Consider the following 41,882-nt stretch of genomic DNA (forward strand, 5'->3'; position numbering starts at 1 on the left):
TCTGCTCGGGGCCAAAGCTGAACAGCATGGTGTCGTTGACGTCGATCCGATGGCCGTCGCCGAAGTGTTTGCCGACCTGGTAGTAGCTCACGCCGGCGTAGTCCATCTCCAGCAGCTCACCGTGCTCGGTAATGAGCTCCAGCACCGAAAGCTGCGTGGTCTCGGTCAGGCCGTGCAGGACCACCGCAGCGGAGTCAGAAGGAATGGACGCACCAAAGGCAGTCACGCCGGTCAGCTCCTGACTGAGGTCCAGCCCAATTTCTTCCTCGATGTCGGAAAAGGCCTCGCCCAGACTCTCCTCATAAAAGGGCGAAAGCAGGTCGGACTGCCGCAGGCCCTGGACGTTTGCATGAACATACCACTGCGCGTTTTCCGGCAGATCGCCGGCGTCGAGCACCGGCTGGCCGCACGCAGCCCCCGGCGGCAGCAGGGCTGCGGCAAGCAGCGCCAGTAGAAAAAACCCGTGGCGATGACGAGTGAGTGTAGAAGGTGACATAGCAAGCTCCGTAGTCAGGTTCACAGGCTTATAGCGCCATCACCGCAAAAAGGTTACACCTCGTTCGGCACGACTGCTGTTACCGTGCTCGCCCCTGCCCGGGGAGGGCAGCCTACTGCGGTTGTCCTGAGGTGTCGCCGGAGCGCTCGCCGAGCTCCTGGTAGTAATCGCTGACGGCATCACGGTACTCGGGAGCCACCTGCCGGGGCACCATCGAACGCACCTGCTCCTCCCGGTTGGCGCGCACCGCGGTGCGTACGCCGATCTCCAGGTTCTCCGCCAGCCTCAGCAGCCGCGACAGCTCAGCGTCCAGGAGCGCGGTATCGCCGGTCAAAGACGCCAGATCGAACTCGCCCAGCAGCTCGCGCAGCTCCCGTAGCTCTTCTTCACTCACCCGACGTCCGGCCAGCGAGGGCAGCGCGTCTGAGAGTGAGTCGGCGACCCCATCAGCCCGGTCGTTGAGCATCTGCTGGGCCTCAGCCGGCTGCAGCGCCGCGCTGGCCCGTCGAGGCTGAAAGGTGGCTCCGGCGGGCGAACTGCCGGCTCCCGCGCCGTACGGATTGGACAATCCGCCGCGGGAGTCGGGCCCACCCGGCTGCCCGCCAGCGTCCGCGAGGCGGGTTTCTGCACCGCCGCGATCCCCGGCGGACTGGCCGGGACCCGGCTGCTCGCCGGGCTCGGACGACGCGGTATCGCCGAAGGCACCACGCCCCGGCTGCTGTCCCGGTTGCTCCCCGGATTGCTGTCCTGGCTGCTGTCCTGGCTGCTCGCCAGCCTGCTGACCGGGCGTCTGTCCAGTTTGCTGGCCGGGTTCCTGCCCGAGCGGTCCAGCACCGGGTTCTGCGCTGCCTTCAGCCAGCGCCTGGAGATCGCGGCGAAGCTGACTCAGCTCTGCCAGCGCCTCGTCCAGCGCGCCACGACCCTGCGCCGCGGATCGGCCGGCCCGACGGGCCGCGTCAGCGGCGTTATCGCGCAGGCTGCGCATGGCGTTGGTGACCAGATCTTCGGTTGAGACGATGTAGGCCGCGGCACCATATTCGATGTATTCCGCGGCGACGCCCAGCCGGACGATGGCCTCCGACCGATCGAGCTCAGCGACCCCTTCCCGAAGCGCCTGGCTCCCTTCGGGCGAGGCCTCGTCAAACTGCTGCGCTGCCTCCAGCATGTCTTGCTGCAACGTCTGCAGGTCCTGCCCGAGACGCCGTTTTTGTGTGGCGAGCTCATATTCCTGCATCGGCGTGAGCCCTGATTCCGGCCGGCCGTTGCTGGACAGTCGGTTGGGTTCATCACCCCGCTTCTCCATCGCCTCGCGCAGCGCCGTGTCTAGCGTCTCCGCCAGCTCACTTTGCTCATCCAGGAGCGCCTGCGCCTGATCGGTCAGACCGTCGAAGGTTTCTTCCATCGTCTGCGCCTGCCGCTGGAGCGCCTCGTCTCTGGCAGCCTGCAGCTGGGCCAGCGCCTGCCGCGCCGCCTCGACGTCGGACCCCGCAGCGCCGTTTTCCCCGCCGGCCGGCTGGCCGGCGGGCGCGCTGTTGTCGTTGCTTGCCTGCGCGGAATTTGACGCGTCTTCACCGCTTGACCCCTGGGGTTCCCCGCCCGGCGGCTGCCCTGAACGATTGAGCTCAGCCATCGCCTCAGCCGCCTGCTCGAGCCGCTCCTCCAGCGATGGCTCACCGGACTGCGGCATTTCACTGCTGGAGGACTGCTGCTGCGAGCCGCTGCTGCCGGACTGAGACTGAGACTGGGCCTGAGCCTGACTCTGGCTCTGACTCTGTCCGTCGCTGGGCCGGCCGCGCAGCTGCTCCAGCAGTTCTTCAACCTCGCGCTGCAGTCGCTCCTGCTGCCAGCGCTGGGCGGGCGTGGGACCGCCGGCGCTGTTCATCGCGTCAGCCAGCGCCTGCTGGCGCCGAGCCAGGTCCTCCAGCGCATCCAGCGTCTCGTCTTCGGACTGACCTGGCTGCTGAGGTGACGCCTGGCTGGCGGTCTCGTACTGGTTTTTCTCCAGGTCCAGCTCCAGCTCCATCATCTCCGCCAGATCACTGCCCGAGCCGGAGCCCTGAGCGTTGCTGCTGGTGGTGATCGCAATATCGGTGAACACCGATTCAGCGCGCAGCAGGTGCTGCAGCGCCTCTTGCTCTGGCGCCATGGCCAATTCAAACTCGCCGAGCCTCAGCTGCTCAATCGCTGGCTCCATGGCCACCACCGCGTCGTCGAGGTGGCCGATATACCGAGCGATGTCGTCATCAGCGGCGCTGAGCTGCCGAGCCCGGGCCCGCTCAGCAAGGCTGGTCGCCTGGGCGGCCAGCGTCGCCTGCAGGTCCGACAGCAGGCTGGCTTTGTCCGCCAGTGCGCCGGCGGGCGGATTGGAGGCGACCGGCGCGTCGCTGGCCGGCTCGGCGCCGTTGGCCTCGGCCAGGGTTTCCTCGTCACCGGCTGGCGTCTCGTCGTCCCCCAGATCTTTTTCCTGGCGACGCAGATTCCAGGTGGACAGGATGATCTCGCGCTGGCGCTGCGAAATCTCGTCCTGGTTGCCGGGACCGGACTGGCCGCCGGCCATCTGGGACTGGGAAACTCGCCGATCGAAGGGCTTGATGCTGACAAAAAACAGGTCGGACTCAGCCTCGCTCTCACGATCGCGGGCGCTGGCGTAATACGAGACCACGTCCCCGGGACGCAGGTAGGCACCGTCAGCCAGCGTCTCAAGCATCAGCAGGTGGCTGCGCCGTGCCTTCTCGTCCGGACCGCTGGCCGATTCACCCGCTGGCGCGGCCGCAGGTTCGAGCAGCGGGTGCTCCGTGAACGGGCCACCGTTCACCGCAATGTGCAGCGTCAGGTCCTCAAGCCCAAAGTCGTCCTCCGCGGTCACGTTCAGCGGAATCTCTTCCAGCGCGTGAGCATCCAGATCGCGTGCCGGGCTGGCGAAACTCAAGGCCGGCGCCTGGTCTTCCAGCGCCCGGATCAGGAAATTTTCGGTCAGCCGGACCTGATCTCCGCCGACCACCGCCGCCAGGTAGTATTCCTCGTCCTCGGCAACCGTTAGCGTCCCGCGGGCGACACTTCCGTCCAGCGTCATCGGGGTCGACGAGCCAGCCAGCACCACAGCGGCACCCGGCAGCGGCGCGTCGGTGGTCACCTCAAGCGCCACCTCGGTTCCAGCGATGGCCTTGATATCGCCGCCGGGGCGGATGGTTTCAGACTCCCGGCGAGTCCACAGGGGATACCGATAGGTCATGGAGAAATCGGTGATTCGCGGTAGCGCAATCACTTCGGCGTTGAAGGTTGGACTGCGAACGCCGCCGGCCTGGACGTAATATTCCAGCGCCTCGCGCACCGCGGGAAACGTAAAGCCGAAGCGATCCGGCGACGATTCGCCGTCCGGACCCTCAGCGCCCGCAAGCTCCCGCATACCGGTCGACTGCCAGTCGCCACCGGCGCGCCGCGCGAAAACCTCCGCTGCGGCGGGCGAAAAGCCTTCCGCCTTCGCCTCAACCAGTAGACGACCGCCTCGTCGGACCAGCGTATCGCCCGGAGTGACCACAATGGACTGTGGCGGCAGCAGATCGGGAATCAGCCAGCCACCCCAAAGGTGGCGCATGCCGTAGCCAAACAACCCGGCGCCGCCGGCGAGCAGCACCAGCAGCCCCACCACGCAGAGTCCCGCCAGCGCCGCCGGCACGTTGAGCCGTTTGCTGCTGAGCAGCGCGTCGGGCGCGTGCTCGCGTGCGATGGTCAAAGCATCATCTGCCAGCAGCGGGCGCAGCGGATTGTCCGACGGGGTTCCGGCCCAGGTTTCCAGCCGGCCATCGAAAGGCGCACGCTCTTCGAGCGCTTTGGCCTGCTCGGCGCTATCGGGGGGCCGGCGCAGCGGCCGCCACAGGAGCACGTAGCCCAGCACCGCCAGCAGCAGCACGCCGCCGATGCGAAGCGCCCCCACCTCCGCCTCCGGAAAGCCGTTGCGTACCAGCCAGAAAACCGCGAGCAGCGAGAAGCCTAAGGCCACAGCCGCCAGCACCGCCAGCCCGTCATTGCGCTGCCGGCGTCGCAGACGTTCGGCAAATTCCGTCACGTAGTGATTGAGTTTGCGCTGACTCATGCCGGTTTCCTCATGGTGTAGTTACCCAGCAGCGATTCGGCCAGCACCAGCGCCGCCAGGGCGCAGAGCAGCCAGATCGCCAGCCGGTTGTCGTTCGGTTCGTCGCTCACCGCGTCGACCGGCTGCGCGCTGCGCAGACTGCGTTGGGTCAACGCATCGCGCCAGCGGCTGATCGTCGCCTCGTCCAGAGCGACCAGATCCGATTCCCGCGGGTCGACGTTAACGGCGATGTGTCTGACCGTGCCGTCACTTCCGTGCAAGGCGTAAAAGCCGGTCTGGTCCAGCCGCACGCCCGACCTGTCCAGGCGCTGACCAAACAGATCCCCGGCTGCGCTCGGCGCGACCAGCTCGTAGCTGACGCCTTCGCGCTCGGGCAACGTGAGCAGCGTGCCAGCAACCCGTTGCCGCTCCAGCGTCCGGTGACCTGCCAGATAGTCTGCAACAACCCCGACAAACGGCACAAACGACGCCTTGGTCGGCCAGTCGTTGAAGCGACGATCGAAGCCGCCGTTTACCAGCAGCACGAGCCCGTCGCCCAGGCGATGCTCCAGCACCAGCGGCGGTCCACCCGCCAGCCAGAGTAACGGCTGATCGTCCTCCAGCGATTCCAGCGGCAGAAGCTGGCTCACCTGGATGTCGCGAAACGACAGCCGGCGATCAATCAGCGGGTGCCCCACGGCCACGCCGGTGACCGCTTGTGGATTCGCCGGGCCCTGGTCATCCGCAAGGGCCAGGTCGGTATCCGCGAGCTCGTGACCGGTCAGAGGCAGCCGGCGCAGGCCCTGCGACGCAGCAGCCGCCCCGGCCAACACGCGGCCGCCGCTTCGCACCCACGACTCCAGGGCCCGGCCCAGCCCGCTGGAGACACTGCCGAGATCCTCGATGACCAGCCACCGGTGTCTGCTGAGTCGCCGAGCGTCAAACTCAGCTGACGCTACCGGGGTGAGCTCCGCTCGCGTGCTGACAGCTGTGAGCGCTGCGCTCAGGTAGGGATTGGCCTCCTCAGCACCTGACGCGGGTCCGGCTGACAGCAGCGGAACCTGTTCCTTTGGCGACCGGTCCACCAGCAGGTGGAACTGGTTGTCCATCGTCGTTGCGCCGTCGTCCAGGGAGAGTTTGATCAGGTTTTCCTGCGGCAGCAGGTCAAGCTCGGCACGAAGCAGGCCGCTGGTCGGATCTGACGTCACCCGCAGTGGCGGCTCGTCACCCACCTGAACGAGCACCTCACCGAAGCCGTCTCCCCCCACCAGCTGCGCCGTCAGCACCTCTTCGGAAACGTTGGCAGCGCTGATCCAGGTATTGTCGGTCGCGCCGACCACCGGGTGCAGCTGAAGCTGATAGGGCGCCCGGGGCACCAGTAGAGAAAACTGTGACGGTAGCGCACTCGCCTGAAAATCGCTGACCAGATGCACCACCGCGTCCGCCGCGCTTCGGTCCAGAAAGTCGCCGAGCGAGCTGACCACCTCACCAAGATCCAGGCGGCCGGCCCCGGGCTCAAGTCGGCCAGCAGCGCCGACCAGGGCGCCGCGCGCCTGACCGAGTGGCACAGTCACCTGCAGCCCCCCCTGCGCTGCCAGGAGACCCACCGGCTGGTCGTCAGGAATGGAGGCCAGCACGCGCTCGATCGTCTCCGAAATCGCGTCGTCTAAAGCCGGTCGCTGCATGGACGCGCTCAGATCCAGCACAACCCAATGGATGGTCTCGTCTTCCCCCGCCCCGGCGCCGGCCCTTAGCTGGGGCCGGGCGAAGAGCAAGACCGCCAGCGCCAGCAGCAGAAGGCGCAGGGCCAGCAGCAGCCAATAGCGAATGCGGCGGTCGACAAACACGCGCTGGGTGGCCGCTTCCAATAGCCGAACCGAGCTGAAGGGCTCGCTGCGCGCACTGTCGGTCCGCAGGCGATGCAGCCAAAGCGGCAGACCCAGGAGCGCCAAACCCAGCAGAATTCCTGGCGCTCCGAAATTCATTGACGATGCTGCCGAAATTGGAGGTAGTTGCGCAGCGCCGTGCCGAGCGGCTGACGGGTGTCGAGCAGCACGTGCTGGCCACCCGCACGTCCGACTGCCAGCGCGACGTCCTGAACGTGTTGCTCGACGCGCTGCGGATAGTCGTTGAGCAAAAACTCTCGCGAGACCTCTACCGTTTCGCCCGACTCCATATCTTTGAGGAGTCGCGGACCGCGGTCTTCCGGCTTGAGCTCTTGACCATCGAGCACCTGGAAGAAAATACAGTCGTGCCCCGCCAGGCTCAGCGGCTGCGCCGCCTCAACCATCTGCTCCGGATCACCGAAAAAATCGGATATGACTGCCACGAGACCACGGCGGCTCACGCGGCGGGAAAACTCTTCGATCGGCGGCTGATAGCGGGTGCCACGGCCCGGCTCAAGCGCCTCGATCGTGTGCAGCATGGCGGCGCGCGACCCTGGGCGGGTTGCCGGTGGATGGTAGGCGCGGACGGCCTCGTCAAAGACGAGCAAGCCGGTGGCATCGTGCTGACGACCGGCGAGAAAGGTCAGGCATGCGGCCAGCATCTGGGCGTACCGCAGCTTGCTGACCGGCTGCCCAAAACCCATCGAGGCGCTCGCGTCGAGCAGAATCATCAGGTGGGCGTTTGTATCCCCCAGGAACTGCTTGATCACCATGCGCTCGGATCGCGCATAGACATTCCAGTCCACGTGTCGCGGGTCGTCCCCGTCGCGATAGGGCCGATACTCGGCGAACTCCTGGCTGAAGCCGAACAGGGGCGACCGGTGCAGCCCCAGCAGCAGCCCCTGCACCACGCTGCGCGCGATCAGCTCCATATTGTTCAGACCATCGAGGTCTTCGGGCTGGAGCAGGTGGCTGGCCGGGCGCAACGAGCCGTCCTCAGCTGGCCTGCTGCAGCGCGGGCTGCGCGACCAGATCGGTCAGCACGTCATCCACGGTCAGGCCGTCTGCCTCGGCAAAATAATTGAGCAGTACCCGGTGCCGCAGCACCGGTGCCGCCAGCGCCAGGATGTCTTCAGCGATCACGTGGTAGCGGCCGGCGAGCAAAGCCCGGGCCTTCGCGGCAAGCACCAGAAACAGGCTGGCGCGGACGCTGGCGCCATAGTTTACGTACTTGCGCACCTTATCGGTGGCGGCGGCATCGCTGGGCCGGGTGGCGCGGACGACGTCGACAGCCAGCTGCCCCATGGCCTCGGACACCGGCACCTGACGGACCAGCCACTGGAAGCCGACAATTTCCTCGGCGCTGGTGCAGGCGGTCACTTCGGGCATCTCCACGCGCTCGGTGAAGCGCCGCACCACCGCCAGCTCATCAGCCGCCGGCAGGTAGTCGAGCAGTACGTTGAAGAGAAACCGGTCGAGCTGCGCTTCGGGCAGCGGATAGGTGCCCTCAAGCTCGATGGGGTTTTGCGTGGCCAGAACAAAAAAGGGCTTGCCCAGCTCGTGGGTTGTGCCTCGCACGGTCACGCGCGCCTCCTGCATCGCCTCCAGGAGCGCCGCCTGGGTTTTGGGCGGAGTGCGGTTGATCTCGTCGGCCAGCAGAACATTGGTAAACACCGGGCCAGGCACAAAGCGCCATTGCCGCCGGCCGCTCGCCTCGTCCTCGTCGACGATATCGGTCCCGGTGACGTCCGTCGGCATCAGGTCGGGCGTGAACTGGATACGCTTAAAATCCAGCCCCAGCGCGGTTGCCATGGTGCGAACCAACAGCGTTTTGGCGGTGCCGGGCAGACCGGTGATGAGGCAATGCCCCCCGACCAGCAGCGTGATCAGCAGACTTTCGACCACCTCTTCCTGACCGACGATGACCTTTCCCACCTGGGTACGGATCTCGCCCATGGCGGCGCGGAACCGCTCCACCTGCTTGGCAACGTCCGGACTAAGCTCGGTTTCCATGTTCATTACCCTTCGTAAAAAATTCTCTCAGGACTCAATAAGGCTCATCAGGAGCCTTTGAGCTTCGCGAAAATTGGGCGCCAGTTCCAGTGCTGACAGTACCTCCAGGCGCGCCTCGTCCGTGCGGCCGGCGGAATTCAGCGACCGCGCGAGCTTGAGGTGTGCGTCCGCGCGATCATGAGGGTTCAGCGCCAGGGCCGCTCGATACTCGCGCACCGCCGCGTCGGCATTGCCGAGCTCCAGCCACAGCCCGCCGAGGCGGCTATGTCGCTCCCAGTCCAGCGGCGCAACCCAGTTGGATTCGTCCAGCACGTCTGCAGCCGCCGCCACGTTGCCCTGGTCTTTGAGCAGCTCAGCCAAGCGGTCCAGGGCTGCCGGCACGCGACCACCGGCGTCAAAGAACGCCTGCAGCGCGCTCTGCTCAGCCGCCGGCTCCTCAAGCTCGCGCCGCGCGCGGGCCAGCATCAGGTACGGGCTGTCGGCATCAACATAGGCTGGCAGCAGCGTCGCCGCCCGCTGAGCGGGTTCGACCACGTCGGCCCACCGCTGTTCCCGGGCGGCACCGACGGCGTCTCCGCGTTGCTGCTCAAACTCCGTCAGGGCGGCAAAAGTCTCGCTGAACTCGCTGTCGATAAAGGCGGCAAACCGTTCGTCGAACTGCTCCAGCGTGATCCCGAGCGCCGTTTCCACGGCCTTGCGGGTAGGCGCACCGGCTTTGTACTGAGCCAGGATCTCAACCAGCGGCGCAAAGCCGAACTCTTGTTCGATAAAGTCGCAGGTCAGGCCGGCCTGCATGTAGGACACGATGACCTGCTGCGGGTACGAAGGCCGAATGAAGCTGGCATCGAGTCGCGCCAGCGGCAGCAGCTTGCCTTCCGCCATGGCGTTGAGGGCCACCAGCGGAATTTGCCGTCCCGGGACCGGCCCGGTGCGCCATTCTTCAAAGACGGAGATACCTTCACTGAACCAGCGCGTCACCCGATGATCCGTCGCGCGCAGGGTGAAAATATGGGCGATCTCGTGCCACAGGGTCGTGCCCCAGTGGAAATCATCCGGCGACCGGGCGGCCGGCGAGTCCATGGCCACCACGTAGCCAAAGGTGGCGCCCAGGATACCGACACCAGGCAGGCCGACGGTGCGCACCGCAAAGTCTTCGTGGTCGGGATACATCTCCACGACCACGGGCTGACTGGGCGTGTACTGGTAACGCTCGCTGAACAGCGCGACGCTGCGCCGCGTGAGGTCGGCAACGTAGGGCGTGAGGACGGCCGCCTCTTCGCTATGGAGGCGCAGCTTCATGCCCTTCTCCCCCATCGTCAGGGTGCGAATCTCGAAGCCTTCCAGCGTGTCGAGCAGTCGCAGCGTGTTGACCGTCTTAGCGTTGTAGGGGTCGCCGGTATAGGCGGCCTCGATCTGGCGCCGAGCCTCGACCGGCCGATCCAGTCGCAGCAGGTTGGTCCCGAGTTCGAGGCGGGCGGACCAGAGATCGGGCTGCACGGCGAGCGCCGCCTCATACCACTGCCCCGCCTGCTCGTAGCGCCGGGTGATAACCATAAAGTAAGCCGGCACGGCCCAGGCGTCACCAAAGAATTCGTTCAGCGCCAGCGCCTCGTCCACCCAGGGTTGAACCGGCTCATCGCCGAGCGCAGCGTGCGCCGCGCGAAGCGCAAGCAGCTCAAGCCGTGGCCACGTGCTCGATCGCAGCATGCCGTCAGCCCGGTCGAGAAGGGTCTGCGCATCGTCGAGGTGCCCTTCCTCAAGCGCCAGCCACGCCTTCATCAGGCTGGCCCGGATGGCGGCACCGGTCGGGATATTGGCGTCGGTTAGCAGCGGCTCCAGCGCTTCACTGGCGGCACCGCTGAAGCCGCCAGCCATCACGCTGGCCAGCCCGAGCTTGGCATAGACATAATTGGGATCCAGCGTCAGGGCTTCGTCGAACAATGCCTGAGCCTCTGCTGCCTGGTGAGTCACCGCAAACAGCCATCCCCAGCGGGTACGCAGCGGTGCCGATTCCGGATTCTCCTGCACCGCCTGTCGAAACCAGCGATTGGCCGCTTTGATCTCACCTAGCGCCCAGGCGAGCTCCGCGCGGAGGGCGGTCGCTGGCGCTTTGCCCAGGAGCTGCCGATAACAGGCCCGAGCGCGCTGCAGCTGACCCTCCCAAAGCTGCTGGTCACAGGCGACCAGGCCGGGATCGTCGATCTCGCCATAGTGGATTCCTCGTTGCGTGGCGCTGGCTGCACCAGCGAGCAGGAGCAACGGCACAGCAACCCAGGCGGCGTGTCGGGTAAGCCGGCTCACGGACCCTCTCCTGATCCTGCCGACGAGTCGCCGCCCGCAGCCTCGATCTTCTCCGACACCATCGACAACGAAATCAGCAGGGACTGAAGCTCCTGCAGGTATTCCGCCTGATCCATCTGAGAGCGGCGGGCGCGCAGCGCGCTGATCTGATCGTTCAGCACCTCACGGCGGGCCAGCAGCTCCGGCGCCACCGCGTCACTTGCCGCATCGTCCAGGCGCGCCAGCATGAGCGATGAGGGGTTGTCACCGAGCTGGCGAGGATGCTCGGTTGCCAGCAGCCCTTCGCTATCGAAGTAGTCGGCCACCGCCCGCTCGGCAAAAGCAAACGCCTCGGCGGCGTTGATCCGACGATCTTTATCCAGGTCAGCGGCCGGAGAGCGGAGCGCGCTGGCGAAATGACTCGAGAAGCGCGTGGCCTGCAGCTCGCGTCCGTTTTTTGTTGCGGTGATGACCACGCGACCCGGTTTGCCGGCGAGCCGCTCCAGCAGCGCGCCGCTGGCGCTTGTCGTATTGACCAGCACCTGGCGCTGCGCCGGCAGCGCTTCCAGGGCCGCAGCCAGATCGGTGCCGGTCAAGTCCGGCCCCGCCACGTTGAAACGATAGTCATCGGATGCCATAGACCCGTGACCGATGAGTACCACGATCGCCTGGTCGTCCTCATTCATGCTGCCGGCCCAGCGGTCCAGCTCTGCGAGGATGGTCTCTCGGGTTGCGCCCTGGCCCGTGAGCAGGCTTGCACTGCCCTGCATCGATTGGTGAATCCGCTCGGCGTCCGCGGCAAAGCGGCGATCGTAATCGGCGTCGCCACCCAGGCCCGCCGCCGTCAGGCTATAGACCTCTGCCCGGGCGGTCGGCGTTCCGAACCCGAGCCAGCAAAGGGTCGCCACTACCCAGAGCGTTAAAGACAATCGCATCAGATCACCGACCAGCGGCGCCGCAGCAACCACTCGGCCGCTTTCACGAGCACCAGCAACAGCAGGAGCAGCGGCGCGTCCCAAACCGGCAGCACCTCCGTCGCCGTAATGCCAGCGCTGGTGGTGCTGATCACATCACTGAGCCGGTCGGCTCCGTCGGTGGTGAAATAGCGGCCGCCGGTGGCGACGCTGATGGCCTCAAGCCCGGTTCGATTTTGCGCGAGCGTGACGCGCTCCTGGCGCTGACTCGCGTGAAAAAACGCGGCGCGAGCGGGCACCGCTTTTGGCGGTTCCATCGCTGCCGTCACGCCGCCAGTCGCCGGCTCGGCTATCGCCTCGATAAAATGGGGGCCGTCCCCGCTCATCGGCACGGAGCCGCGGTAGACACCGGGCTCGCCGGGCAGCGGCGTGAGTGACACCCGACTGACCGTAGAGCCGGAAATCTGGGCCACCAGCGGCGCTCCAGAGCGCGGTTCAAAGGCGTTGTCCCGCAGCTCAGCCCGCAGGGAAAGTTCACCGCCTTCGCTGCTGACATCGAGCTCGAACTGTTCGCGCGCCTCGCTGGTCAACGCCCGGAGCGTTTGCCGCCAGAAGGTCTCGTGTCGCTGGTCTTCCAGCGGCAGGCTCATTTGCCAGCGCCAGGTCCCGCCGGTCGCCAGGATCAGCGCGCGCCCGCGCCCGTAAGGCTGCTCCACCAGCAGCGGCTGCGGAGCGCCGTCCACGACCACGTCGAGCAACGTGCTGGCCGCCGGCTTCAGCGCTCCGAGCAGCTGATAGTCAGCCAGCGCCGGCAGCGAATCCCAAAGCTCGTCGTCCGTGGCGGGATCGTCGTCCCAGCGCAGCAGCGCGCTGCTTCTTCCAGCGGGCGTCCGGACCACGGGCCAACGCTGCCGGGAAAAGCTCTCCCGTTCGGCTGCCGGTAGCGCTGCCGGCAGCACGCCGGCGAGCGAGGAGTTGCCCCAACCGCCCTGGCCCAGACCGCTGCGGCCGCCCAGCAACAGCAGACCGCCACCTCGCTGGGCCACAAAATCCCGAATCAGCCCGAGCTGCTGCTCGTCGAACGACGCTGCCTCGATGCTGCCGATCACGATCCCGTCATAGGCGAACAGCGTTTCGGCGTCAGCGGGGAAACCGCCCTCGAGCTCCTCAGCGCTGGCGATCCCCTGGCGGTAGTATTTGTTGGGGCTGACCCGGAGCAGCGACACCAGCTCAAGCCCGGGGTCAGCGCTGACCGCGCGGCGAAGAAATTTATACTCCCACCGCGGCTCACCCTCGATGTAGAGAACGCGCCGGGTTTGCTCGGCGACCTCCAGCATTCTGGTCAGCGTGTTGTTGGCGAGATTAGAATCGTTTGGCCCGGGCTCCAGCGAAAAGGTCAGCGCGTGATGCCCTAGCTCACCCAGCGGCAAATCCATCCAGACGGTGGTTCGGTCACCCTCGCCGAGCGCCACCTCCCGGACTGCCAGCAGCTCCTGATCCCGGCTGACCTTGATGCGGGCCTCCGCCGGTCCCGCGTGGACAATGGTCAGCTGCGCGCGGAGCCGACTGCCGGGCGCCAGCCGCCGAGGCAGCTTGACCGCCCCGATACCGAGATCCTCCGGGATTCGCTCGCGTCCCAGACCCACCGTGTGCACCGGGATTTCCCAGCGTGACAGCTGGCCCAGCGTGCGGTCCCTCGGCGCCGTATCGATACCATCGCTCAGCACCAACACCGCGCCCAGCGGGTTCTGCGCGCTGCGCTGCAGCACCTGGTCCAGTGACCGAGACAGCGCGCTCGCGTCGTCTCGCCCAGCGAGTTCCGTCAGGTCGTCGATCGGTGTCGCGCGGTCGCTGAACCGGAATAGCTCCACATCGAAGTCCTCGGCAAGTTCCGCAAAAGCGTCCCCGCCGAGCAATTCACGGACCGCATCCAGCCGGCTGCGCCCCGCGTGCTGATAGCTCATGCTGGCTGAGTCATCGACCAAGACCGCCAGCGTGTTGCTGCCGGGTAACACCCGGTCGACGGATAGCGAGGGACGCCAGAGGAGGGTCACAACGCCAGCCAGCAGCATCAGCTGAAGGACTCCGATACCAAGCCGTTGCGCCGGACTCAGGTTGTGGCCACGCCGGACCAAACCCGCAACCAGTAGCGCGCCGCCGACGCCGATCAGCGCTAGCGCCAGCCACAGCGGCCAGCCTGAGGCGAAAAAGAGTGTTCCGTCGCGCCAGGTCTCAGCCGGGTATTTGAGCCAGAAATCGATCAATGGGTCATGGCGTAAAGCAGGTAGTTGATGCCAAAGCGATAGGCCAGAGCCGTCATCGGCTCGGGATACTCCGGCCAGTCGGCGTGCTCCCAGGCATCACCCATGTCCATATTGAAGTTGATCGCCAGCATCAGCCGGCCATCGTCGTCATAGACACCGCGCCAGTGCGGCTCGAAGCCGTCCTGTTCCCAGGTTCGCCCGCTTCGCAGCGGCATGATGCCGGGGATCTGTATGCGCTGATCGAGATCGTAAAACACGTGCAGCACCGGATCATCGTTGGGGATGTCACGCACCGGCCGATCGGGAAACACGCGGCTCAGCGTCGACATAAACCCCGACCATTCCAGCGAACCGTGAAAATCGTCGACCATCAAGAACCCGCCCCGCAGCAGGTACTCCCGAAGCCGGCGCGCCTCGTCCAGGTCCAGATGCCAGCCGCCCACCTCTACGGCATAGAGCCAGGGGTAGTCGAACACCTCATCGCTGGACAGCGTCAGCACGTGGCCGTCCGGATCCGCGTCGACGCGCGTCAGGCGCCGCACCCCGCCGAGAAAATGATGCTCAGCATCCGGATAATCCGTCCGCCAGAGGCTGCTGCGCCGGTTACCCCCGCGCAGCTGGTTGGTGGTAAAAGCGACCCGGGCAAACACAAACTCCGCCTCAGCCGCTGGGGCCACGGGAATGGTGGTGCTGGCAGGATCGGCTTTCGTTGAGGTGCTCAGCACGGCGAGCATCATGATAGCGAGAAGCCGTGCGCGTGCGATCTTAGGTGCTGCTGATGCTTTGCGGGCCAATGGTTACCCTGCGGTCATTGAACAATCCCGCATTATTAGCGGGAATCTGTTAAGACCCCGCGAAGAGTGCGGGGTTCCAAAGACCCAACACCCTTCGTCGACGCTCGGCCCTAAGGACGATTCTGACGGTTTTCCACCAGCTGGTCGACGACGGACGGGTCTGCCAAGGTCGAAGTATCACCCAGATTGTCATAGTCGTTGCCGGCAATCTTGCGCAAGATGCGCCGCATGATTTTGCCGGACCGGGTCTTGGGGAGCCCGGGCGCCCACTGCAGCAGATCCGGTGTGGCGATGGGGCCAATTTCTTTTCGCACCCACCCGTTCAGTTCCTGGCGCAGCTCATCGCTGCCCTCGCGACCCTCCATCAACGTCACGTAGGCGTAGATACCCTGGCCCTTGATATCGTGCGGGTAGCCGACCACCGCCGCCTCGGCCACCGCCGGATGTGACACCAAGGCGCTTTCCACCTCGGCCGTCCCCATACGATGCCCAGAGACATTCAGCACGTCATCGACCCGGCCGGTGATCCAGTAATCACCGTCGGCATCGCGCCTCGCGCCGTCTCCGGTGAAATAGCATCCTTCAAACGTTGAGAAATACGTATCGACAAACCGCTGGTGGTCGCCGTAAACCGTTCGCATCTGGCCCGGCCATGAGTCGGTGAGCACCAGATTTCCCTCCGCGGCACCGTCCAGAACGTTGCCCTCGCCGTCGACCAGCGCGGGCATCACCCCAAACAGGGGACGGCAGGCGGATCCGGGCTTCAGCTCCGAAGCGCCCGGCAGCGGGCTGATCAAAATCCCGCCGGTTTCGGTTTGCCACCACGTATCCACGATCGGGCAGCGCTCTTCGCCGACCACCTTGTAGTACCACTCCCAGGCTTCCGGATTGATCGGCTCGCCCACCGAGCCCAGGATTCGCAGGGTTTCGCGATCGGTGTCCTCGACCGGCTCGTTGCCTTCCCGCATGAGGGCGCGAATGGCCGTCGGCGCCGTGTAGCAGATATTCACTTCGTGCTTGTCACAGACCTCCCAGAGGCGGCTGGCGTCCGGGTAATTGGGCACCCCCTCAAAGAGCAGGGTGGTCGCCCCGTTGGCCAATGGCCCGTAAACAATATAGGTGTGGCCGGTGACCCAGCCGACGTCGGCCGTGCACCAATAGATGTCGCCGGGGTGATAGTCAAAGACCAGCTCATGGGTGAGCGAGGCGTAGACGAGATACCCGCCGCTGGTGTGCAGCACGCCTTTGGGCTGCCCCGTCGAGCCCGACGTGTAGAGAATAAAAAGCGGATCCTCGGCGCCCATCTCTACCGGTGGGCAGTGCTCGTCGACGTCCTCCGCCAGCTCGTGGTACCAGTAGTCCCGGTCGTCTGACCACTCAACCTTGCCGCCGGTGTTGCGCACCACCAGAACATGATCGAGGTTGTTCATTACGCCGTCGCGCTCGCAGGCTGCGTCAGCGTTGGCTTTCAGCGGTACAGTCTTGCCGCCCCGGACACCCTCGTCAGCCGTGATCAGCAGGCTCGATCGACAGTCGTTGATCCGCCCGGCAAGCGCGTCCGGGGAAAAGCCGCCAAAAACGACCGAGTGCACGGCACCGATCCGGGCACAGGCCAGCATGGCCACCGCGGCCTCCGGAATCATCGGCAGATAAATGGTGACCCGATCACCCTTGTCGACGCCGAGCTTGCGCAGCACGTTGGCGAAGCGGCAGACGCGACGGTAGAGCTGGCCGTAGGTGATCTCTTCGTCGTCATCCGGGTCATCACCCTCCCAGATAATCGCGACATCGTTGGCCTTGTGTGGCAGGTGCCGGTCCACGCAGTTGGCGCAGACGTTGAGCGTGCCGTCAGCGAACCAGCGGATGTGAACGTCGTCGCGGGCATAAGAGACGTCCTTGACCTCGGTAAACGGTTTCACCCAGTCGATCCGCCCGGCCTGTTCCCGCCAATAGTCTTCGTTATCCTCGACCGATCGCTGATAGCCGGCCTGGTAGTCATCAGCGGTGACCCAGGCGCGCTGCGCAACGGCAGGCTTAACCGGGTATCGATGGGTTTCACTCATGTTGTGGTTCGCTGCGGTCGAAGGTTAAGTCGATGATAGCAAACGATAAACCCGGCATCGGCCATCGGCACCGGCAACCGCTCGGAAAACGCCTGCTGTTGCAAATGTTCACGCTCTTGGCGCCCGATGGAGGGGCCGCAAGCTCAGACTCTGAGGGCCGACAGAAAACGGTGAACCCGGCGGGCTATCTGCGGACCGACCTGCAAGTTCACACTTGTTTTGACCGCCAGCGCAGAGGCGGGCTTCGGTTGCGCGTATCCTAAATTATTCCCGGCTTGGGCCGAATATCGGCGTTGGTCACTCATTTTTTGGATTGCAGCCCAGGTTCGGTTGACGACCCCATGACGCAGGAAAACCCCTACGAAAAGCAGGTCACGCCCGACGAACTCAAGCCGGGCATGTTTGTGTCCCGGCTGGATCGACCGTGGATTGAGACGCCTTTCCTCCTGCAGGGTTTCGAGATTCGGGGGATCGCTGACGTGGAGCAGGTGCGTCGCCTGTGCCGCTATGTGTTCATCGACGTCGAACGGGGCAATGACATCACCCCCGCCCGGCTCGATACACGGCCGCTGTCGAAAGGAGCGACTACCCTCACCCAATCGCAGGAGGAGCTGCCGCGGGCTCGGAAGGCACTGGAACGCACCTCTCTTGAGCTGACCGGCGTGCTGCGGCAGGCGGCACGCGGCCGGCGGGTGCGGCTCGACAGACTGGAAAGCCGTATCGTTTCTCTGGTCGACAGCACGCTGCGCAGCACGGACGCGTCGCTGCTGCTGGCCCGGCTGCGGCGCAAGGACGACTACGCTTACAACCACGCGCTCTGCGTTTCAGTCTTTGGCGTGGCGTTGGGAAAACAGCTGGGTCTTGAGCGCAGCGAGCTGGAGCAGCTGGCGCTCTGCGCGTCGCTGTTTGACATCGGCAAGACCCGGATCAGCGACGAGCTGCTCCAGAAGCTGGAGCCGATCACCTCGGAGGAGCGCCAGGAGCTTCAGCGACACGTCGACTACGGCGTCGAAATTCTCAAGCAGTCCGGGGCTGACACGAGCGTTATCAGCGTGGCCAGCGATCATCACGAGCGCTGTGACGGGACCGGCTATCCGAAGGGGCTGACCGAGCCCGACCTCTCCCTTTTCGCGCAAATTGTCGGCCTGGTGGATACCTACGACGCCATGATGAGCGACCGGGGTTACCGGGCGGCCAACTCGCACGAAAAAACCGTGAATACCCTCTACCAGGAGCGCCACAAGGCGTTCAACGCTGAACTCCTCGAGCAGTTCATCCACTGCCTCGGGACGTATCCGGTCGGTTCGCTGGTTGAACTCAGCAGCGGCGACGTTGGCATCGTCATTCAGCAGAACGGCCTGCGGCGCCTGCGGCCGCAGGTGATGTTGGTTCGAGACGCCGACGGCCAGCCGATCGAACACTACCCCGTGGTGAACCTGCTGACGGAAACCACCGAAGAGACCGGCGAACCGGTGGCCATTACCCGCACGCTGGAGTGCGGCGCCTTCGGTATCGATCCGACCGACTACTTTCTGCAATGACCACCGAAGCAGCCGACTTCCTGCGGCCCCTGACCCGCGCCGAGCTGGCCGCGCTGGCGGAACGCCGGTTTGTCGACGGCGGCGACCGGACCGGATTGCTTCTAGCCAATCTGATCGGCTTCGATCATACGAACGCTACGCTTGGCTACCGCGCGGGAGAGGCGTTGCTCGCAGCGGCGTGTCGGGGCCTGCGCGAGGCTTTTCCCGGACCAGACCAGGTGGTACCCGTGGGCCACGGCCAGCTCGCGGTGTTTGTGCCCGACCTCAAACACCCAAACCACGCGCTGCTGGCTGCGAGCAAGGTCCAGCGCTGCCTGGAGGCACTGGAGCGCACTCACCGAGGCCCGCGCTTTCGCCCAACGCTTGGCGTGGCCGTCTTTCCCGACCACGGCAGCACCGCTTGCCAGGTGCTCCAGTGCGCCGATCAGGCGCTCGAAGAGACCTCTATGGGGCTCAGACCCGTTCAGATGCTGGCCTTTGGCGTCGAGCGACCGGTCCATCCACTCGCCCGCGCCGAGGCGCTGGAGCACGCCATCCGTAACAATGAGCTGCAGCTGCATTTTCAGCCACAGGTCATCATGCAGACTCAGCAGCGCTGGGGTGCCGAGGCCCTGTGTCGCTGGGAGGCTGACGACGGCCCGGTGTCACCCGAGGTGTTTATTCCTCTCGCCGAGACCTGTGGTCTGATTCGGGAACTGACAACCTGGACCCTGAACGCCGCGCTGAAGCAATGGCGCAAGTGGCAGCCCGCCTGGCCCGACGCCAGAGTTGCGGTCAATCTTTCTGCCAGCGTGCTTCACGACCAGGAGCTGGTGCCGCAGGTTCAGGCGTGCCTCGGCATCTGGCGCGTGCCGCCCGAGTGCCTGGTGCTGGAGGTCACGGAGAGCGCTCTGATGGCCAACCCCGACCTGGGGCTGGAGACGCTCAGGTCGCTGCAGCAGCTCGGCGTGCGGCTATCGATCGACGACTTTGGAACGGGCTATTCATCAATGTCGTATCTAAGCCGCTTCCCGCTGCATGAGCTCAAAATCGACCGATCGTTTGTCATGACGATGTCCAGCGACTCCAGCAATCGCAAGATCGTGCGCACGGTGATCGACCTGGCCCACAAGCTCGGGCTCGAGGTGGTGGCCGAGGGGATTGAACAGCGGGATGCGTTCGACACGCTGGTCGCCCTGGGCTGCGAGCGGGGTCAGGGCTACTGGATTGGCAAACCGGGGCCAGCCAGCCAGCTGCTGGGCACCGTGCCCGACTCAGCGGCCCAGGCCGGAGGACGGGTCCGCGAAGCCGGCACGGGCGGCTGATCAAACCGCCGTTTTCCTGCTAAAGGTCTGTCGAGCCAGACCGATAAGCTAGCTATTGTAGTTACCAGGGTCCAGTCATGACTCAGCGCCAGCCGTTGGCCCGCGAGGCAAGCGGCGCAAACCCACGCCAAACGCTTAGCCTTTCTTGAGACGCAAATGCTAGTCGGCCAGCAAGAAGATAGACAGAAGCCAGCGGACGCGCCCCCGCTGGAGCTCGAGTCGCGCTCCATTCGCGCGACGCTGCACTGGTTCCACTGGCTGGTCCTTGCGATGTCGCTACTGGTCGCCGTCGGCGCCGCCCATCTCAGCCAAACGCATGTCGACGACCGTATCGCCGACGACTTCCAGCGCCAGAGCGATCTGATTCTGAAGCTGGTAGCCGAACGCATGCGCAAGTACGAGCTCGGCCTGTCGGGCGGCGTCTCGGCCATTCAGGCCAACGGCGGCGCCGTCACGGAGCGCGGGTGGCGCGTTTTTCAACGGTATCTCAGAATCGAAGAGCAATATCCGGGCATCAACGGTATTGGCGTAATCATGCAGGTCGACCGCGAAGCGCTGCCGGCTTTCCTGGCTCAGCAGCGGGTGACTAGACCCGACTTTCGCGTCTACCCAAGTCATAAGCATAACGAGCTACTGCCGATTGTTTACGTCGAGCCTCTGGCAGCAAACAACGAGGCGGTCGGCCTGGACATGGCGCACGAGAGCACTCGCTACGACGGCGCCAAACGGGCGCGCCGCAGCGGCGCCGCGCAGATCACCGGCCCAATTGTCCTGGTCCAGGACTCTGGAAAAACTCCGGGCTTTCTCTTTTTTGTGCCTTACTATGACGACTCCCCGGAGGCCGCCACGCTGTCCCGCACGGAGCGCTTTCTGGGCCTGGTCTACGCCCCGTTCGTCGTTGAGAATCTTATGGCGGGAACGTTAGGGCAGGCCCAGCGGCTGGTCTCACTGCGGGTGCGGGATGGAGAGCAGGTCCTCTATGACGAGGCCTTCAGCGAAAAGACCGTACCCACCAACCCCAGCCTGGTGCAAAGCGCCCATCTTCCCATCTATGGGCGCACCTGGACGTTCGACCTGATGGCCACGCCTGAACTGATCGCCAACCATCAAACCGCGGAACCGTTCATTATTCTTTTCGGCGGCATCGGGATTGACCTGCTGCTGCTGACGCTGTTTTTGCTGATGGCACGATCGAATCGAAGGGCCCGGGAAATGGCGATCAACATGAATGCCGAGTCTCGACGCCGAACGCTGGCCCTGGAGCGATCCAACCAGGAGTTGGAGAAATTTGCCTATGTGGCTTCCCACGACCTCAAGGCGCCGCTCAGGGCTATCGATCAGCTCGCGGACATCGTGATTGAGGATGCCGCTGACGCCCTTCCCGCCGAAAGCCGGGCCGATCTCGAGCTCCTCAAAGGCCGGGTCGGTCGGATGGATCGCCTGCTCTCAGGCCTGCTGGACTACTCGCGGATCGGTACCGGTGAAACCGAGACGCAGGAGCTCGACGTCACCCGCGTGGTGCGGGATATCGTCGATCTACAGGGGCTCGATGGCCAGATCACCGTCGATTTCGCCCGCCCAGTGGGATCAATCTTTGCCCCGCGAGCCGTCGCTGATGTTGTCTTCCGCAACCTTATCGGCAATACGGTCAAACATCATGACCGCGATCAGGTTCACATCCGGATCGACTACGCGCTCGGCACGCGATTCGATACGCTGACCTACACCGATGACGGGCCGGGTATTCCCTACGAATTCCGTCACAAGATCTTCGAGATGTTTCAGACGCTGCGCCCCCGAGACGAGGTTGAGGGGAGCGGGATGGGTCTCGCGCTGGTCCGCAAAGCGCTGGAATCGGTCGGCGGCACCATCGAACTTCTCGAACGCAGCGGCCGCGGAGCCAGCTTTCGGATCTGCTGGGCGCGTCCGGTCGACCAGCGGCAGGCCGCCTGAGACGGAACGCCAGCGCGATGTATCGAAATTCCAAAGACGTCAGCATCCTCCTGGTCGAAGATGACGATATCGACGTTCGGGTGATCGAGCGAAGCTTTCGTAAATGCGGTATTGCCAGCCCGATCGTCAGGGCAAAAGACGGGCTTGAGGCGCTCGAAATCCTCCGCGGCAGACACTCGCCCGAGTGGCCTTTTATCGTCCTGCTGGATATCAACATGCCCCGGATGAACGGCCTTGAATTCCTGGGTGAAGTTCGCCGGGACGCGAGCCTGGCCGGGATCACCGTGTTTGTGCTGACCACCTCGGAAGCGGAGCGCGACAAGTTTGCTGCCTACAGCCAGCATATCGCCGGCTACCTGTTGAAGTCCGACGGCGCCGATCAGTTTCTCGACGTCATCAATCTGATCGGGCAGTACCTCGAAACCGTCCGCTTCACCGATCAACCGCTGGAAAAGCAGGCTCTGCTTGACGCGGCAGGTCCACGATGATCGACCCGACGCTCAACGCTGATCCCGAGCAGCCGCTTCGCGTTCTGCTGGTGGACGACGACAGCGTCGATCGGCGAATTATCAGCCGTTGCCTGAAGAAGTCCGGCCTGACGGTGGAGGTTAAAGAAACCTTTGAGGTTGAGGAAGTTGAGCGGCTTGCGAGGTCGGGTGAGTACAGCTGCGTGCTGATGGATTTTCGCCTGCCTGGCGGTGAGTCTTTCGAGCTGTTTCAGTCTTTATTCAGCGAGAGCTGCGAAGAGCGGGCCGGAATCGTGTTGCTCACGGGGCGCGGTGACGAACGGATCGCGGCAGAAGCCATTCAGCGAGGTGCGCAGGAGTACCTGCCGAAAGCCGAATTAACGCCGGTTACGCTGCGTCGGGCGATCGAGGGGGCCATGGAAAAGGCCAGTCTTTCCCAGCAGCTGGCGCAGCGGGATAAGCAGCTGCACCGCATGAGCTTTTACGACAGCTTGACCGGCCTCCCAAACCGACAGCTATATATGGACCGACTAGAGCAGCAGTTTCGGCACGCAAGCCGGGACGGCGAGGAGTTTGCGGTCCTGATGATGGACCTCAATGGCTTCAAGCAGATCAACGACAGTTTTGGCCATCAGGTCGGGGACGAGCTGCTGGTCGAGACGGCGAAACGACTCAAAGGCGCCATGCGCGAGTCGGACTCCGTGGCGCGACTCGGCGGGGATGAGTTTGCGGCGCTGCTGCCAAAAACCGGCAGCGTCAGCGGCTGCCAGAGCGTGGCGGAAAAAATTCGTCGCGCGTTCGCTGGCGACTTGATCATCGACGGCAACGCCCATCGCGTTGGGATAGCGATTGGTGCAGCCATCTACCCGCGCCACGGGGCCACTCCTGCGGAGCTCCTTCAGACGGCCGACCTGGCGATGTATGAAGGGAAACGCGATCGTGCTCAGGAGCTGGTCTGCGGCCCCGGAAAAGGGTCTGAAGATTACCGGCAGACCTCCGTGGTGGATCACCTCGATGGAGCGCTCAAGGCTGAGGATCAGCTGTTTTTGGTCTATCAACCCAAACTCTGCCTCGAGTCAGGCCAAACTGTCGGCGTCGAAGCCCTCCTGCGCTGGCAGCATCCGACGCTCGGCCTGGTGGCGCCCAAAGAAATCGTGCCGGCTGCGCAGCGGTCAGCGACAACGCTGGTCAACCTGACGCAAAAAACTCTCGACTTGGCATTACGGCAGGCGTCAGCGTGGGCCGACGCGGGACGGCCCGCCGAGCTTTCCGTAAACCTGTCCGCGTCGCTGCTGCAGCAGCCGGCCGCGGCCCGCCAGGTGTGCGGTTGGCTGGCGGATCAGCAGACGAACGCGGGACAGCTTTGTCTTGAAATCACAGAAGATGCCCTACTGCCCGACCCCCACGGCGCCAGCGACATACTGAAAACGATTGCGGCGCTGGGCTTTGCCATTTCGATTGATGATTTTGGCAGCGGCTTCTCTTCGCTGAAGCTCCTGCGTGACCTGCCGATTAGCGAGCTGAAAATCGACCGACCGTTTGTTAAAGCGGCGGTGGACCAGGGCGACAGCAGCGTGGTGGATTCGGTGATCAGTCTCGGGCGGTGTTTTGATGCCCGGGTGGTTGCCGAAGGTATCGAGGATCAGCGGATTCAGGACCAGCTGGTCAGCCGTGGCTGCCGGTTCGGCCAAGGATTTCATCTGGCAAGTCCCATGACGGCCGCAGAGCTGGATACCTGGTGGACCCATCAACGCTCGACGCCGGTGTTGTTTCAAGCTGCCAGGCTCCGGCGACTACCCGTCCAGGACCCGGCGCTCGGCGCCGCCTGGAACGACCCGCCGACGACGAGCGAGCGGGGCTTCGGGAATCGCCGATCTAGCCGGTGATGCGGCTGATGGCCTCCTGCTCCTGATCCGCGGTCGGCCAGCGCCGTGCCGCAGCCTTTCGGTCGGCGGGCTGGGCGCTCCACCAGGCCTGTAGATCACCCGCCGTTTCGGCCAGCGAGCGCATGCCCAGACCAGCATCGAGTGCCGCAGACGAATCGACATGTCGCGACCAGTCGCGGGCCGCCATCATGGGTAGCTGCAAGGACATCGACTCGAGCAGCTCAGCGCTAGGCCAGTGAAATTGTACCGGCGCCGAGGACATGGCGCGCAGACCCCACATCAACCCTTCGTTGGTAACCTCGGAGCGCGGGCCTGCCGTGTTGAACGTCCCGAAGGTTCGACTCTCAGCGAGCTCAACGATGAACGAGGTGAGGTCCCGGACGTCAATCCACTGTGCCTCGTACCCCGGACCTGCCGGAGCCAGCACGTCTCCGCCGCGATTGATGCGGTCGACCCAGTAAGTAAAACGGTCGGTGGTGTCGCCGGGCCCGACAACGTACGTTGGCCGAACCAGCGTCGCCTTGTCACCGGCAACGTCCAGCACCACGCGATCACATTCAGCTTTGAGCGGTCCGTAGGTGTCCCCATTAACCTCTTCGGTATCCGGTACATCCGACCAAAGCGGGCTTTGATTGGACAGCACTCGGGATTCCCCCGGTTCCCCGTCGGTGTCATAGACCGCAACGGTCGAGATATAGAGATACTGGTCGCAACGGTCCCGGAGGAGTTTCGCGCTGTCGCGCACGTGGCGCGGCACGTAGCCTGAGTTGTCGACGACCACGTCCCAGCGTCGGCTGCCTTCGAGCGCTTGCAGCCCGTCGCCAACGTTGGCGTCGCGATCGCCGGTCAGCTCTTCAACCCGCCCGCCGAACTGCCCCTGCCGGCGGCCTCGGTTGAAGAGGGTGACCTTGTGCCCACGATCGAGCATTCGATTGACCTCGTGAGGTCCGATAAAACCCGTACCGCCGAGCACGAGGATTTCCAAGGGTTTTGCGGCCCTGCCCACGGCGCCTGCCTGAGAAAAGAGGCTTGTTCCCAAAACGCCCGCGACACTTTGACCCAGAAAGGCTCTTCGTGAAGTCATGATTCGATCCCCTTGAAAATTATCAGAATTGTGGCCGACATCATGACGACTCTCGGCAGCGGGCGCCACCGAACCCCGGCTGGTTCACCGGTGTTCCGAGTCAGGTGAGCCGGCTGCCGACCTGATATATGAGTAGTGCGGCGACATAGCCGAGGCCGGTCATGTAGCACCAGGCGAAGATTGGCCAGCGCCAGGAGTTGGTTTCCCGACGTATCACCGCCAGGGTTGCGGCACACTGCAGGCATAGCGCCATGAAAACCAGCAGCCCGATGACTACCGGCAGCGTGAACAGCGGGCTCCCGTCCGACCGGGTCGCTCGACGCAGGCGGTCGGCCAGCGTGGCCTGTTCAGCCTCATCCCCCACCGCGTAGATGGTGCCGAGCACCGCCACCACCACCTCCCGTGCGGGAAAGCTGGCGATGACGGCCGACGTGATCCGCCAATCCCAGCCGAGCGGCTCAAAGGCCGGTTCCACCGCACGACCGGCTCGCCCAAGCCAGCTTTGCTCCATCTGCCTTGCCGCACCAAGGTTATCGATCGCCTCAACCCCCTCGGCACGTTCAGCCTCGGAAAGCTCAGCCGAAAGAGCGCGCTGCCGGGGCTCGACGTACTCGTCAATGTCGTAGCGGGGAAAGTACAGCAGGGCCCAGACGATCACAGTCACCGAAAAAATCAGCGTACCGGCACGCTTCAGAAACACCTTGACCCGGCCCAGCAGCTGGATCAGCACAGTGCGCGGATTCGGAACCCGAAACTCCGGCAGCATGAGCGCAAACGTGGCGTTGGCTCCCCGCAGCGCGGTTCGCCGCATAATCAGGGCCGTTGCGATCCCCATCACAATCCCGAATAGATAAAGGCCCAGCAATACCAGCCCCTGCAGATTGAGAAAGCCGATCGGCGTCGCCGGCACAAACGCGGCGATCAACAGCGCGTAAACCGGCAGCCGTGCTGAGCACGTCATAAACGGCGCAGCGAGGATTGTGGCGATGCGATCGCGCCGAGAAGGAATCACCCGGGTCGCCATAATCCCCGGTACCGCGCAGGCAAAGCTGGAGATCATGGGAATGATGGACTGGCCCGACAGGCCCACCGAGCGCATCACGCGGTCGAGCAGGTAAGCGGCGCGAGCCAGGTAGCCGCAATCTTCCAGCAGCAGGATAAACAGAAAGAGAATGACAATCTGCGGGAGGAAAATGACGACGCTGCCAACCCCGGCTATGATCCCATCGGCCAGGAGGCTGCCGAGCGCACCGTCACCGACCGCACCCAGCACCCAGGCGCTTAAGCTTGAGGTGGCTCCGTCGATCAGATCCATGAGCGGCGTGGCCCAGGCAAAAACCGCCTGGAAAACGATCGCCATGACCAGAAACAGTCCGAGGGTCCCGGGTACCGGGCGATTGAAAAACTCGCTGACGCGCGCGCCCAGGCCGGCGACCCCGCTGCCCCGACTTTGGACTTTGAACCTCATCGAGCACGTTCCGGACCCAGCCATAGCGAATACGGGCCTCCTGTGCGAGCGCGGGACTCCCGTTGAACACCGCAGCGCTGCTGGCCGCTACCGACTCCGGCGCCTGGTGAGGATCGGTTCCCGGCTTCGCGGCCGCCGCGTCGACCAGATCTCGAGCCACGGCGGCCAGCTTGAGCGTGCCGACTTCCTCACCGGCCAGCCGACGCGCCTCTTCGAAAAGCTCCGGCCAAACCGGCTGAAACGCCACCGGCTCTTGCTCGGCTACCGTCGCAAGCGCCGCGCGAAGCGCGGCTATGCCGGCGCCGCTGGTGGCCACCACCGGATGAATCGCCACGCCGCCCAGCAGCTTACTGAGCTTGTCGCGGTCGATCGCAATCCGCGACCGCTCTGCCGCATCGCTCATCGTGAGCGCCACCACCAGCGGGAGGCCCAGCTCCAGCAGCTGCTGCAGCAGGTAAAGCCCCTGATAGAGATTGGTTGCGTCGACGACGGCGAGCACCGCGTCGGGCGCCCGCTGGCCAGACTGCCGGCCGAACAGCACGTCGGCAGTGGTTCGCTCCTCCTGGGAGAATCCGCTGAGGCTATGCAGCCCAGGCAGATCGATCAGCTCCAGCCGCTGCTGCTCAACCTGGAGATTGCCCACGTGGCGTTCGACCGTGACTCCCGGAAAATTGCCCACTCTCTGCTGGAGGCCGGTCAAACGGTTGAACAGCGTGCTCTTGCCGCCGTTGGGTGTACCCACCAGCGCAATGGTGGGTTGGCCGCGGCGGCGAACCGGGATGTTGTCCGCCGAAATGCGGATCGTTTGGCTGGTGGCGCTCAAGGTCTTGGAAGTTGCGTCAGGCGTCCGTGACCGAGAAGCAGCGAGCCTGCTCCCGCCGCAGCGAAATGCTTAGCCCGTGGACCCGAAATTCTGTTGGGTCGCCGCCGATGGCGCTGTGGCCGCGCTCGACGACCACCCCTTCCACCAGCCCGAGCGTCATCAGCCGCTGCACCATGGGGTCAGCATCGTCAATGGCGTCGATAACGGCACGATCGCCGCGCTTGAGCGTCGCTAGCGTTCGGTCGAAATTTACCACTGCTGGCGTCTTGGGAAAGTTCATAGCTTAACGATCTCGGGCGACGTGATGGTTCGCGCAAACGGTGCTTCTACGCCAAATGATAATAATTCTCATTAGATACTTCAACTGCGCTAAGCGCGACAGTATCGCCTCTCTCACCCTGAATTCGCCACAGGGGCATTGCGCGTTGGCCAGCGCAACGCAAAGAGAGAGCGCAGCTGTCAACATCAGCAATAACCGTAGGATGATGCGTATTGCGTGTTGCGGCGGGCCCGGTTCATACTTCCTGCTAACTGAATCGGTAACGCCAAACGGGGTTTTCTGTGGCAGACCATGTCGACCCTCAGCGCGAGCAGTTCGAGCAATTTAAGGCGCTTCCGCGAGATGCACCGGTCATGATGCTCAACCTGATTGCCCTCCATGCGCAGGCCCGCTATGACGATGGCCGGCAGGCCACCGGCGCTGAAGCTTACGCCAGCTACGGTCTTGAGAGCGGCCCAATTTTTCGCCGGGTTGGCGGTGAGATCATCTGGCGGGGCGACCCGGAGGTGACACTGATCGGCCCAAGCGACGAACACTGGGACCTGGCTTTTATCGCCCGCTATCCAACCGCCGGAGCGTTTCTGGAAATGGTCACCGACCCGGCCTACCGGGTTGCCGTCAAACATCGTCAGGCTGCCGTAAAAGACAGTCGGCTGGTAAGGATGGCCGACCTGCCCGCTGGAGAGGGCTTTTAGTGGGCCGCCTGCAAAAAGCCGCCCTTTTTTCGCTCGCGCTCCGACTCCTTTTCGCCGCCGGCTTTATGCCGGCCTCCATCGAGAGCGGCTGGCTCGTTACGGTCTGCCATCAGGGGCTGCCAGAGGGTGCACTGCACCATGGGACGACCTCCGATCACGGCTCACATGGGAGCGCGCATCATCAGCATGCCCATACGCACGCCCCCGATGCCCCCCCTGCCAACGATGACGAGCTCCCGGCTGCGGCTCTCGACTCCAGCGATTTCTGCCCGCTTGGCGGCGGCCTGGACCAGCCGACCGCGGCCGATAGCCCAATCCTGGAATCGCTCGCGCTTGCGATACCGGCCCCTCATCGGCCGCTTGCCATTCGGTTTGACGGGCAGCGCCCTCGTACGCGCCCACCCATCCGCGGACCACCGCAACCTTCCTGAAACGACCAAAAACCCATTTTGTTGAAGGAACGCGTCCGCGCCAAGCGGCGTGTCCTGCTGTTTCATTGAGAAGGAAAAAACATGAATACCAGCCAGATATTGAGCCGGCTCACTTTGCTGTGCGTCAGCATCACGGGTACCGCACTCGCTGACCACGACGACAACGTCAGACCCGACTCCCACGCGCCGATCGGCGTCATGGGAGACCATCTGCACAAGAAAGGTGAGTGGATGTTCAGCTACCGCTATATGCAGATGTCGATGGACGACCTGTCCGACGACGGCGACAGCCTGTCGCCAGAAGAAATCGCCACAACCGCCGTGAACCCGTTCTTCGGTGCGCCCGGTCAGCCGCCCACGCTGCGAGTGGTTCCCACCGAAATGACCATGGACATGCACATGGTCGGCTTTATGTATGCCCCGACTGACCGGGTCACGGTGATGGTGATGGGCCAATACATCGAGAAAGACATGCAGCACATCACCTTCCGCGGACCCCGCGGTACCGACCGCCTGGGGAACTTCACCACCCGCAGCAGCGGGCTGGGTGATACCCGCGTGTCCGCCTTGATCGGCCTTCGCCAGACTGAGAGCAGCACCACCCACGCCACGGTGGGGCTGTCGCTGCCAACCGGCTCGACCGAGGAGCAGGACGACGTGCTGGCGCCGACCGGCATGCGGCCAACGCTGCGCCTGCCCTACCCCATGCAGCTGGGCTCCGGCAGTTACGACCCCATCCTCGGCGTGACCCACGTGGAGTTTCGTGACCGCTACTCGTTTGGCGGCCAGTGGACCAGCGTGCTGCGCATCGAGGACAACGACGACAGCTATCGCTTCGGCGATGAGCACACGGCGACTGGCTGGCTGGCGTGGCAGGCAAACAGGCAGCTCAGCCTCTCAGGCCGCCTTAGCTGGCGCATGCAGGGTGACGTGGACGACCGGGACCAGCGAATCATCGCTCCCGTGCAGACCGCCGACCCGGATCGCCAGGCAGGCCGACGTATCGACCTTGGCCTGGGCCTGAACTGGGCCGGCCAGGGCGACTGGCGCGGTCACCGGTTGTCGCTGGAGTGGCTGGTCCCGCTGGACCAGGATCTCGACGGGCCACAGCTGGAAACAGAGTGGACCGCTACGCTGGGCTACCAGTACGCGTTCTGAGTAATACCGGGCACGAGCAGCGGCCGGCGTGAGTGTCGGCCGCTGTTTCTTGCGGCGAGACGGGTAGCGTCAACGGGCGACCGAATTCGCGGGGCTGACGATTCCCGCAGGCGCTTCGTAGCCACGCCCAACGACCCGAAAAAGAGGAACGGCATTGCCCTGCGGAGTGCAGCGCGCGGCGATCAGTACCGCTGGTTTCCCGCCAACACCCGCGGCCGGCCAGGGTAGCCGGCCGCGGGGACAGCTTGGCGAGGCCTAAGGGGAGACCTCAGCCAGGGGATGGGAAGCGTTGATTGCTGGTTCAACCCACTCGTTCAGGACAGACTCGATGGCTGTCAGCTGTTCCGCCACAGACATATCTTCCACCTTTTCCGCGTGGCCGAAGGTGGCCTGGATGATCGGCATGCCGTCTACCTCTGTGTTAATGACCAGAGGCGCAGCAGCTTTTAGGCGAACGTCCCAGGCGGCTCTCACGCGAGACCAGTATTCATGGGTTCTGGACCAGTAGGTATGCGCCGGCGAGAAGTCAAAACCGCTGAGAGACCGGTAATCATTGAAGCCGTGCTCGCGCACCAGCATCCGCTCAACCGTCTCTCCATCGCGTACGGTTTTTGTGTTGTCCTGCTCGTGAGTCCAGCCGTTAGGCGTCACCGTATGGCGATTGATTGCCTGCAGCACATTGTAGTCGTCCCGCTTGGTGTATTCGCGCCTCGGTAGCGGACGTGAAGTCTGATCGCTAGTCCAGGTCGAGACCCTGTGACGGTGATCCCACCGGCCGGTGCCGCAATAGCGGGGTGCGTCAGAAACCTCGTAGACGCATTGCGTCCACGCTTTGCTGGTTTGTTCCTGCGGCAGCGGCCGTCTTGCCCAGGTCTGGTCGGACACAAACTCGAAACGCTCGGCTGCCTGCCACGTCCAATCCTGGCGCCAATGCTTAATCACGTACCCGCCATCGGTAACCAGGATGTGCTGAAGGACTATATGATCCGGCTCGTCGACCACCACCAGAACCGTTTCGTTGGCGCCCGAATTCTTATCCTCTTCCAGCTCGTAGCCTGCCTCCAGCGCAACCGTCTCCTGAAAATGGAACTTAACTCCGTAGTCCCCCTGCATCGCTAAAATCGCTGCCCGATCCTTGGCCTTGGTTCCCTCGGCCTGGGCGATGGCTGGATACCGCGGATTTGGCGTCTGGATCGGCTCTGACGCTGCGGTCGGCGAACCAACGTCAGAAATTCCCTGCGTTGGATCTACGACGGTTGTTCGAGCGGCGCATCCGCAGAGCGCGGTCGCGAGAATGACGGCAAATGCGTGTCGGAAAGGATGGCGTCTTTTCATCGGGGCATCTAGTTCTCTTCGAGAATTAGAATGCTAATGCTTTTCATTTACTTGTCAACGCACCATTATTTTCATGACACGGCCGTCTATTCTCTAAGCTGAATGCAGGCGCGCTCGGAGCCTGCCAAAAAAACGGGCACCCACGCTGACGACTTCTATCAACCGCGGTCCGCGGCACACGTCTGCGCAGAGAAGATCCCTGCTGGCCAACCGCTAACCGGGGGCTTTGCCGCTGGCCTCGTCAAAGCCGCCCTGACCCTCCAGCTCGGCCCAAACGCGAAAAGGCCCGGACGCTGAGACCTCGCCTTCGGTGATCAGCTCCTGCCAAACCCGGGCGGCCTGAGCAAAGTTGGGGACGCTCCCGGGGAACATGGTCAGGGCCAGCGCATGGGCCAGGTGCTGCTCATCAACACCGTCTGCATAGGCGGCGCGCAGCGCCCACCGCAGACCGTCGAAGTTGGCGAGACACGTTAACGCTGAAACCATCGCCAGGTGAGCCTGCTCGACGGTCAGGTCGCCGGCGGCCCGGCGAAGGGACTCGGCAAACGCCCGTTCCGCCCGCAACCCCGAGACGTGCGGCTCCCAAGCGCGCTCCACAAACTGCCAGCCCCGGCAGCCGCTGGCGACCGCCGTGACGGCCAGGAGGTCGGCGATCTCTTCGCTGGTGCCGCCGGCTTCCAGGAAACGATTCACGTGGTGGGTGGCTAGCCCCTCGCTTCTGGCGACCAGGATGGCGAGCCAGATGAGCTCGTGATCGTGCTCGCTTAAACGACGGGAATTAAACGCCAGCTGACCATAGAGCTGATCGTAGGCGTCCAGCACCTCCGGCATGGCTGTAGCCATCAGGCCATGATGCGGCAACAGGTAACCGCGTTGCCGGCGAATTTTTTCCAGCCGTTCGGAGAGTTCAGACATCAGCAGCCGGATTCCACGGATCCAAAGCCTGATGGTATATGCTCGTCCCGATGAAAAACCAGCCTGGGGAGTGGCGGTGAAATCGGAACAAGTTCTAGCGGGAAAGGTGGCGCTGGTAACAGGCGCCGCCCGGGGTATCGGCGCGGCAACGGCGCGCCTGCTGGCGCGCGATGGCGCGCAGGTCTTTCTCAGCGACGTCGGCGACTGCGCGCCCGTCGTGGACGAAATCGTCCAGGCGGGTGGAAAGGCGTCGTCCCATCCGCTCGACATACGCGACCGCGCCGGCTGCGCGGACCTGACCGGCGAGATCCTGAAGCGCTGCGGTCAGCTCGACTATCTGGTCTGCAACGCCGGCGTCTGCCCTGCCGGCAGCGTTGCGGGCGACTGGGACCAGTGGCGCTACGTGCTGGACGTCAACGTCGACGGCACCCAGAACTGCGTGGCGGCCGCCTGGCCGGCCATGAGTGAGGCCGGCTTCGGCAGCATCGTGCTGGTGAGCTCCATGGCGTTTTACCGAGGCGGCGTGATCGTGGGCAGCGAATACAGCGCTTCAAAGGGCGCGCTCATCGGGATGACCCGCCACCTGGCCCGCAACGGCGGCCCGCTGGGCATTCGGTGCAACGCGGTGGCGCCCGGCATCATCGACACCCCAATGACCGAAGATTTCGACAAACCCGAACTGGAAGATATTCCCCTGCGACGCCTGGGTTCCGCTGAGGACGTCGCTCATCCGATCCGTTTTCTCTGTGGACCGGAGTCGGCATACATGACTGGGACGGTGCTCAACGTGACGGGCGGTATTGTGCTCGCCGCCTGAGGCAACTCTTTTTCCCGCCTGGCCCGTCAAATTCGCCGGATTGAGCTGACCCCGCGACGGACCGTGGCCAGCGCCCTGTTTCTCTGCGGACACCAGCCGGTAGGCTAAGAGATCTCGGGCAGCAGCGGGCACGACCATGATCGAGTTCCAGGTTAACGGGCAGGCCGTTACCTTTTCCGGCGACACCAACACCCCTCTGCTCTGGGTCCTCCGCGACGAGCTCAAACTCACCGGCACCAAATATGGCTGCGGCATCGGCCAGTGCGGTGCGTGTACCGTTCACGTGGACGGTCGGGCGCAACGTTCCTGCATGCTGCCGGCAAACGCAGCGGATGGTCGCGATATCCGCACCATCGAGGGCCTCGCCGGGCCCGAGGATGACCTGCATCCGGTGCAGCAGGCCTGGCTCGAACTGGACGTACCGCAATGTGGCTACTGCCAGGCCGGTCAGATCATGGCCACCGTCGACTTTCTCAGTCGCGTTCCAAAACCCAGCGATGCGGATATCGACGCGCAGCACAGCAATCTGTGCCGCTGCGGTACTTATGTCCGCATCCGCGCCGCCATTCACCGGGCGGCCGAGCTGATGGCGGATTCGGCATGAGCGCCCGCCCCGAACAACACACACCGGAAAACGTCGGCCGCCGAAGTTTTCTCGTCAGTGGTCTGTGCACAACCGGCGCGCTGCTGGTCGGGGTGCCGCTAGGCCGGAGCCAGCTTCAGGCCTCTGAAATCGGGGCAGACGCCACACGGCAAATCGGTTTTTTCATCACCATCAAACCCGACGGCAAAGTGGTCATCGGCAGCAATCAGCCAGAAATCGGCCAGGGCGTGCGCACCGCGCTCCCGATGCTGGTCGCCGAGGAGCTGGACGTTGCCTGGGAAAACGTGTCGGTTACCTCGATGCCCCTGGGCATCGTCAAGACCGAGGACGGCTATACCTGGAAATACGGCGGTCAGGGCGTGGGCGGCAGCACCGGTCTCACGAGCAATTTCGATTTTATGCGCCAGGTGGGCGCGCAGGCGCGGCAGCTTCTGATCCAGGCCGCCGCTCGTCGCCTTAACGTGGAGCCCGAGGCCTGCCACACCGAACCCGGTGTCGTCGTGTGCACCGACCAACAGGTCACTTTGCCCTACGGCGAGCTGGTCGCGGATGCGTCAGCTTTAGCGCTACCCAGCGAAGACGTGCCGCTGAAGGCCAAGGCGGCTTACCAGATCGTGGGCCGTCGGCAGACCAACGTGGGAACGCTCGACATCATCACAGGCAAGGCCCGCTATGGCATCGATACGCAGCGGCCGGACATGCGCTATGCGGTTGTCGCCCGATCGCCGACCCTCAACGGTCGCGTTAAAAAAGTCGACGCGGCTGAGGCGCTGAAAACGCCAGGGGTGCTTAAGGTGGTTCAGCTGGAGGGACCGCAGGTCGGGGAGCCCTACAACATTCTGGCCAGCGGCGTGGCGGTGGTGGCGGAGTCCACCTGGGCCGCGATGCAGGGTCGCGAAGCGCTGCGGATCGATTGGGATGAGGGGCCCAACGCCACCGACAGCACCGATGTTTTTTGGGCGGAAAACCACGAGGCGCTCAAGGGCCAGGGGCAGGTTGTGCTGGACGACGGCGATTTCGATACAGCGATGAAGAGTGCGAGCACGGTACTGACTCGCCGCTACGAGGTGCCGTTCGTTTCGCACGCTCCGCTTGAGCCGCAAAACTGTTTTGCCCACGTCACGGAGCATCGCTGTGAGGTTGTCGCCCCGACACAGTCCCCGGCCGGCGCGTCGCGTGCGGCAGCGGCGGTGACCGGGCTGCCCCGCGAAAACATCCACGTGGAAATCAGCCGCTCAGGCGGCGGCTTCGGGCGGCGCCTCAGCAACGACTACGTCAGCGAAGCCGTCATGATCTCTCAGGAAACCGGCTGGCCCATCAAGCTCCAGTGGACCCGCGAAGACGACATGCAAAACGACTTCTATCGGCCCGCTGGGCTTCACGAGCTCACTGCCGGCATGGATAAGACCGGTGGCGTCACCGCCTGGAGTCAGCGACTGGCGAGCGCCAGTAAGTACTACCGGCGGCCCAACATGCCGGACGAAAATCTCTGGCAGGCCGAGCTCTATGTCGACGACTTTCCGCGCGCAGCGGTCGAGAACCTCCGTCTCGAATACTTTCATCACGCCATCGGCCTCCCGCGCGGCTCCTGGCGAGCCCCGGCCCACACCGCTAACGCCTTTGTCATTCAGAGTTTCATCGACGAGCTGGCCCACGAGTCCGGTCAGGATCCTTTGGCCCTGCGCTTGGCATTGCTGGAGCGAGGCGGCGAGCGCCCGTACAGCAACCACGGCGGCCCCCGGTTCAACCCGGCCCGGCTGGCTAAGCTGACTCGATTTGTGGCCGACCGCATCGGCTATGGTCAATCCCGCCCGGCAGGCCAGGGGGTCGGCATTGCAACCCACTTCACCTTCGGCGGCTATGCCGCCCACGCCATAGAAGTAGCCGTCGACGCCGACGGCGGCCTGGAGCTAAGGCGCATTGTTGCCGCGATCGACTGCGGCCTGGCGGTGCATCCGAGCGCGGTGGAAGCCCAGCTGCAGGGCGGCACCATCGACGGCATTAGTACGGCGCTCGGGCTGGAGATTACGGTTCGAGACGGCCGGGTGCAGCAAACCAATTTTGACGCCTACCCGCTCGCGAAAATTGCGACATTCCCGGTGAATTTTGAGAGCCACATCCTCCCGTTCGACGATACGCCGACGGGCGTTGGTGAGATGGGCATTCCGTCCGCTGCGCCGGCATTAACCAACGCGATCTACGCCGCCAGCGGCGTGCGCATTCGTCAGCTGCCAATCGGGGATCAGCTGGTCCGGGCGCGGCCAGCCTGATTGCGCCTATCCGGCGTGGGCTAGTCCTAGAACCGGTTGTGTAGGGCTGATGACCATCTGAAGACGTCCTGCTGGCGCGGTGTATGGCAACGCCCTATTGCGTTGTGACGCGCAGGTTAACCGTGGACTTCCCTTACTCGGCTAGTCACCGGGTACGGCGAGCCGAGTTTTCGATCACTGCCGGGCTTCCAATCCGGCGGAGCAATTTAAGGTGTGATGATATGCCGGTGGATCAAACAGTGCCGGTGACTCCAACCTTCACGCCGAGCATCCGGCCCAGCAGAAACAGCACGCCGTAGGCGACCATCGAAACAACCAGCCCGAGAAGCGAGGGAATCACCCACTCCAGTCCGGGAATCTCAAAGCCCTGGCTCGACGCAAACGCGGTGCCGGCACCCACCGCATACGCAACGATCGCGACCGGATTCCACTTGGGTAGTCGGTGCATGGCGTCAGGGTTGTAGCCCCGCTTGCTGACCAGATAGTAGTCGACAATGACCGGCCCGATCAGGGGCGGCACCAGCGCAGCCAGCAGATTGATCCAATCCAGAAAATACTGATAGATCCCGAGCCCAAGGATGGTGCCCAGAAGCCCGCAGATCACCGTGGTCACCCGCTGCGGGCGGCGCAGAAGGCTGGCCGTCTGCACCGCCGGCAGGTAAAGGTTTGCGTCACCGGTGGTCCAGAGCGCCAGGCTCATGGCAATCAGCCCAAGGCCGCCGATGATGGCACCCTGCTGCAGCATATAGGTGGTGAACTCATAGGTGCCGGCAACAATCCCGCCCATGGATCCGATGATCTGCAGGAACCACTGGGAGACGATCAGAACGATAAACGGGATAGCCAGGGCGACCCAGGCCTTCTTCGCGAAGCGGGTGTACTCCGCCATCACGATAGCGCCGACAATCCAGGATCCAACCACCAGATTGATCGCGTTTTTCAGGGTCAGCGGCTCCTGCGCGGATTTTTCCTCAGACAGGGCCAGAAACTCCGGCCAGCCGCCTACCTGATCGATGTTGAACCAGGCGGCATAGACGCCAACACCCACCAGCACCAGCACCGACGGCATGCTGACCTTCTCCAGTGCCGACACGCCAAAACAAGTGGTGGCGGTATAGAGCAAACCTGCGAACAGGGCGACCGCATAAAACGTTGGGCTGTCGAAAGACTGGGCCCAGGCAAAGCCAAAGGCGCCCACCACTATCCCCTGCCACCCGATGGTCAGCAGCGCGATGAACAGAACCGGCAGGTAGGCGCCGATGTTGCCGTATGTGAATCGGTAAAGCAGGCCGCTGTTGCAGGCGGTTTTGTAGCCGATGTAGCCGACAAGTGCCCCGATCACAAAATTCATGAAGTTGCCCAGAAACGAAGCAACAATCAGGTCCGGCCAGAACGGCAGGCCTTGACCCAAAGCGCCACCGGTGAGGAGCCCGGTGACCAGAAAACCCCAGCCAAACGCCAGGGTCAGTAGCGGCAGCGTGGCGCGCCGCTGCGAGGGTTTCAGGGGTTCATGTGGATTATCGGCGCTATTGGAGGCCTCCGCCTCGTCCAGCGTCCACCATTTTTTCAGTCCGCTGGACATGGTTCACCCCCGAGCAGTGTATTTGATTCTGTGCCTCAGCCGCAGCAGTACGACGCTGACCGGGCTTTGAACGATCGAACAGCGTAAAACAAATCAGGCCGGGGGAGATTGCAAATTGCGCATGGTCGAATGCGGCGAGGTCATTCGTGAAAGGCTGGGCTGGCCGGGGAAAGCGCCACAGTCGGACGGGCCAGACCGAGCAGACAGCGCGAGCGGTTTAGCGGGTTGTGTGGTTCGATGGACGATCGACGGGGACCCCGAGGGGCGCTTCGTCGATCGTGATCTGCGCGCTTCAGGCCGCGCGCGTTTGATCCTGAGCCGCGGTCTCAGCCGGCTCTTCATCCTTGGGCTGTGCCTCGAGCGTACGCAGCACCGTCGACAGCAGGCGCTCCCGATCGGACGCCAGGTGAGCCTCGTCGCCCTCGGTCGGCTCCCAGGACTCGACCGCGTCACCCACCGGCAGGTTGTGCTGTTCCAGGACTCGCTCCATAGCGTACTGGCGCTCGCGAAGCGTGGAGACCTCAGCGGTCAGCTCCAGCACCATGCTCAGGAGTTCGTCGACACCTTCGGCTGCAAAAAACCGGTTTCTACGGCCCTTGGCCATGCGGGGAATGATTCGCGTGCTTGAGTCTTTCATGCGGTTTCTCCAGCTTTGAAGGCGCCGAACCCGTACCACCGGGTGCCTTTGGGATTCATGCGGCCAGTCGAGTTGTCAAAAACCGCCGGTTTGTGAACTGACTCGCTGAACTCTTCCTCGCCGATAAACGTGTATCTCGGCAGGGTGACTTCGATGCAGTCGTTTGCTTGAAAGCCTGCACCGACGCAAAGCGACTGGTAATCCTGGTCTCGGAACGGCTTGTAGTGAGGCTCGTTGTTGTAATAGGTGTCCCAATCGAGGTGGAAACTCTGGTAAGCCTCGGTCCGAGCGTTCGGCGGCAGCTCCATGTTGATCAGCAATCCGCCCGGTCGCAGGACGCGATGGGCCTCTGCGAAAAACGCCTTGATGTCCTTGAGCGGCAGCTCGTGGAGGAACATCGAGGAGAACACCACGTCGAAGCTGTTGTCCTCGAATGCCATGTTGGTGGCGCTCATCTGGTGGAAGTGCACCGGGATTTCCAGGGCCTGCGCGCGGGCATGTGCGTAGCGCAGCAGCCCCGGGCCCACGTCGATTGCGTGCATTTCGGCGTCCGGGAAGGTCGTCTTCCACGGCAACGTGTTGTGACCCACGGTGCAGCCGCAGTCGAGGATCTTGGTCGGCTTGAAGTCGGGATAACGCAGCCGCACAAAATTCGACATGGTCATGCCGATGTCGTTCATGTCCTCACCGAATTGACGGAAGGCAAAAACGCGGGTGGCGCTGTCGTAGATGGCGCCCGCTGACACGTCGTCATCACCCCACTCCGCATGGAAACTGCCGGGCGCGAGATGAACGTCCAATCGGGTCACGTTCTCCGGTACCTGGAAGTTGGAATCCAGCGTCAGGCTGCCGCCAACCCCGTTTGAGTCACCGGCCAGCTCGGTTGCGCGATCCGCCAGCGTCTCCATGTCTCGTTCCACGGCAGGAATCACCGAGGCGAAGACCATTTCCTGCGCGCAGCTGCGAACGCTGGAAAAGAAGTGGAAGTCGCGCTCCCGCTTCATCACCGACCGCACCTCTTGGCCGTCAGCCGGCGGCCGGCCGTGAGCGCGCTGGAAGGCGGGCTGCACAACCTCGTCGTAGTGCTCTCGCATCCGTCGCGCCTGAGTGCCGAGCACGTGTGCGCGGAGACTCGAGGTGAACGATTTTCTCGCTTTCTCGTCTCGGGTGAAGCGAGGCCTAATGGCGTCGGGTGTTGCTTGTGACATGAAGGACTACCGTCTCAAAATCGAAAAGGGAAGATATTTTTTTGTATATTGATTGTCAAACACAAAAATTATTTGTATTTTGACCAGGGCCTAATCAGATCACAAAGCGCGTGAAGACCTTATGGAGTTGAAGCAGTTAGCCCGTTTTCTGGCGGTTATGGACCGAGGGTCCCTCGCCGGTGCCGCGCGCAACCTCGGACTCACGCAGCAGGCCATCAGCGCCAGCATCGCTCGCCTCGAGCAGGACCTCAACGTCTCACTCTTCGACCGCGGGCCCGGGGGCACCACCAACCTGACCCAGTTCGGTGAGGCGCTGTTGCCGTTTGCGCGCTCCCAGCTCGCGGCGGACGAACGGGCCCGGGCAGCGGTAGCGGCCATCGCTGAGGCGGATGTTGGAACGGTCACCGTGGGAATCGGTGAGACGTTTGCCGGCGATATTGTTGCGGACGCGCTTATCAAACTCCACAAAACCCGCCCCCAGCTTCGGATCAATCTGGTTGAGGGCTATTCAGAGCTACTGCTGAAACGCTTCTATCAGGGCGACTTCGACTTTGTGGCGGTTGCCGTCAACGATTACTCGCTGCGCGCGGGCTATCGCGCTGAGCCGATCTATACCACCAACGATATCGTCGCGTGCCGACCCGGACATCCGCTTTCCCGCAAAACCAGCCTGACGCTGGCCGATCTGCAGGGTTACGGCTGGCTGGTGCCCTATTCTCGGCCCTCCGACACGGACGTCATTATCGATGCTTTTCTGCAGGAAGGGCTAACACCGCCAGAGCAGTTTGTCGGTTCGGATGCTTACCGAGTCGGCATGAAGATCCTGGCCCGAAGCGATCTCTTGCTCATGACCTCGCCGGCGCTGGTAGCCAACCGGTTTATCAACAACGCTTTTACGATCCTGCCGATTGATCGACCCACCATTCGGCGCAAAGCCAGCCTGGTGCTCGACGGCAGCCGGCCGCTCACCCCCGCCGCACAAACCCTGCTGGATAACGTGCGGGCTGCGGTGAGCGGCGCGAAGTTTGTCACCGACCAGCACAGCACCACAGCCTGAGCTGGCGCCTACGACGCCGCGTTGCACGCGGAGCGAACCGTGCCATCGACTTTTCCGATAACTGGTTGCATCGACTGGCGTAACACCCCGGTTTCCAGTCGTGGTAACGTCAGCGACAGATGCAGTGACTGTGAAGAGCGCCGTCCTGCAGCCTCCCTCAGCAGCACAGGATTGGAGCGATGACAGAACACAGTGGTGGGCTTACACGGCGGCAGGCGCTCCTCGGCGCGGCCGGCCTCGCGATGTTTGGCACCCTGCCCGGGGTCACGCAGGCGGCAGCTCAGCGCTCCTTTGCGCCTCAGTTCAAAGATCCGGTGGACGCGCTGCGGGCGCACGTGAAGCTGGTGGGCAGCCTGGGCACAGAGACGGTCATCTCCTTTTATCGCCTGAACATCTATGCCGACCTGCACGACGGCAACTTCATCCCGATGTTCACCATGAACAACCTGCTGGTGGATAAGTGGGAGGCCAGGGCCAACAACACCCATCAAATGACCAAGTATGAGGCGGGTTACTACTCGGAGATCGACGGCTACGAGCCGTTGACCGAGCACCCGCATCTTCTGACCAAGAAACCGGTTCGAATCCGCAACTTTCGGCTGGGACCCGTGCCTCGAGGATATACGCCGGAGAAGTATCTCGTCATGGGCTACAACCCAAACCCCCTGCCGCTTGAGGTGATCGGCGACCGGGTCTTTCTGGCGACGCAGTCGATCGAGTCCTCGCCGGATTTTGTTGACCCCAGCAAAACGCGATACACCAACTCCTTCATGACCTACTCGGCGACGCTCGCTGACATGCAGGACGACAGCATGGCCTCAGCCCCGGTACACGCCCAGCTGCAGAATAAGAACGAGTGGCAGCCCTACATGAATATGGGGGATCAGGCCGGGGGTACCATCGCGCGCGGCTTCGGCTGCAAGGTCGCCGGTTTTTTTTCATGCGAACCCTAAGTTCGTGGTGCATCTATCTCTGGTGATCATACGCTGGCCATGTACCATGTTGTAACGGTGACTCTTTCTTCAAAAGAAGGTAGTGTCTGCAGGATTCGTTCCGAACAGCTGCAACGGCTGCGCTGTTATATGCTATCGCGCTTCGTACTTACAGTCGTCGCTTTCGTACCCCCTTGTATTTTGTGCTCCCAGTTGGGAAACTTTGCACCGCTTGAGGGCGCAAGCAACCCCCCCTTTCCCCCCTCCACCCGCCTTTCGCAATACTGCTGTGGGACGTACCCGGAGCAGAGAAGAACCATTGTACCAAGGACAGGAGTGTGTATTTCTCTGTTGCAATCTTGTTGTCAAGGCCACGCGTCTGGCCGAAAAAATAACTTGGTCAAAGTTGGTCGGGTTGCGGCCTTGGGGCCTCGCGCACGTGCCGTTCGTAGAAAGAGCTGCCACAAAAAATTAAAAAGTCACAACCGCCTCAGCTTTGTTTCTGGACCGCACCCCTCACCCGTTACCTCTGGTTCGTGATGCTCACAGGTGTATTTTGCCCTCACCTTTCCAACCCAACCTCTGCAGTCCGCCTCCAAGCCCCACACTGCTGTATCGCATTCACTTCTTGAAATCGGACCTTAAAATTCCCG

General features: G+C 63.6%; 32 protein-coding genes (1 of these 32 only partly in view). 12 read left to right on the forward strand and 20 right to left on the reverse strand.

The features are described from left to right. The 10 genes from AAF358_20535 to acs all read right to left on the reverse strand — a co-directional run. Positions 1-496 carry the 5' portion of a hypothetical protein gene (locus AAF358_20535; GenBank protein ID MEM7707950.1) on the reverse strand. Its footprint begins 452 nt before the window's first position, so 496 of the gene's 948 nt are visible here — the first part of the coding sequence; the start codon lies at positions 494-496; the stop codon falls past the left edge of the window. 112 nt (positions 497-608) lie between these two features. Beyond that, positions 609-4,589, reverse strand: a complete 3,981-nt coding sequence (locus tag AAF358_20540; protein ID MEM7707951.1) for a hypothetical protein — start codon at positions 4,587-4,589, stop codon at positions 609-611. Next, positions 4,586-6,553 (reverse strand): VWA domain-containing protein, encoded by a 1,968-nt coding sequence (locus AAF358_20545; protein ID MEM7707952.1) that lies wholly within the window; start codon positions 6,551-6,553, stop codon positions 4,586-4,588. The genes AAF358_20540 and AAF358_20545 overlap by 4 nt, the downstream gene beginning before the upstream one ends. Then, positions 6,550-7,440: a DUF58 domain-containing protein gene (locus tag AAF358_20550; protein ID MEM7707953.1), complete on the reverse strand. Its 891-nt coding sequence runs from the start codon at positions 7,438-7,440 to the stop codon at positions 6,550-6,552. The genes AAF358_20545 and AAF358_20550 overlap by 4 nt, the downstream gene beginning before the upstream one ends. A 10-nt stretch (positions 7,441-7,450) precedes the next feature. After that, on the reverse strand, positions 7,451-8,467 hold the full coding sequence (locus tag AAF358_20555) for an AAA family ATPase (protein ID MEM7707954.1): 1,017 nt from the start codon (positions 8,465-8,467) through the stop codon (positions 7,451-7,453). A gap of 27 nt (positions 8,468-8,494) precedes the next feature. After that, positions 8,495-10,768 carry a tetratricopeptide repeat protein gene (locus AAF358_20560; GenBank protein MEM7707955.1) on the reverse strand — a complete coding sequence of 758 codons (2,274 nt, stop codon included), beginning with the start codon at positions 10,766-10,768 and terminating at the stop codon, positions 8,495-8,497. Continuing rightward, entirely contained in the window at positions 10,765-11,682 is a 918-nt protein-coding gene (locus AAF358_20565; protein MEM7707956.1) for a hypothetical protein, read from the reverse strand. Before AAF358_20565 ends, AAF358_20560 begins: the two co-directional genes overlap by 4 nt. Continuing rightward, positions 11,682-13,925 (reverse strand): hypothetical protein, encoded by a 2,244-nt coding sequence (locus AAF358_20570; protein MEM7707957.1) that lies wholly within the window; start codon positions 13,923-13,925, stop codon positions 11,682-11,684. Before AAF358_20570 ends, AAF358_20565 begins: the two co-directional genes overlap by 1 nt. Beyond that, a complete protein-coding gene (locus tag AAF358_20575) occupies positions 13,922-14,662 on the reverse strand; it encodes a DUF4159 domain-containing protein (GenBank protein ID MEM7707958.1) in 741 nt (246 codons plus the stop codon). The genes AAF358_20570 and AAF358_20575 overlap by 4 nt, the downstream gene beginning before the upstream one ends. A gap of 167 nt (positions 14,663-14,829) precedes the next feature. After that, positions 14,830-16,782 carry an acetate--CoA ligase gene (acs, locus tag AAF358_20580; protein ID MEM7707959.1) on the reverse strand — a complete coding sequence of 651 codons (1,953 nt, stop codon included), beginning with the start codon at positions 16,780-16,782 and terminating at the stop codon, positions 14,830-14,832. Positions 16,783-17,123: 341 nt separating this feature from the next. On the opposite strand from acs, the gene AAF358_20585 reads away from it, so the two are divergent. The 5 genes from AAF358_20585 to AAF358_20605 all read left to right on the forward strand — a co-directional run bounded on the left by AAF358_20585 (position 17,124) and on the right by AAF358_20605 (position 23,933). Next, the gene (locus tag AAF358_20585; protein ID MEM7707960.1) at positions 17,124-18,323 is read left to right on the forward strand and encodes an HD-GYP domain-containing protein; all 1,200 of its coding nucleotides are present in this window, start codon (positions 17,124-17,126) and stop codon (positions 18,321-18,323) included. Further along, positions 18,320-19,627 carry a GGDEF domain-containing phosphodiesterase gene (locus AAF358_20590; protein MEM7707961.1) on the forward strand — a complete coding sequence of 436 codons (1,308 nt, stop codon included), beginning with the start codon at positions 18,320-18,322 and terminating at the stop codon, positions 19,625-19,627. The genes AAF358_20585 and AAF358_20590 overlap by 4 nt, the downstream gene beginning before the upstream one ends. A 156-nt stretch (positions 19,628-19,783) precedes the next feature. Further along, positions 19,784-21,580 carry a CHASE domain-containing protein gene (locus tag AAF358_20595; GenBank protein MEM7707962.1) on the forward strand — a complete coding sequence of 599 codons (1,797 nt, stop codon included), beginning with the start codon at positions 19,784-19,786 and terminating at the stop codon, positions 21,578-21,580. Between the two features lie 17 nt (positions 21,581-21,597). After that, positions 21,598-22,068, forward strand: a complete 471-nt coding sequence (locus AAF358_20600; protein MEM7707963.1) for a response regulator — start codon at positions 21,598-21,600, stop codon at positions 22,066-22,068. Then, a complete protein-coding gene (locus AAF358_20605; protein MEM7707964.1) occupies positions 22,065-23,933 on the forward strand; it encodes an EAL domain-containing protein in 1,869 nt (622 codons plus the stop codon). Before AAF358_20600 ends, AAF358_20605 begins: the two co-directional genes overlap by 4 nt. On the opposite strand, the gene AAF358_20610 is transcribed toward AAF358_20605, so the two are convergent. The 4 genes from AAF358_20610 to AAF358_20625 form a co-directional block, all read right to left on the reverse strand. Next, entirely contained in the window at positions 23,923-25,017 is a 1,095-nt protein-coding gene (locus AAF358_20610; protein MEM7707965.1) for an NAD-dependent epimerase/dehydratase family protein, read from the reverse strand. The genes AAF358_20605 and AAF358_20610 overlap by 11 nt on opposite strands. 100 nt (positions 25,018-25,117) lie before the next feature. After that, positions 25,118-26,377 carry a ferrous iron transporter B gene (locus AAF358_20615; GenBank protein MEM7707966.1) on the reverse strand — a complete coding sequence of 420 codons (1,260 nt, stop codon included), beginning with the start codon at positions 26,375-26,377 and terminating at the stop codon, positions 25,118-25,120. Further along, positions 26,271-27,308, reverse strand: a complete 1,038-nt coding sequence (locus tag AAF358_20620; GenBank protein ID MEM7707967.1) for a FeoB small GTPase domain-containing protein — start codon at positions 27,306-27,308, stop codon at positions 26,271-26,273. Before AAF358_20620 ends, AAF358_20615 begins: the two co-directional genes overlap by 107 nt. Before the next feature lie 16 nt (positions 27,309-27,324). Then, positions 27,325-27,588 carry a FeoA family protein gene (locus AAF358_20625; protein MEM7707968.1) on the reverse strand — a complete coding sequence of 88 codons (264 nt, stop codon included), beginning with the start codon at positions 27,586-27,588 and terminating at the stop codon, positions 27,325-27,327. Positions 27,589-27,869: 281 nt separating this feature from the next. Between AAF358_20625 and AAF358_20630 the strand changes: the two genes are divergently transcribed. Beyond that, complete coding sequence (locus AAF358_20630; GenBank protein MEM7707969.1) at positions 27,870-28,283, forward strand: DUF1330 domain-containing protein; 414 nt, start codon at positions 27,870-27,872, stop codon at positions 28,281-28,283. Between the two features lie 161 nt (positions 28,284-28,444). Here the strand turns inward: AAF358_20630 and AAF358_20635 are convergent, their stop codons facing one another. Next, the gene (locus AAF358_20635; protein ID MEM7707970.1) at positions 28,445-28,636 is read right to left on the reverse strand and encodes a hypothetical protein; all 192 of its coding nucleotides are present in this window, start codon (positions 28,634-28,636) and stop codon (positions 28,445-28,447) included. Between the two features lie 159 nt (positions 28,637-28,795). Between AAF358_20635 and AAF358_20640 the strand changes: the two genes are divergently transcribed. Beyond that, positions 28,796-29,872 carry a transporter gene (locus tag AAF358_20640; protein ID MEM7707971.1) on the forward strand — a complete coding sequence of 359 codons (1,077 nt, stop codon included), beginning with the start codon at positions 28,796-28,798 and terminating at the stop codon, positions 29,870-29,872. Between the two features lie 255 nt (positions 29,873-30,127). Here AAF358_20640 and AAF358_20645 read toward each other — a convergent pair whose 3' ends face one another. Together AAF358_20645 and AAF358_20650 are read right to left on the reverse strand one after the other, a co-directional pair. Next, on the reverse strand, positions 30,128-31,207 hold the full coding sequence (locus AAF358_20645) for a DUF6607 family protein (GenBank protein MEM7707972.1): 1,080 nt from the start codon (positions 31,205-31,207) through the stop codon (positions 30,128-30,130). A 213-nt stretch (positions 31,208-31,420) separates the two neighbouring features. After that, positions 31,421-32,122 (reverse strand): carboxymuconolactone decarboxylase family protein, encoded by a 702-nt coding sequence (locus tag AAF358_20650; protein MEM7707973.1) that lies wholly within the window; start codon positions 32,120-32,122, stop codon positions 31,421-31,423. A gap of 76 nt (positions 32,123-32,198) precedes the next feature. Here AAF358_20650 and AAF358_20655 point away from each other — a divergent pair, with 76 nt between their 5' ends. The 3 genes from AAF358_20655 to AAF358_20665 all read left to right on the forward strand — a co-directional run bounded on the left by AAF358_20655 (position 32,199) and on the right by AAF358_20665 (position 35,813). After that, positions 32,199-32,939 (forward strand): SDR family NAD(P)-dependent oxidoreductase, encoded by a 741-nt coding sequence (locus AAF358_20655; GenBank protein MEM7707974.1) that lies wholly within the window; start codon positions 32,199-32,201, stop codon positions 32,937-32,939. A 136-nt stretch (positions 32,940-33,075) separates the two neighbouring features. After that, complete coding sequence (locus tag AAF358_20660) at positions 33,076-33,543, forward strand: (2Fe-2S)-binding protein (GenBank protein ID MEM7707975.1); 468 nt, start codon at positions 33,076-33,078, stop codon at positions 33,541-33,543. Further along, positions 33,540-35,813, forward strand: a complete 2,274-nt coding sequence (locus AAF358_20665) for a molybdopterin cofactor-binding domain-containing protein (protein MEM7707976.1) — start codon at positions 33,540-33,542, stop codon at positions 35,811-35,813. Before AAF358_20660 ends, AAF358_20665 begins: the two co-directional genes overlap by 4 nt. A gap of 232 nt (positions 35,814-36,045) precedes the next feature. Here AAF358_20665 and AAF358_20670 read toward each other — a convergent pair whose 3' ends face one another. The 3 genes from AAF358_20670 to AAF358_20680 all read right to left on the reverse strand — a co-directional run bounded on the left by AAF358_20670 (position 36,046) and on the right by AAF358_20680 (position 39,240). After that, the gene (locus tag AAF358_20670) at positions 36,046-37,395 is read right to left on the reverse strand and encodes a cytosine permease (GenBank protein MEM7707977.1); all 1,350 of its coding nucleotides are present in this window, start codon (positions 37,393-37,395) and stop codon (positions 36,046-36,048) included. A gap of 292 nt (positions 37,396-37,687) precedes the next feature. Then, positions 37,688-38,032, reverse strand: a complete 345-nt coding sequence (locus AAF358_20675; GenBank protein MEM7707978.1) for a hypothetical protein — start codon at positions 38,030-38,032, stop codon at positions 37,688-37,690. After that, positions 38,029-39,240 (reverse strand): class I SAM-dependent methyltransferase, encoded by a 1,212-nt coding sequence (locus AAF358_20680; GenBank protein MEM7707979.1) that lies wholly within the window; start codon positions 39,238-39,240, stop codon positions 38,029-38,031. The genes AAF358_20675 and AAF358_20680 overlap by 4 nt, the downstream gene beginning before the upstream one ends. Positions 39,241-39,367: 127 nt before the next feature. Here AAF358_20680 and AAF358_20685 point away from each other — a divergent pair, with 127 nt between their 5' ends. Further along, complete coding sequence (locus AAF358_20685) at positions 39,368-40,297, forward strand: LysR family transcriptional regulator (GenBank protein MEM7707980.1); 930 nt, start codon at positions 39,368-39,370, stop codon at positions 40,295-40,297. Positions 40,298-40,476: 179 nt separating this feature from the next. Then, positions 40,477-41,250 (forward strand): DUF1838 family protein, encoded by a 774-nt coding sequence (locus AAF358_20690; GenBank protein ID MEM7707981.1) that lies wholly within the window; start codon positions 40,477-40,479, stop codon positions 41,248-41,250. Positions 41,251-41,882: the final 632 nt, after the last annotated feature.

The organism is Pseudomonadota bacterium (genome assembly GCA_039033415.1).
In the GTDB taxonomy this organism is placed as follows: domain Bacteria; phylum Pseudomonadota; class Gammaproteobacteria; order Xanthomonadales; family SZUA-38; genus JANQOZ01.

Bases quoted from the DNA above. Each gene is read 5' to 3' on its own strand.
- AAF358_20540 (MEM7707951.1), bottom strand. From the start codon at position 4,589: ATGAGTCAGCGCAAACTCAATCACTACGTGACGGAATTTGCCGAACGT.
- AAF358_20545 (MEM7707952.1), bottom strand. From the start codon at position 6,553: ATGAATTTCGGAGCGCCAGGAATTCTGCTGGGTTTGGCGCTCCTGGGT.
- AAF358_20555 (MEM7707954.1), bottom strand. From the start codon at position 8,467: ATGGAAACCGAGCTTAGTCCGGACGTTGCCAAGCAGGTGGAGCGGTTC.
- AAF358_20565 (MEM7707956.1), bottom strand. From the start codon at position 11,682: ATGCGATTGTCTTTAACGCTCTGGGTAGTGGCGACCCTTTGCTGGCTC.
- AAF358_20575 (MEM7707958.1), bottom strand. From the start codon at position 14,662: ATGATGCTCGCCGTGCTGAGCACCTCAACGAAAGCCGATCCTGCCAGC.
- acs (MEM7707959.1), bottom strand. From the start codon at position 16,782: ATGAGTGAAACCCATCGATACCCGGTTAAGCCTGCCGTTGCGCAGCGC.
- AAF358_20585 (MEM7707960.1), top strand. From the start codon at position 17,124: ATGACGCAGGAAAACCCCTACGAAAAGCAGGTCACGCCCGACGAACTC.
- AAF358_20590 (MEM7707961.1), top strand. From the start codon at position 18,320: ATGACCACCGAAGCAGCCGACTTCCTGCGGCCCCTGACCCGCGCCGAG.
- AAF358_20595 (MEM7707962.1), top strand. From the start codon at position 19,784: ATGCTAGTCGGCCAGCAAGAAGATAGACAGAAGCCAGCGGACGCGCCC.
- AAF358_20600 (MEM7707963.1), top strand. From the start codon at position 21,598: ATGTATCGAAATTCCAAAGACGTCAGCATCCTCCTGGTCGAAGATGAC.
- AAF358_20605 (MEM7707964.1), top strand. From the start codon at position 22,065: ATGATCGACCCGACGCTCAACGCTGATCCCGAGCAGCCGCTTCGCGTT.
- AAF358_20610 (MEM7707965.1), bottom strand. From the start codon at position 25,017: ATGACTTCACGAAGAGCCTTTCTGGGTCAAAGTGTCGCGGGCGTTTTG.
- AAF358_20615 (MEM7707966.1), bottom strand. From the start codon at position 26,377: ATGGCGATCGTTTTCCAGGCGGTTTTTGCCTGGGCCACGCCGCTCATG.
- AAF358_20625 (MEM7707968.1), bottom strand. From the start codon at position 27,588: ATGAACTTTCCCAAGACGCCAGCAGTGGTAAATTTCGACCGAACGCTA.
- AAF358_20635 (MEM7707970.1), bottom strand. From the start codon at position 28,636: ATGAGGGGCCGGTATCGCAAGCGCGAGCGATTCCAGGATTGGGCTATC.
- AAF358_20640 (MEM7707971.1), top strand. From the start codon at position 28,796: ATGAATACCAGCCAGATATTGAGCCGGCTCACTTTGCTGTGCGTCAGC.
- AAF358_20645 (MEM7707972.1), bottom strand. From the start codon at position 31,207: ATGAAAAGACGCCATCCTTTCCGACACGCATTTGCCGTCATTCTCGCG.
- AAF358_20650 (MEM7707973.1), bottom strand. From the start codon at position 32,122: ATGTCTGAACTCTCCGAACGGCTGGAAAAAATTCGCCGGCAACGCGGT.
- AAF358_20660 (MEM7707975.1), top strand. From the start codon at position 33,076: ATGATCGAGTTCCAGGTTAACGGGCAGGCCGTTACCTTTTCCGGCGAC.
- AAF358_20665 (MEM7707976.1), top strand. From the start codon at position 33,540: ATGAGCGCCCGCCCCGAACAACACACACCGGAAAACGTCGGCCGCCGA.
- AAF358_20670 (MEM7707977.1), bottom strand. From the start codon at position 37,395: ATGTCCAGCGGACTGAAAAAATGGTGGACGCTGGACGAGGCGGAGGCC.
- AAF358_20675 (MEM7707978.1), bottom strand. From the start codon at position 38,032: ATGAAAGACTCAAGCACGCGAATCATTCCCCGCATGGCCAAGGGCCGT.
- AAF358_20680 (MEM7707979.1), bottom strand. From the start codon at position 39,240: ATGTCACAAGCAACACCCGACGCCATTAGGCCTCGCTTCACCCGAGAC.
- AAF358_20690 (MEM7707981.1), top strand. From the start codon at position 40,477: ATGACAGAACACAGTGGTGGGCTTACACGGCGGCAGGCGCTCCTCGGC.